The 57,671-nt window shown below is 42.1% G+C and carries 50 protein-coding genes (1 of these 50 only partly in view); 31 read left to right on the forward strand and 19 right to left on the reverse strand.

What is annotated here, in order from left to right; translation table 11 throughout:
- The 6 genes from F0361_RS08200 to F0361_RS08225 form a co-directional block, all read left to right on the forward strand.
- Nucleotides 1–1,252, forward strand: a 1,252-nt coding sequence (locus tag F0361_RS08200; RefSeq protein WP_154918535.1) for an ATP-binding cassette domain-containing protein, incomplete at its 5' end; no start/stop codon positions are given.
- A gap of 4 nt (nucleotides 1,253–1,256) precedes the next feature.
- Nucleotides 1,257–2,609: an HlyD family secretion protein gene (locus tag F0361_RS08205; RefSeq protein WP_138256934.1), complete on the forward strand. Its 1,353-nt coding sequence runs from the start codon at nucleotides 1,257–1,259 to the stop codon at nucleotides 2,607–2,609.
- A 2-nt stretch (nucleotides 2,610–2,611) separates the two neighbouring features.
- Nucleotides 2,612–4,018: a TolC family protein gene (locus F0361_RS08210; protein WP_154917977.1), complete on the forward strand. Its 1,407-nt coding sequence runs from the start codon at nucleotides 2,612–2,614 to the stop codon at nucleotides 4,016–4,018.
- Between the two features lie 11 nt (nucleotides 4,019–4,029).
- Nucleotides 4,030–4,911: a YitT family protein gene (locus tag F0361_RS08215; RefSeq protein WP_154917978.1), complete on the forward strand. Its 882-nt coding sequence runs from the start codon at nucleotides 4,030–4,032 to the stop codon at nucleotides 4,909–4,911.
- A gap of 105 nt (nucleotides 4,912–5,016) precedes the next feature.
- Nucleotides 5,017–5,385 (forward strand): hypothetical protein, encoded by a 369-nt coding sequence (locus F0361_RS08220; protein ID WP_154917979.1) that lies wholly within the window; start codon nucleotides 5,017–5,019, stop codon nucleotides 5,383–5,385.
- Between the two features lie 129 nt (nucleotides 5,386–5,514).
- The gene (locus tag F0361_RS08225; RefSeq protein WP_154917980.1) at nucleotides 5,515–6,126 is read left to right on the forward strand and encodes a thioredoxin family protein; all 612 of its coding nucleotides are present in this window, start codon (nucleotides 5,515–5,517) and stop codon (nucleotides 6,124–6,126) included.
- On the opposite strand, the gene F0361_RS08230 is transcribed toward F0361_RS08225, so the two are convergent.
- From F0361_RS08230 to F0361_RS08255, 6 genes are all read right to left on the reverse strand, one after another.
- Nucleotides 6,109–6,834 (reverse strand): energy transducer TonB family protein, encoded by a 726-nt coding sequence (locus F0361_RS08230; protein ID WP_154917981.1) that lies wholly within the window; start codon nucleotides 6,832–6,834, stop codon nucleotides 6,109–6,111. The two genes, F0361_RS08225 and F0361_RS08230, sit on opposite strands and share 18 nt — an antisense overlap.
- Before the next feature lie 80 nt (nucleotides 6,835–6,914).
- A complete protein-coding gene (truB, locus tag F0361_RS08235; protein WP_154917982.1) occupies nucleotides 6,915–7,613 on the reverse strand; it encodes a tRNA pseudouridine(55) synthase TruB in 699 nt (232 codons plus the stop codon).
- A gap of 20 nt (nucleotides 7,614–7,633) precedes the next feature.
- A complete protein-coding gene (locus tag F0361_RS08240; protein WP_154917983.1) occupies nucleotides 7,634–8,431 on the reverse strand; it encodes an undecaprenyl-diphosphate phosphatase in 798 nt (265 codons plus the stop codon).
- Between the two features lies 1 nt (nucleotide 8,432).
- Nucleotides 8,433–8,696 carry a DUF3098 domain-containing protein gene (locus F0361_RS08245; protein WP_138256942.1) on the reverse strand — a complete coding sequence of 88 codons (264 nt, stop codon included), beginning with the start codon at nucleotides 8,694–8,696 and terminating at the stop codon, nucleotides 8,433–8,435.
- Between the two features lie 9 nt (nucleotides 8,697–8,705).
- Nucleotides 8,706–9,584, reverse strand: a complete 879-nt coding sequence (locus F0361_RS08250; protein ID WP_138256943.1) for a cell division protein FtsX — start codon at nucleotides 9,582–9,584, stop codon at nucleotides 8,706–8,708.
- 64 nt (nucleotides 9,585–9,648) lie between these two features.
- Entirely contained in the window at nucleotides 9,649–11,601 is a 1,953-nt protein-coding gene (locus F0361_RS08255; RefSeq protein ID WP_154917984.1) for a T9SS type B sorting domain-containing protein, read from the reverse strand.
- A 112-nt stretch (nucleotides 11,602–11,713) separates the two neighbouring features.
- Between F0361_RS08255 and F0361_RS08260 the strand changes: the two genes are divergently transcribed.
- From F0361_RS08260 to F0361_RS08270, 3 genes are all read left to right on the forward strand, one after another.
- Complete coding sequence (locus F0361_RS08260; protein ID WP_154917985.1) at nucleotides 11,714–14,776, forward strand: leucine--tRNA ligase; 3,063 nt, start codon at nucleotides 11,714–11,716, stop codon at nucleotides 14,774–14,776.
- 252 nt (nucleotides 14,777–15,028) lie between these two features.
- Entirely contained in the window at nucleotides 15,029–16,129 is a 1,101-nt protein-coding gene (gene ald / locus F0361_RS08265) for an alanine dehydrogenase (protein WP_154917986.1), read from the forward strand.
- 144 nt (nucleotides 16,130–16,273) lie between these two features.
- Entirely contained in the window at nucleotides 16,274–16,969 is a 696-nt protein-coding gene (locus F0361_RS08270; RefSeq protein WP_154917987.1) for a zinc metallopeptidase, read from the forward strand.
- 140 nt (nucleotides 16,970–17,109) lie between these two features.
- Here the strand turns inward: F0361_RS08270 and F0361_RS08275 are convergent, their stop codons facing one another.
- Together F0361_RS08275 and F0361_RS08280 are read right to left on the reverse strand one after the other, a co-directional pair.
- A complete protein-coding gene (locus tag F0361_RS08275) occupies nucleotides 17,110–17,580 on the reverse strand; it encodes an Lrp/AsnC ligand binding domain-containing protein (RefSeq protein WP_154917988.1) in 471 nt (156 codons plus the stop codon).
- Nucleotides 17,581–17,634: 54 nt separating this feature from the next.
- Nucleotides 17,635–19,008 (reverse strand): saccharopine dehydrogenase family protein, encoded by a 1,374-nt coding sequence (locus F0361_RS08280; protein WP_154917989.1) that lies wholly within the window; start codon nucleotides 19,006–19,008, stop codon nucleotides 17,635–17,637.
- A 161-nt stretch (nucleotides 19,009–19,169) separates the two neighbouring features.
- Here F0361_RS08280 and F0361_RS08285 point away from each other — a divergent pair, with 161 nt between their 5' ends.
- The 4 genes from F0361_RS08285 (at nucleotide 19,170) to pckA (ending at nucleotide 24,137) form a co-directional block, all read left to right on the forward strand.
- Entirely contained in the window at nucleotides 19,170–19,559 is a 390-nt protein-coding gene (locus F0361_RS08285) for a DUF423 domain-containing protein (protein ID WP_154917990.1), read from the forward strand.
- 10 nt (nucleotides 19,560–19,569) lie between these two features.
- Nucleotides 19,570–21,039 (forward strand): SLC13 family permease, encoded by a 1,470-nt coding sequence (locus F0361_RS08290; protein ID WP_154917991.1) that lies wholly within the window; start codon nucleotides 19,570–19,572, stop codon nucleotides 21,037–21,039.
- A gap of 90 nt (nucleotides 21,040–21,129) precedes the next feature.
- A complete protein-coding gene (locus tag F0361_RS08295; RefSeq protein ID WP_154917992.1) occupies nucleotides 21,130–22,260 on the forward strand; it encodes a glycerate kinase in 1,131 nt (376 codons plus the stop codon).
- Between the two features lie 260 nt (nucleotides 22,261–22,520).
- Nucleotides 22,521–24,137: a phosphoenolpyruvate carboxykinase (ATP) gene (pckA, locus tag F0361_RS08300; protein WP_154917993.1), complete on the forward strand. Its 1,617-nt coding sequence runs from the start codon at nucleotides 22,521–22,523 to the stop codon at nucleotides 24,135–24,137.
- A gap of 71 nt (nucleotides 24,138–24,208) precedes the next feature.
- On the opposite strand, the gene F0361_RS08305 is transcribed toward pckA, so the two are convergent.
- The 3 genes from F0361_RS08305 to F0361_RS08315 are packed head-to-tail and all read right to left on the reverse strand — an operon-like array spanning nucleotide 24,209 to nucleotide 27,284.
- The gene (locus F0361_RS08305) at nucleotides 24,209–24,952 is read right to left on the reverse strand and encodes a uroporphyrinogen-III synthase (RefSeq protein ID WP_138256954.1); all 744 of its coding nucleotides are present in this window, start codon (nucleotides 24,950–24,952) and stop codon (nucleotides 24,209–24,211) included.
- Between the two features lie 8 nt (nucleotides 24,953–24,960).
- Nucleotides 24,961–25,614: a DUF4271 domain-containing protein gene (locus F0361_RS08310; protein ID WP_154917994.1), complete on the reverse strand. Its 654-nt coding sequence runs from the start codon at nucleotides 25,612–25,614 to the stop codon at nucleotides 24,961–24,963.
- Nucleotides 25,614–27,284, reverse strand: a complete 1,671-nt coding sequence (locus F0361_RS08315) for an ArnT family glycosyltransferase (protein WP_154917995.1) — start codon at nucleotides 27,282–27,284, stop codon at nucleotides 25,614–25,616. The genes F0361_RS08310 and F0361_RS08315 overlap by 1 nt, the downstream gene beginning before the upstream one ends.
- Nucleotides 27,285–27,644: 360 nt before the next feature.
- Here F0361_RS08315 and F0361_RS08320 point away from each other — a divergent pair, with 360 nt between their 5' ends.
- The 3 genes from F0361_RS08320 (at nucleotide 27,645) to F0361_RS08330 (ending at nucleotide 30,465) form a co-directional block, all read left to right on the forward strand.
- The gene (locus tag F0361_RS08320; protein ID WP_154917996.1) at nucleotides 27,645–28,373 is read left to right on the forward strand and encodes a polyprenol monophosphomannose synthase; all 729 of its coding nucleotides are present in this window, start codon (nucleotides 27,645–27,647) and stop codon (nucleotides 28,371–28,373) included.
- 1 nt (nucleotide 28,374) lies between these two features.
- Entirely contained in the window at nucleotides 28,375–29,709 is a 1,335-nt protein-coding gene (locus F0361_RS08325) for a dihydroorotase (protein WP_154917997.1), read from the forward strand.
- 312 nt (nucleotides 29,710–30,021) lie between these two features.
- Nucleotides 30,022–30,465, forward strand: coding sequence for a DUF4296 domain-containing protein (locus tag F0361_RS08330; protein WP_154917998.1), 444 nt, complete (start codon nucleotides 30,022–30,024; stop codon nucleotides 30,463–30,465).
- Here the strand turns inward: F0361_RS08330 and F0361_RS08335 are convergent.
- The gene (locus F0361_RS08335) at nucleotides 30,446–31,453 is read right to left on the reverse strand and encodes an NAD-dependent epimerase/dehydratase family protein (protein ID WP_154917999.1); all 1,008 of its coding nucleotides are present in this window, start codon (nucleotides 31,451–31,453) and stop codon (nucleotides 30,446–30,448) included. The genes F0361_RS08330 and F0361_RS08335 overlap by 20 nt on opposite strands.
- 200 nt (nucleotides 31,454–31,653) lie before the next feature.
- Between F0361_RS08335 and tyrS the strand changes: the two genes are divergently transcribed.
- From tyrS to F0361_RS08350, 3 genes are all read left to right on the forward strand, one after another.
- On the forward strand, nucleotides 31,654–32,952 hold the full coding sequence (gene tyrS, locus F0361_RS08340) for a tyrosine--tRNA ligase (protein ID WP_154918536.1): 1,299 nt from the start codon (nucleotides 31,654–31,656) through the stop codon (nucleotides 32,950–32,952).
- A 43-nt stretch (nucleotides 32,953–32,995) separates the two neighbouring features.
- Complete coding sequence (locus tag F0361_RS08345) at nucleotides 32,996–33,385, forward strand: hypothetical protein (RefSeq protein WP_154918000.1); 390 nt, start codon at nucleotides 32,996–32,998, stop codon at nucleotides 33,383–33,385.
- A 107-nt stretch (nucleotides 33,386–33,492) separates the two neighbouring features.
- Complete coding sequence (locus F0361_RS08350) at nucleotides 33,493–33,930, forward strand: hypothetical protein (protein ID WP_154918001.1); 438 nt, start codon at nucleotides 33,493–33,495, stop codon at nucleotides 33,928–33,930.
- Here F0361_RS08350 and F0361_RS08355 read toward each other — a convergent pair.
- The 5 genes from F0361_RS08355 to F0361_RS08375 form a co-directional block, all read right to left on the reverse strand.
- A complete protein-coding gene (locus F0361_RS08355) occupies nucleotides 33,927–34,904 on the reverse strand; it encodes a LuxE/PaaK family acyltransferase (RefSeq protein WP_154918002.1) in 978 nt (325 codons plus the stop codon). The two genes, F0361_RS08350 and F0361_RS08355, sit on opposite strands and share 4 nt — an antisense overlap.
- Before the next feature lie 80 nt (nucleotides 34,905–34,984).
- Nucleotides 34,985–35,308 carry a T9SS type A sorting domain-containing protein gene (locus F0361_RS08360; protein WP_154918003.1) on the reverse strand — a complete coding sequence of 108 codons (324 nt, stop codon included), beginning with the start codon at nucleotides 35,306–35,308 and terminating at the stop codon, nucleotides 34,985–34,987.
- 168 nt (nucleotides 35,309–35,476) lie between these two features.
- Nucleotides 35,477–35,785, reverse strand: a complete 309-nt coding sequence (locus F0361_RS08365) for a T9SS type A sorting domain-containing protein (protein WP_138256967.1) — start codon at nucleotides 35,783–35,785, stop codon at nucleotides 35,477–35,479.
- 155 nt (nucleotides 35,786–35,940) lie between these two features.
- A complete protein-coding gene (locus F0361_RS08370) occupies nucleotides 35,941–38,778 on the reverse strand; it encodes a TonB-dependent receptor (protein WP_154918004.1) in 2,838 nt (945 codons plus the stop codon).
- A 113-nt stretch (nucleotides 38,779–38,891) separates the two neighbouring features.
- On the reverse strand, nucleotides 38,892–40,289 hold the full coding sequence (locus F0361_RS08375; protein ID WP_161598220.1) for a thrombospondin type 3 repeat-containing protein: 1,398 nt from the start codon (nucleotides 40,287–40,289) through the stop codon (nucleotides 38,892–38,894).
- 282 nt (nucleotides 40,290–40,571) lie between these two features.
- Here F0361_RS08375 and F0361_RS08380 point away from each other — a divergent pair, with 282 nt between their 5' ends.
- From F0361_RS08380 to F0361_RS08400, 5 genes are all read left to right on the forward strand, one after another.
- On the forward strand, nucleotides 40,572–41,258 hold the full coding sequence (locus F0361_RS08380; protein ID WP_154918006.1) for a response regulator transcription factor: 687 nt from the start codon (nucleotides 40,572–40,574) through the stop codon (nucleotides 41,256–41,258).
- A gap of 116 nt (nucleotides 41,259–41,374) precedes the next feature.
- On the forward strand, nucleotides 41,375–42,325 hold the full coding sequence (locus tag F0361_RS08385; RefSeq protein ID WP_394349869.1) for a sensor histidine kinase: 951 nt from the start codon (nucleotides 41,375–41,377) through the stop codon (nucleotides 42,323–42,325).
- A gap of 46 nt (nucleotides 42,326–42,371) precedes the next feature.
- Nucleotides 42,372–43,040, forward strand: coding sequence for a tRNA (guanosine(46)-N7)-methyltransferase TrmB (gene trmB / locus F0361_RS08390; RefSeq protein WP_154918008.1), 669 nt, complete (start codon nucleotides 42,372–42,374; stop codon nucleotides 43,038–43,040).
- A 4-nt stretch (nucleotides 43,041–43,044) separates the two neighbouring features.
- The gene (locus F0361_RS08395; protein ID WP_154918009.1) at nucleotides 43,045–43,674 is read left to right on the forward strand and encodes a LysE family transporter; all 630 of its coding nucleotides are present in this window, start codon (nucleotides 43,045–43,047) and stop codon (nucleotides 43,672–43,674) included.
- Nucleotides 43,675–43,678: 4 nt separating this feature from the next.
- The gene (locus tag F0361_RS08400) at nucleotides 43,679–44,020 is read left to right on the forward strand and encodes an MGMT family protein (protein WP_138256974.1); all 342 of its coding nucleotides are present in this window, start codon (nucleotides 43,679–43,681) and stop codon (nucleotides 44,018–44,020) included.
- Here the strand turns inward: F0361_RS08400 and F0361_RS08405 are convergent.
- Together F0361_RS08405 and F0361_RS08410 are read right to left on the reverse strand one after the other, a co-directional pair.
- On the reverse strand, nucleotides 44,017–45,363 hold the full coding sequence (locus tag F0361_RS08405) for a sensor histidine kinase (protein WP_154918010.1): 1,347 nt from the start codon (nucleotides 45,361–45,363) through the stop codon (nucleotides 44,017–44,019). The genes F0361_RS08400 and F0361_RS08405 overlap by 4 nt on opposite strands.
- Nucleotide 45,364: 1 nt before the next feature.
- Entirely contained in the window at nucleotides 45,365–46,729 is a 1,365-nt protein-coding gene (locus tag F0361_RS08410; protein ID WP_138256975.1) for a sigma-54-dependent transcriptional regulator, read from the reverse strand.
- A 209-nt stretch (nucleotides 46,730–46,938) separates the two neighbouring features.
- On the opposite strand from F0361_RS08410, the gene F0361_RS08415 reads away from it, so the two are divergent.
- The 7 genes from F0361_RS08415 to F0361_RS08445 all read left to right on the forward strand — a co-directional run.
- Nucleotides 46,939–48,285: a TolC family protein gene (locus F0361_RS08415; protein ID WP_154918011.1), complete on the forward strand. Its 1,347-nt coding sequence runs from the start codon at nucleotides 46,939–46,941 to the stop codon at nucleotides 48,283–48,285.
- A gap of 19 nt (nucleotides 48,286–48,304) precedes the next feature.
- The gene (locus tag F0361_RS08420) at nucleotides 48,305–49,555 is read left to right on the forward strand and encodes an efflux RND transporter periplasmic adaptor subunit (RefSeq protein WP_138256977.1); all 1,251 of its coding nucleotides are present in this window, start codon (nucleotides 48,305–48,307) and stop codon (nucleotides 49,553–49,555) included.
- Nucleotides 49,556–49,623: 68 nt separating this feature from the next.
- Nucleotides 49,624–50,319, forward strand: a complete 696-nt coding sequence (locus F0361_RS08425) for an ABC transporter ATP-binding protein (protein ID WP_138257340.1) — start codon at nucleotides 49,624–49,626, stop codon at nucleotides 50,317–50,319.
- Nucleotides 50,320–50,419: 100 nt separating this feature from the next.
- On the forward strand, nucleotides 50,420–51,187 hold the full coding sequence (locus tag F0361_RS08430; protein ID WP_154918012.1) for a head GIN domain-containing protein: 768 nt from the start codon (nucleotides 50,420–50,422) through the stop codon (nucleotides 51,185–51,187).
- Between the two features lie 3 nt (nucleotides 51,188–51,190).
- Nucleotides 51,191–53,539, forward strand: coding sequence for an ABC transporter permease (locus tag F0361_RS08435; protein ID WP_154918013.1), 2,349 nt, complete (start codon nucleotides 51,191–51,193; stop codon nucleotides 53,537–53,539).
- Nucleotides 53,540–53,791: 252 nt separating this feature from the next.
- Nucleotides 53,792–56,227 carry an ABC transporter permease gene (locus tag F0361_RS08440; RefSeq protein WP_154918014.1) on the forward strand — a complete coding sequence of 812 codons (2,436 nt, stop codon included), beginning with the start codon at nucleotides 53,792–53,794 and terminating at the stop codon, nucleotides 56,225–56,227.
- A 187-nt stretch (nucleotides 56,228–56,414) separates the two neighbouring features.
- Nucleotides 56,415–57,671, forward strand: partial view of an ABC transporter permease gene (locus tag F0361_RS08445; RefSeq protein WP_154918015.1) — the 5' portion only. It continues 1,104 nt past the right edge of the window; only the first 1,257 of its 2,361 coding nucleotides appear in the window; it begins with the start codon at nucleotides 56,415–56,417; the stop codon falls past the right edge of the window.

A 57,671-nucleotide genomic window follows, 5' to 3' on the forward strand; every position in this document is an offset into this window, starting at 1 on the left:
TGCCTTTCCCACAGCATTACTTCAAATTATTTTCGGTCTATTGCTGTTAAGTCTTTATCATCCGTTTTTTATCGCCTACGGAATTCTATTGTTGGGTTTGATCTATGTGGTCTTTAAGTACACCATTACAAAGGGTCTTGAAACAAGTTTACTGGAATCCAAACAAAAGTACAAGGTGGCCCATTGGATTCAGGAAGTGGCCAGGTGTATCGTAAGCTTTAAATTATCGGGGAAGACAAGTCACGCCCTTGAAAAGAACGACTATCTGACCGAAGGTTACCTAAAAGCAAGGGAAAACCACTTTAGAATTTTGGTGCTTCAGTTTATCCAAATGGTAGGTTTCAAAATTTTGGTTACTGGGGGACTATTGATCATTGGTGGACTTTTGGTACTCAATCAGGAAATGAATATTGGCCAGTTCGTAGCTGCGGAAATTATAATCCTACTGGTTATTAGTTCCGTGGAAAAGTTAATCGTTGGTCTCGAGTCCTTTTATGATGTGTTGACCGCTCTTGAAAAATTGGGGCAGGTGGTCGATATGGAAGTGGAACCCCAGCAGAAGGACCTTGAACTTCTGGACCAAGAGGATTTTAAAGTAGAGCTCGATACTATTACCTACTCGGTACCGGACAGGCAAAAGCCCATTTTGGATGGTATTTCCCTTCAGATAAATTCAAAGGACAGAATATTGATAAGAGGTACGAATGGCGCCGGAAAATCCAGTGTCTTACATCTTGTTTCCGGACTCATAGAGCCAACTAAAGGCAATATTTTTGTAAATGGTGTACGACTAAAGGCAGAAAACCTAAATCACTTTAGGTCAAAAGTGGGGCAATCCTTAAAGTTGGAGACTCCTTTTGAAGGTACACTGTTGAACAATATAACCTTTAATGACACTACCATACCTAAGGAGGATGTTTTGTGGGCCTTGGAGGTTACGGGACTTAGCCATATCGTTAGGGAAATGGACAATGGCCTGGATACCATGATTTTTCCCGAAGGCAAGCAAATTTCCTATACCGTTGCCAAGAAAATTGTGTTGGCCAGAAGTTTGGTCAAACGGCCCAAGCTACTGGTTCTTCGCGATCCCTTGGATCAATTCGATGCTGAAGAGGCGGATCGCATCATGGATTATCTCACACATCCGGATAGGCCATGGAGTCTAATGGTCGTAAGTGATGACCCAAAATGGGTAACTAGGTGTGGCCGTATAATCAATTTGGCCGATGGTAAAATTATAAACAACGAATAGCGCTATGTTGAATATATCTAAAACCGTATTAAATAGAAGCGTGGACCTATCGGGTTACAAAGCTGTGCAAAGGGTCAGCCAACACAAGTACAATAAACATTTCAACCGTTTTCTGATTGTGCTTGCGGTAATCTTTATTATCATGCTCTTTTTACCATGGACCCAGAACGTTCGCGGAAGGGGTTTTTTGACCACCCTAACACCCGATCAAAGGCCTCAGACCATACAATCACCAATTCCTGGGCGTATAGAGAAGTGGTTTGTAAGAGAGGGCGACTTTGTGGAAAAAGGGGATACCATATTACATATATCCGAAGTAAAAAACGAATATTTTGATCCAAGGTTGGTGGAGCGAACTGGAATGCAGATCAAAGCAAAGGAAATGTCTGTCACCTCATATCAGGAAAAAGTGAAGGCACTAGAAACCCAGATAGGTGCCTTGAACAAGGAACTCTCCTTGAAATTGGAACAGGCACAGAACAAATTGCTTCAGGCAAGGTTGAAAGTACAGAGCGATAGTATTGACTTGGAAGCGGCAAAGACTAACATCACCATTGCACAAAGACAATTTGACCGTACCACCCAATTGGAGTCTGAAGGTCTTAAGGCCGTAACCGATGTAGAGGAAAAAAGATTGAAGTTGCAGGAAACCCAAGCGAAACTGATCTCACAGGAAAATAAGTTGTTGGCCAGTAAAAACGAAGTTTTGAATGCCCAAGTGGAAATCACAAGGGTACAGGCAGAATATGCTGATAAGATTGCAAAGGCCCGTAGCGATAAGTTTACTGCGCAGTCCAGTCAGTTCGATTCTGAGGCACAGGTGACCAAGTTAGAGAACGAGTTTACCAATTATTCTATCCGCAACGACCTCTATTATATTAGGGCACCGCAAAGCGGATTTATAAACAAGGCCATTCAAGCTGGTATAGGAGAGACCTTTAAAGAAGGAGATCGTTTGGTAGGCATTATGCCGGCAAAATATGATATGGCGGTGGAAACCTTTATAGAGCCCATAGATTTGCCATTGATGCACCTAGGAGAGAAAGCAAGAATAGAATTTGACGGATGGCCCGTCATTATTTTCAGCGGATGGCCAAATGTATCCTACGGTACCTATGGAGGGGTTGTCGTTGCCATTGAAACGTTCATCAGCGAAAATGGAAAATACAGAATTTTGTTGGCCCCAGATCCTGAGGACCATCCATGGCCGAAAGATCTTAGAGTGGGTTCAGGTGCCAATACTATAGCCTTGTTGGATGATGTTCCTATTTGGTTTGAACTATGGAGACAATTGAATGGCTTCCCTCCAAATTATTACCAACCGGAGGGGGCGAAAGCGGAACCGGTCAAAAAATAACTATGAACAAGTATTTTTTCCTAATACTACTATTTTTCTGTAGTTTTTTGGTAAACGGGCAGCAAAACGATACGTTGGTCCTTAAGTTCAACGAATATCTTGGATATGTCAAAAGATTTCATCCAATCGCCAAGCAGGCGGAACTTGCCTTAAGTACGGGTCAGGCAAACTTGTTAAAGGCAAGGGGCGGTTTTGACCCCAAGTTGGATGTGGACTACGAACGTAAGGATTTTAAGGGTACGGAGTATTATGACCGTTTAAACGCGACCTTCAAGATACCCACATGGTATGGTATAGAACTCAAGGGTAATTTTGAGCAGAATGAGGGCGAGTTTATAAACCCCGAGGAATCCGTACCGGAAAACGGACTGTATAGCGCTGGTATCTCCCTATCACTTGGACGTGGTTCTTGGATAAACGAACGTATGGCAACCCTAAAACAAGCCAAGTTTTTCAGGGAACAAAGTAAAGCAGACCGGGATTTGCTCGTGAACCAAATATTGTTCGATGCTTCTTTGGCTTACTTTAAATGGTTACAGGCCTATAGGGATAGTCAAGTATATTCGAATTTTTTGGAAAATGCCCAAATCCGTTTTACTGGAATAAAAAAGAGTGCCCTTGCAGGTGATATCGCCGCCATTGATACGGTAGAAGCGAAAATTGCGGTACAGAATAGGGCCTTGGAACTGGAACAGGCACGGGTTACTTTGTTGAACAAATCTATGGAACTTTCTAATTTCCTTTGGTTGGGCGATAATATCCCAGTGAATTTGCAGTCCAATGTAATCCCAGAGGACAATCTGGACTTGGAAATCGATGAAACTTTTGAAATTTTAGGCAAACCCTTGGACAGCTTTTCCTTGGAAAACCACCCAAAATTGAAAAGTCTGGGGTTTAAGGTCGATGGACTCATTGTGGACAAAAGATTGAAAACAAATAAACTCCTGCCTACCATTGATGTAGATTATAATCTGCTAACGGAAACTCCGGAATTGGCGAATTCACTTCAGACTGATTATTACAAAGGAGGAGTAACCTTTCAGTTGCCTTTATTCCTTAGAAAGGAACGCGGCGATTTACGATTGGCGAAAATCAAATTACAGGATGCACGGTTGGAATATGACAATGCAGAGGTGGCCATACAAAATAAGGTAATAGCCATCTATAATGAGTTGGATTCATTTGAAGATCAAAACCGTTTGATTTTGGATATTGTTACAAATTATCAAAGTCTATTGACGGCCGAAGAACGAAAGTTTAGTTTTGGTGAGAGCTCTCTTTTCCTAATAAATTCAAGGGAAAGTAAACTTATCGATGCGGTACTGAAACAGAATGAAGTCCAGAATAAATATTATACGGCCAAGGCAAAGCTTTTCAACAGTTTGGCCGTGAACCCCGTGAATCTTTAATTTTCCCGTTTATGGCAATATCAAATGTACATATAGGCCCAAATCTTAAGCAATTTGTCAAGGACGCCTTTTTTTTGTTGAGCGGAATTCTCGCTGCCGCATTTGGATTGGAAAGTTTCCTATTGCCAAATCAATTTATTGATGGTGGTGCAACGGGTATCTCCTTACTCTTGGCTGAGGTCTATGAAATACCTTTGTATGTACTGATCATTCTTGTTAATATACCTTTCATTTTTTTGGGATATAAGGTCATAGGAAGACAATTTACGATTAAGACCACCATAGCCATTGTGGGATTAGCTTTTGTTTTGGTAACATTGGATTTCCCAGAAGTTACCCAAGACAAACTTTTGGTAGCCGTTTTCGGTGGTTTTTTTCTGGGTGCAGGTATAGGACTTTCCGTTCGGGGTGGTGGTGTATTGGATGGAACCGAAATCTTGGCCATCTACTTGAGTAGGAAGATGGGAACGACCATTGGGGACATCATCATACTCATCAATGTTTTGGTTTTTATGGCCGCAGCGTATTTGCTTTCAGTGGAGTCCGCCCTGTACTCCATGTTAACCTATTTGGCGGCATCCAAAACCTTGGACTTTGTAATAGAAGGTATCGAGGAATACACAGGGGTTACCATAATTTCAGATCATAGCGAACAGCTTCGAGATATGATCATCAATGTTTTGGGAAGGGGAGTGACTATTTATCCCGCAAAGGGAGGATATGGAAAGAATGGCGCTCATAACGAATACGATGTGCTTTTTACGGTAATTACGCGGTTGGAGATTCGGAAATTGAATATTGAAATTTCCAAAATAGATCCAAAGGCCTTCGTAGTTATGAGCAAAATAAACGACACACGGGGTGGGATGATTAAAAAGAGAAATATAAAATAATAGTAATACTATTAAAAAAGAAAGTTTAACACTCAATTAACATAGTATATATTTTAAATTCTTCTTGCTGTCAGTATCTTTGCACAGTATTAATTAATAATATATATGAAGAATAATTTTTATTTTTTGTTGATTTCGTTTTTAACTTTTTCAATGGTCCATGCCAAAGAGCTAGATCAAAACGTTGAACCTATACATAGCAAGGTCTCCAAGGAATGCGAACTATTGGATTGTAGAGCCCTTAGCACCCCCAAGTTGTTAATAAATGAGGGGCCGTCATTAATAGAGGTGGACTATGAGGTAGACCTTGGTTTTGACCCCTACTTGTTTCTGTCCCCGGATTTCGACCCTTATTTTGGGATGGAATTGAACATCGATTCGTTAATACTTATGGAGGATGAGGATGAGGTAGACCTTGGTTTTGATACCTCACTTTATTTGCCGAAGAATTTTAATCCTTATTTGGGAATGTGAGTTTTGTTTGGTTTGGTTAGTTTGGGCCGGTCTTGTCTCTTCTTAAAAGACCGGCCCTTTCTTTTGTCCGTAATAAAATGTAAGGTTTGGTAAATATTCCCAACCAATCAATTTTGAATTGACGATACTATGGAAGTATTTACAAAGACATCTTTGGCCAACGCACTTGAAGTCGCTTTTACATATAATCAATATTCGCACTTGGTGCAAAGCTTGGCTAACGAGGGAAAATCTACGGGAGAGGATGCTACAGAGGCTTATATAAACTATACCAAGTTGAACGCAAAGCGCATGCAGCGATGGGATAAGACCTTAAAATTTTCCGAGGAATCTGTGAGCCTCTTGAAATCCTTCCCAAATAAGGTAAATTGGTTGGTGTTTACGGAAAGTTGGTGCGGGGACGCATCGCCCGCATTGCCCGTTATGAACAAGATTGCAAAAATCAATCCCAACATTTCCCTTAAAATCATTTTAAGGGACGAACATCCGCAGCTTATGCGGCAATTTTTGACCAATAGTGCATGGTCCATTCCAAAACTCGTACAACTTGAACCTGAATCCAATAGGGTTCTTGGTACCTGGGGTCCCCGTTCGTCCAACGCGATCCAATTGGTAGAGGCCTTTAAAAAGGAGCATGGTACTTTGACCGCTGCCTTTAGGGAGCAGCTTCAGATATGGTACAATAAGGATAAGGGACAGAGTATACTGGAGGACCTTTTACTCCTACTTTCCTTGAAATAGATACGTGATCGTGCCTTTCTGACTTGGCTTATCGGAAACGCTAAATTGTGCCTTATAGGCATAGGCAATGGCATTGTCTACCAAGCAGCCGTTTGAAGTGCCGGAGCTTTTTTCGTTAAAACTGGCATCGGTTACCTGACCCAGGTTATTGACTTCTATATTCACCACAACTTTTCCGCCTTCGATACACGTATAAATAGGGGGAGGTAAACGGTATCCGTTTCTATCGATCAAGGAAAAGGAAATGGAGGTACGCCTTTCCGCTAGGTAGTTGGTGTATTCCTCTTTTTTAGCCTCTTTTTCACCCAATAGTTGCTTTTTCTCTTCTCTTTTCTTTGCGAGTTCCTTAACACGTTCAACAAAATCGCCGTCAGACATAAGGTTTTCGGCCAGTTCCCCATTATTTTCCATGGCCCTTTCCTCCATGAGTTCCTCTAGAGTTTGCAAAGGCTCCGGATTGCCAACACTCGGTTTGGCCGTTTCATTGAAGGCCATATGACTTTTTATGGCTTCGGTATTGGCAAGTTCTTCCAGCATTTTTTCCTCTTCCTCAGTAAGTTCTTCGGGTTCTTCCAATACCATCTCAACCACGTAGTCGTCATCGTCTTCCTCTTGGCCGCCCAAATGGATATTGTACAATGTCAAGACAACGATACCCATAGAAAACAGGGTAATCAAAAAAGAGAGTTGTTGTCTGTTGAGATTCATGTGTATATAACCGATTTTTCCCAAAAATATTTCAGTAAATCGATGAACGGGAATTTACTAAAAATTCATCGATATAACGATTACTGCAAAATCCGTTCCGATAAATCCGATGGGTCCTGGGATATATCTACGTTAAAATCGCCTATTTTGGTTCTTCTCAACTCGGAGAGATGCCCGCCAGAGCCCAAGGCCTTGCCAAAATCATGCGCTATGGAACGGATATACGTTCCTTTACTGCAGTAGATTCTAAAGTCGACTTCGGGCAACCTTATAGCCGTTATTTCAAAGGAATGGATGTGCACTTTTCTTTTGTTGATGGCAACATCTTTTCCTTCCCTCGCGTATTCATACAAGCGTTTCCCATCTTTTTTTATGGCCGAAAAAACAGGCGGGGCCTGCTCGATTTCCCCAATGAACCGTGAGGTTGTTTTTATGATTTGTTCTTCCGTAATATGGTCGATGGCAAATTTTTCATCAATTTCCGTTTCCAGGTCATAGGACGGGGTCGTACTCCCTAGGGTTATCGTGCCCGTATATTCCTTGGGCTGTCCCTGATACTCCGGAATTCTTTTGGTGAACTTTCCTGTACAGATAATAAGTAGTCCTGTGGCCAAGGGGTCCAGCGTACCGGCATGGCCAATTTTTATTTTTTTAAGCCCGAATTTCTTCCGGATCGCCCATTTTAACTTGTTCACCGCCTGGAAGGAGGACCAGCCCAAAGGCTTGTCTATAAGTAATAGCTGACCGTTCAAATAATCTTCCTTGGTCAAGGTCTCCATTAAAGTTTTGTATTTAAGGTCTACGGATTTGCAAGTCCGAAGATGATAGCAATTAGGCCCACGATTAGACAATAGATGGCAAAATAGGAAAGCTTGCTTTTTCTCACCAGTTGAATCATCCAGGTACAAGCGGCCAGTCCTGCAACAAAGGCGGCCAAGAATCCGGCTACCATGGCCATATTGTTTTCGCCGTTAAACGTAAGTTCGCCCCCCAACAGGTCCTTGGCGATTTTACCGAATATCAGGGGTACCACCATTAAAAAGGAAAACCTGGCAGATTTTGATTTGTCCACGCCCAAAAGTACCGATGTGGAAATGGTGGCCCCGCTCCTTGATATCCCGGGCAGCATGGCAATGGCCTGGGAAATTCCTATGACAAAGGCACTCCCAAAGCCTACCTTTTTATCCGTGTCCTTCGCCTTATCGGCAAAATAGAGCAATACGGCCGTAATCAACAACATAAAACCAACGAACATAACGTTACCCCCAAAAAAAGCCTCCAACTGTTCTTCAAAAAACAGGCCCACCAAAACTGCGGGAATCATGGAAACGATGATTTTCGCACTGAATTGGCTTTCCTCGTTATATTTAAATTGAAATAGTCCCCTAATGATTTCCCCAATGTCCCTTCTAAACACCACAATGGTGCTCAAAGCCGTGGCAAAGTGCAGCACCACGGTAAACAGCAAACTTTCCTCGGGAACGGAATTGTCGCCCAAAATTGCCTTGCCCAATTCTAAATGTCCGCTAGAGGAAACTGGAAGAAACTCGGTCAAACCTTGAACGATTCCGAGTATGATTGCATCTAAAATATCCAACTTAGTCTTTCTTTTTGTGAGGATTCAATAATATGGCGTAGACCTCTATTCCCAAGCCAATCAAGACCAAGGTAGGTGCCAATCGGATTCTTCTAAAATTATAAATCTCCGGGTTAAAAACGTTTGGGTCATCACTACCACCGCCACTCATCAGTATAAATCCCAAGGCGATACACGCAACGCCAATGAACATGAAAAGGTAATTCTTTTTCTGAAAAATAAATTCCCGTCTAGGGTTCTGGTTTACTTTGTCCTTCTTACTCATTTGGCAAATTTAGTAATATAATTCGTCTGTTCTGAGATTTAAGAAACGCTGGGTGGCAAAGTAGGTGCTGAGGAGGGAGATAACAATTCCCAAAAGAAACACACCAACCAGGAGAATAACCAGGATGATAGGGTCTTCCAAAAGTCCCAAGTCCTGAAAATTGGTGTTCACGTAATAAATTACCCCTGCAATGGCCAAAAGCGCAAGGAGCGCCCCCAACATACCCAATTTGATGTTCTGCCATAGGAAGGGCTTTCGAATAAAGCTTTTTGTGGCCCCTACCATTTGCATGGTTTTGATAATGAACCTTTTGGAATAGATGGATAACCGTATGGAGCTGTTGATCAATAATACCGCGATTACGGTAAAAATGGCACTAGCCACCAAAATCCAAAATCCTATTTTTTCTACACTCTTGGCGACCATACTTACCAATACCCGATCGTAGCTTACCTCGTCCACATAACTTTTCTCTTCCAGGGTGGCGGCTATTTCCGCAACCTTTTCGGCCGTGACAAAATCGGCATTCAATTTAACGTCTATAGAATTCTTAAGCGGATTATAGCCTAAGTAATCCACAAAATCCTCCCCTATTTCCTTGCTGTGCTGGGCTGCAGCCTCTTCTTTGGATACATAGGTGGCCGACTTCGTATATTCAGACATTGCCAACGTTTTCTGCAATTGCTCCACCTCCATATCCTTGGCATCTTCCTTTAAAAAAATGGAAATGGTAATCTGCTCCTTGGATCGGTCCGCCATTTTTTTGGTATTTAGGACCAGCAATCCCAAAATGCCCAAAAGAAACAACACCAAGGCAATACTCAATACGACCGAGAAATAGGACGAGATCAATTTCCTTCTTTGATATCTTTCAAATGCTTTGCTCATAGTAACGTATCGGCATGTAAAAATAGAAAAGTAATGTGAATTGAATCATAAAAAATAGGAACACTCACCGCTTTAGGGTGAAATGCCCGGTACGGACCAAGGTGTCCAATTTTATCCGGTACCAATAATCCGATTCTGGCATGGGGGCGCCCAAGAAGTTTCCATCCCAAGAGGCATTTGTACCACTGCCAAATTTTAATAATTTCCCATACCGATCATAGATGGAAAGCTCCACATTGTTAAAGGACTCAATGCCTTCCGGAATTAAAAAGTCATTGGAGGTATCGCCGTTCGGTGTAAAGAAATTGGGGACAAAAATATGGAGATAATCGGTCGTGACGATGCCACAGTTGGTCTTGTCCCTAATGGATATGGTATAAGGCCCTCCCGTAACGGCCTCAAAAATGGGGCTGTCCTGAAAACTGCTTCCATCCAAAGAGTATTCAAAATCCCCTGTATTTTGGGTCGTGATGATGATGGAGCGCCCTTCTGATTCAATCGTATCCAATTTTGGTGCATCAATTTGGTCCAATTTAATGGTTCGCGTACTGGAACATCCATTGCTATCAGTGACGGTCACGGTATACTCCCCGGGAGCGTTAACCGAAATGTCGCGTGTAGTCTCCCCAGTACTCCAGGTATAACTAACATTGTCAATTTCAGCGGATAACATGGCCGTATCCCCCTCGCAAAAAGTTTCAGTGCTGTCAAAAACTTGGGGTAAAGGATTAAAGGTCAGGGTGACTGCCGTTCTGGTAGCGGACGGACAATCGACTTCACTCGAATTCGCCTCCGCATAGAAGGTGCCTGCTTCGGTGGGGGAAAACTCCCTGTTGTTTTCCAAAAGTAGGTTTCCCCCAGTAGGGGCATCATACCAATTTACACTATAAATATCAGCACTATCCACGGTTAAAGTGGCGGTTTCATTCTCGCATACGGACACGTCGCCATTGCTTGTGGGCGGTGGGGGGATGGCCACGATATTGATTTCGAACACATCGGATAGCACATTACAAAGGTCATTGGATACGTTGATCGGGTCCTCCGCTACTTTTACGCGGTAAAAACGCGTCGAATTTATCAGTGGGGTGGTAAATGTGTTTGAGGTCTCACCAGGTACATCGGTCCAAACTTGATTATCCGTGCTTTCCTGCCATTGATAGGCATGGGTAGAAAAAATGGAATTATCAGGATTGGCCACAAGCGTTGCGCCAACGACTCCTTGATTTTCACAGGTTACAATGAAATCCTCGGCTTGGTCTGTGGCTACGCTTACGCTATCGCCACAGGATTTAAAGACAATATCGTCAATGGCGAGATCGTTCCCGCACCCACCATTGCTATTGTTCCGCATTTTGAGGATGACGGAAGTCTGCCCAGGCAGGGTCTGGAATACCAAGGCAAATTGTTGCCAGGCTGCCGTGGTCATGGCCTGAATATTTCCAGTATCCCCTTGGGCCAAAAGATTGGTGTCGGTTTCGTCCCAGATCTGATAGCGAACGTTGATGGGAATATTGTTTCCGTCGCAACCACCCGTACTCTGCAGATTTATGAGCCAAGAGGAAAATTCATAGGTGGTATTTTCACACAGACCTGTTACGGCACGCTGATAAAATTCTCCGGCCGTAAAACTGGCATTTACGATAAATGCCTTTCCGTTGGTGTCTCCGGGAGTGTGGTCCTGTACGTTCTGCCAATCAAAATAATTGGTAGTGCTGGAAATTGTATAGTCGCCATCGTTGGGCGTTCCCGTGGTAAAATTATAGGTAGTGGTCCCGGGAGGAAGTTCAGGTCCGTCCACCGTACCAGAACCAAAATCCTCCGTAAAAATGGGGTCTCCAGAGCTGCCCGTACAAAAACCTAACTGCGCCCTTCCTTCCAGGGAGACCAAAACCAGGAGGGGGACAAAACAAAGAAAGTATTTGGGACTTGTGGTATTCACGGTACTAAAGATACGGTTTTGGTATAGAAAGTTGCTCTTTTTTGGTTCAATGGGTGACTGCGTGTAATTCGTCAATATCTTTTCAACTTTCGTCGAATAGGCCTATTTTTGTGGCCTAACAAAAGGTCTGGAATATGATAGTAATGTGGCTAAAATCTGGCTGGACCTCTGTATTAGTATCGAAAGAATGAATTACAATTTCAACGAAATTGAGGCCAAGTGGCAAAAATATTGGGCGGAAAACCAAACCTTCAAGGCCGAAAATGTATCGGACAAGGAGAAGTTTTACGTGTTGGATATGTTCCCCTATCCTTCTGGGGCCGGACTGCATGTAGGACATCCGCTGGGGTATATTGCCAGTGATATCTATGCCCGTTATAAAAGACACAAGGGATTCAACGTGTTGCATCCGCAGGGCTATGACTCTTTTGGTCTGCCGGCGGAGCAATACGCTATTCAGACTGGGCAACATCCTGCCATTACAACGGAGACGAACATCAAGACCTACAGGAGGCAGTTGGACCAATTGGGCTTTTCGTTCGATTGGAGCCGAGAGGTGCGTACTTCGGACCCTAGCTATTACAAATGGACCCAGTGGATTTTCATTCAACTGTTCAATTCCTGGTATAATACGGATACCGATAAGGCAGAGGACATAGAAAGTTTGATCCAGATTTTTGAAAAAGAAGGAAATACCACGGTGAATGCAATATGTGATGACGATACTCCTGATTTTACAGCGGAGTCATGGAATGCATTTTCATCCAAGGAAAAACAGGCCTTACTTTTAAAATATAGACTTACGTATTTAGCCGATACCGAAGTCAACTGGTGCCCTGCCTTGGGTACGGTTTTGGCGAACGACGAAATTGTAAACGGAGTTTCAGAGCGTGGTGGCCATCCGGTCATCCGAAAAAAAATGACGCAATGGAGCATGCGCATCACTGCTTATGCCCAACGTTTGCTGGACGGGCTGGACAAAATCGATTGGCCGCAGCCTCTAAAGGATTCCCAGACCAATTGGATTGGTAGGAGTGAGGGAGCTTCTGTCACTTTCAAAGTTTTGAACAATACGGTCACTGAGCGTAGCCGAAGTGACGAAAATGTGATTTCGACTCCGCTCAATCACCCATACGAAATAGAAGTCTTCACCACCCGTCCCGATACCATTTTCGGTGTATCATTCATGACCTTGGCACCGGAGCATGAACTGGTGTCCAAAATCACAACCCCTGAACAAAAGGATGTGGTTGAGGCCTACATCGAGGCCACGGCGAAACGTTCCGAACGTGATCGTATGGCGGATGTTAAGACCATCACCGGTGCCTTTACGGGCGCCTATGCGGAACACCCTTTTACCAAAGAGCGGGTGCCCATTTGGATCGGGGATTATGTGTTGGCGGGTTATGGAACGGGGGCGGTGATGTCCGTTCCCTGTGGTGATCAACGGGACTATGATTTTGCCAAGCATTTTGGAATTGATATTCCTAACATATTTAGCCCCCTAACCCCTGAAGAGGGAACTGAGGATGCCGATGCGCTGTTGGAAAATGGTGCCTATGCCGAAAAATCCGGGTTTGTATTGAAGAATTCTGGGTTTTTGAACGGATTGGGGTATAAGGAAGCTACCAAAAAGGCCATAGCCGAGTTGGAAAAAATAGGACAGGGAAAAGGTAAAGTGAACTACCGTTTGCGCGATGCCGTCTTTAGCCGCCAGCGCTATTGGGGCGAACCTTTTCCGGTCTATTATGATGCGGATGGTATGCCCCAGATGCTGGATGAAAAATTCCTGCCCTTGGAATTGCCCGAAGTAGACAAATACCTACCCACCGAAACAGGCGAACCACCCTTGGGAAATGCCAAAAAATGGCATTGGCTGCAATATGGGGATGAAGGAAAAGTAGTATCCAGAGAAGAGTTTGAGAAGGCCATTTCGGACACTGAGCGTAGTCGAAGTGGCAAAATTAAGGGAGGGGCTTTAGAACTGAACACCATGCCCGGTTGGGCCGGAAGTTCCCAGTATTTTAACCGCTACATGGACCCGCATAATGATGAGGAAATTTTTTCGCAAGAAGCCATCAACTATTGGCAGGATGTAGATCTATATATTGGCGGTAGCGAGCATGCTACTGGGCATTTATTGTATTCCCGCTTTTGGCAAAAATTTATGTTCGATAAAGGATTGGTACCAAAGGATGAGTTTGCTAAAAAGTTGATCAACCAGGGGATGATTACGGGGACAAGTGCTTTTGCCATAAGACTTCAATTTATAAAGAATAACTATCCATTCTTTGTTTTTGTTGACTCGGATATGTTTGATTCATTTGAAAACCCCTCAAAAGATTCAAAATACGACTACGATGATAACCCTCTTTTCAATTTTGTTGAACAATATGGTTCTTTTGATGTTCAAAAACTTCATGTCGATGTTTCACTTGTAGACTCCTCAGATGAAATAGATATTTCTAAATATAAACAATGGAGAGAAGAATACTCTAATTCAGTATTTATCACAAAAAACTCAGGGTCTTTAAAGCTTACTCGCGAAATCGAAAAAATGTCCAAATCAAAATACAATGTCGTCAATCCCGATGCCATCTGTGAAGAATATGGAGCGGACAGTCTACGGTTGTACGAAATGTTCCTGGGCCCCTTGGAGCAATCCAAGCCTTGGAATACGGCAGGGATTACAGGTGTGCATTCCTTCTTGAAAAAACTTTGGAGGCTTTATCACTCCGGTCCTAACGCAGAATTCTACGTGTCGGACACCCCTCCTTCAGAGGGGTCGGGGGAGGCTTTCAAGACCTTGCATAAGACCATCAAAAAAGTAGAGGAGGATATCGAGAACTTCAGTTTCAATACATCGGTATCCACGTTTATGATCTGTGTGAACGAACTTTCCGCGCAAAAATGCAATTCCAGGGCCATCTTGGAACCTTTGGCCATTTTGGTGTCGCCCTATGCGCCACATATTGCGGAGGAACTTTGGGAGCAATTGGGCCACACGGAGTCCATTTCCAAAGCGCCTTTTCCAAAATTCGAGGAAAAGTACCTGGTAGAAAGCAGCAAGGAATACCCCATTTCTTTCAACGGGAAGATGCGGTTTACATTGGAACTGCCTATGGATATGACCAAGGAGGAAATTGAAGCTACCGTAATGGCCCATGAAAAAACCCAACAACAATTACAGGGAAGAAAACCAAAGCAAGTTATTGTAGTTCCCGGTAGAATTGTAAACATTGTTGGTTAAAAGGGTTTACCACTATGCCAAGTACTTAAAGGCAAGTGGTAACATTATTCTCACCCTCCTTCTTTAGAGGTATACTAAAGAGGGAGGGTGTTTTGTTAAATGTATATTTTATTTTGATATACCCCTATAAAACTAGGGGCATATAGTCAATAAACGTATTTAATTCGAATGAACCCCTCCTTTTATCGAATAATTGTTCTGTAAAAATTAAAATTATCGCACCTTTACCCCATAATTATAAAATAGACTAGTATGATTGTGGGTATTCCAAAAGAGATTAAGAACAACGAAAGCAGGGTTGGGATGACACCGGCCGGCGTTTTTGAATTGGTAAAGAACAACCATACCGTGTATGTACAGTCCGGTGCAGGGAAAGGAAGCGGTTTTTTCAATAAGGACTATCAACAGGCAGGAGCCGTTATTTTGGATACCATTGGACAGGTATATGCCATGAGTGAAATGATCGTCAAGGTCAAGGAGCCCATAGAAGAAGAGTATGAACTGATTCAAGAGGGACAGATTTTGTTCACCTATTTCCATTTTGCATCGAGCGAAGCATTGACCAAGGCCATGATCCGTCAGAAAGCCATCTGCATCGCCTATGAAACCGTGGAGGACGAAGATGGGACATTGCCGTTGTTGACCCCAATGTCTGAAGTGGCGGGTAGAATGGCCATTCAGCAAGGGGCAAAATATTTGGAAAAACCTGTTAAAGGTCGCGGTGTACTATTGGGGGGCGTTCCCGGTGTTGCTCCGGGTAGGGTATTGGTGCTAGGCGCGGGTGTCGTTGGGATACAAGCTGCTAAAATGGCAGCCGGTCTGGGCGCACACGTCACCATTTTGGATATCAATATGAAGCGTTTGCGTTACGTGAACGATGTGATGCCTCCGCATGTGGTCACCGAATTTTCAAACGAGTTTAATATCAGAAAGCATATAAAAACCCACGACTTAATTATTGGTGGGGTGCTATTAAAAGGAGCAAAAGCTCCGAACCTTATCACTAGGGACATGTTGAAAGACATGCGACCCGGAACCGTAATAGTGGACGTGGCCGTAGACCAAGGCGGATGTGTAGAAACTACAAGACCTACCACTCATGAAAACCCAGTATACATCATAGATGATGTGGTTCACTATTCCGTCGCGAATATGCCCGGTGCAGTTCCATATACCTCTACCATGGCATTGACCAATGTTACTTTGCCTTATGCGCTCAAACTCGCAAACTTGGGTTGGGTAGCCGCATGTAAAAAAGATGCTTCCTTGGCAAAGGGATTGAACATTGTGGCCGGTAAGGTGGTGTATGAAGAAATCATAGAGGCCTTTGGTTGGAAGGAGGCCTTTGCCTAATCGTACAAATTGTCAGTTTTTGAAGACCCCAACAGCCCGTACCGACTAATTTACGGGTTTGGCGGGGTTTTTGCTTTTCAGTATTCGATTCCCGTAAACAAAGGAATCTTATGTATATTTATTGAAACTAAAAATTGAAACGTTATGATGGGATATTATATATTGATCGGTGCTATTGCCTTGGTAAGTTGGCTTGTAAGTAGCCGATTAAAAAGTAAGTTCAAACATTACTCTAAAGTCCATTTACAAAATGGCATGAGCGGTGCCGAGATAGCCGAAAAAATGTTGGCGGATCATGGTATTCGCGATGTTAAGGTGGTTTCTACACCTGGGATGTTATCGGACCATTACAATCCAAAAAACAAAACGGTGAACTTGAGTGAAGGTGTGTATAATCAGCGAAATGCCGCAGCAGCGGCGGTTGCAGCGCATGAGGTAGGCCACGCTGTACAACATGCACAGGCCTACGAGTGGTTGACCATGCGCTCGAAACTGGTGCCAGTAGTCAGTGTAACATCAGGAATGTCCACATGGGTCGTTTTTGGCGGATTGGCCCTAGGTGCCGCTGCAGGAGTAGGATTTGGATATTGGGTTGCCGTGGCCGGATTGATCATGATGGGAATGGCGACTTTGTTCAGTTTTATCACCCTACCGGTAGAATATGATGCCAGTAACCGCGCTTTGGCATGGCTCAAGAATAGGAATATGGTGACTCAGTCAGAATATGCAGGTTCTGAAGATGCCCTAAAATGGGCCGCTAGGACCTATTTGGTTGCTGCCATCGGTTCCTTGGCCACCTTGGTATACTGGGGACTTCAGGTTTTTGGAGGAAGGGATTAACTTCTCTCGATACAATTTTCAAAGCCTTTCCAAGATTGGGAAGGCTTTTTGTTTGTTCAAATTTTGGCAGCCCTTCGAAATTACTGCATTGCCTTTGTGAAAGTATTTTGATTGCCAAGTCAAAAACCTTGATGAGGGTTTTATATGGTAATCTGTCGGTCTATTTGCTGTGCCAACGATATGAAGGTTTCCGTTCTGGAAACCCCTTCTATTTGTTGGATTTCCTTGTTGAGGACATGCATCAAATGTTCGTTGTCCTTGCAAAGAATTTTGATTAGGATGGACCAGTTGCCCGTAGTATAATGACATTCCAAAACTTCGGGGATTTTTTCCAATTGTTTCACCGCAGCGGGATTGCTCATCGCCTTGTCCAAATAAATACCGATATAGGCCATCGTAGTATAGCCCATGGCCCTTGGGTTTATAATAAACTTGGAGCCTTTCAATAATCCCGATGCTTCCAGCTTTCGCAATCGTTGATGAATAGCCGCCCCAGAGATACCGATGCTTCGTGCGATTTCCAACACCGGTTTCCGGGCATCCTCCATTAAAAAGCGCAATATTTTCTTATCAATACCGTCAATCTTGGTGTTTTTGTTATCGGACTTCATGATTACAATTTCATATTGAAATCAAAACTACGCATTTACCTTGAATGTGTGAGTTTAACTCGCTACGGAATCGGGATTATAGCCTAAATACGGAACATCGTATTCCTTGAAATTGATGCCCAAGGTCTCCAATTCCTTGAGAATAGGTTGATAGACTTCCTTGGAAATGGGCATTTGAACTCCGGGCGTGGTGATTTTTCCGTTCAGGATTTTCAAGGCGGCGATGGCTACGGGCAAGCCCACCGTTTTGGCCATGGCGGTATGCACCCGATCTTCACCAATCACGACCAGTTTGGAATCGATTTGTTTTTTTTCGCCGTTCAATTCGTAACCAAACTTATGGTACATGACGATCATATCCTTTTCGGTTTCGCCCAAGGTCCATTTGTCTTCCAAAATTTTCTGTAAGGCCTTTGCAGGAGTAGCATCGGGAATACCGATGGTCCTCTTTTTATCGAAAAGGTTCAGTTCCAAAAGCTTTTCCCAAGTACTGTCGTCCTGATCTATTTTTAAATAATGCCTCAGTTTCAGTTCCACGGAATCCGTTGGTGAGTAGGGAAGAAAGAGATTGATAAATTCCCGATAGGTCATATTTTCCGAATCCTCGATGGTATAGGTGTCGTCTGTGGCCCCCAGTTGCACAAAAATGTTCCATGCCTTTGAAAAGCCAACACGTCGCATTGTGCCCCTGTAAATGGTGAGCGCGTCCTGTAGACCGTAGGCTTCCCTATAATTTAGGGAGTCCCTGTTGGCATAGCCCTCAAACTTGCCGTATCCCTCCACTTCAAAAAATTCCGTACGCCTAAACAATTTATGGTAGGGAATGTATTTATACGTTCCCTCCTGTATGAACTTCGCCGTACCTCCTTGGCCGGCCAGCACCACGTTTCTGGGGTTCCACGTAAACTTGTAGTTCCATAGGTTGTTATCGAATTCGGGCGCGACAAGTCCACCGCAGAAAGATTCAAACAATAGGATTTTTCCGCCTTTGTCCCGTATACGGTCAATGACCTGCATGGCGCTCATGTGGTCAATACCAGGGTCTAGCCCTATTTCGTTCATGAAGACCAAATCGCTTTCGGTTACTTTTTCATTGAGTTTTTTAAGTTCTGGGCTAATGTAGGATGCCGTTACAAGATGCTTTTTGTATGTTAGACAGTCCTCCGCAATTTTGATGTGAAAGCGTGCCGGTAGCATGGAAATGACCAAATCCGACTCCTGTATGGCCAATGTTCTTTCATCTTCCTTGAAGATATCCAAGGTGCGAACCGAGCAATTGGGGTGCGATTTAATATGCTCTGGGATGGAAGCCGTATCCAGGTCGCCAATGGTCACTTTTAGATTTTCTGAATCCGATTTTTCCAATAAATAATCCAACAAAAAGGAAGTGGATTTGCCTGCCCCTATGATCAAAATTTTTCGCACCATGCTTATTGCGTACTTTTAAGTTTGAATGTTGCTACTAAGGTATCAATTTGTTACATATGTAAGAATATGTATCGATAAAGTTATATTATCAACTTTGAATGACTGTCCAACAATTAAATAAACTATAACGTAAATCATGTATTTCCAGTAGATTTGGTGTTATGAAGAAAACAATATTGATTACTGCATGTATTTTTGGGTTTTTAGCGGTCGCCCTGGGCGCCTTTGGAGCCCACGGATTGGAGAAATTGGTTCCCCCGGATGCCGTGACTACTTTTGAAACAGGTGTCCGCTACCAAATGTACCATGCCTTTTTTCTGTTCATTTTAGGTGTATTGCCGGGAATACCCCCTAAGTCCCAACGACTAACATATTGGCTGATCCTTATTGGCGTTGTGTTCTTTTCCTTCTCCATCTATTTGTTGGCCATAAACAGTATTACGGCCTTCGATTTTACGACCATTGGATTTATTACGCCCATTGGCGGAACACTTTTGTTGGCAGCTTGGGGATTTTTGGGATTTCAAATCTATACATCGACCCTAAAATGACATATAGATTATGAACAATACAAAGCTGTTGGGACTCATATTAGGTCCCGTTTCGTTTATATTGATCCTTAGTTTTTTTCATCCGGAGGGATTGTCCAAGGAAGCGAACGCCGTTATGGCATCCACGGCCTGGATTGCCATTTGGTGGATTACGGAGGCCATTCCCATTGCCATTACCGCACTTCTACCCATCGTGCTTTTCCCACTTTCTGGCGGCTTGGACCTTACCGCTACCTCAGGGTCTTTTGGGCATAAATACGTGTTTCTCTATATGGGCGGTTTCGTTATCGCCATTGCTATCGAAAAATGGAACCTGCACAAACGCATCGCCCTGAACATTATTCATTTGATAGGTGCGGATATCCGTAAAATTATTTTGGGATTTATGGTGGCGACGGCCTTTTTATCCATGTGGATCTCCAATACGGCAACTTCGGTCATGATGCTTCCCATTGGTCTGGCCATCATCAAACAATTAAAGGATAATCCGGCTACGGTGGAGGACGAGAATCTGTTATTTGGAAAATCCCTGATGCTCGCCATTGCCTACAGTGCTTCCATTGGCGGTATGGCAACCTTGATAGGTACCCCGCCCAATCTGGTGTTGGCAGGGGTGGTATTGGATACTTACGGTTATGAAATTACCTTCATGCAGTGGTTCATGTTCGGACTGCCAATTTCCGTAGTGCTGATTTTCATCTGTTGGAAATATTTGACGCGCTTTGCTTTTTCTTTCAAACAAGTCGAATTTCCCGGAGGAAGGGCAGAAATAAAAAGACTTAAGAATGGCCTGGGGAAAATCACGTATGAGGAAAAATTGATAGCACTAGTCTTTGGGGCCACGGCCTTTTGTTGGATTACACGCTCCTTTCTGCTGCAGAAACTGTTACCGGGTCTGGACGATACCATCATCGCCATCTTTTTTGCCATTTTACTTTTCCTGATTCCGGCCAAAAAAAAGGGGGAACAGCTGCTAAATTGGGACGAGGCCGTTACGATGCCTTGGGGAATCATTTTGCTTTTTGGAGGTGGAATGGCACTGGCCAAGGGTTTTGACGAAAGTGGTTTGGCCGTTTGGATCGGTGGGCAGATGACCTCCTTGTCCGGCTTACCAATTTTCATTTTGGTGCTGGTATTGATCGCTGCGGTAAATTTTCTGACCGAGATTACCTCCAATTTGGCCACAACGGCCATGCTGTTGCCTGTTTTGGCGCCCATGGCCCTTTCCATAGATGTACATCCGTTCGTGTTAATGGTGGGTGCCGCCGTGGCAGCCTCCTGTGCCTTTATGTTGCCCGTTGCCACCCCGCCAAATGCGGTGGTTTTTGGTTCCGGTTACCTACGGATTCCAGATATGGTCCGAAAAGGCTTTTTTATGAACATCATGTCCATCATAGTGCTGAGCCTTTTCGTTTATTTTTTATTGCCCCAACTGTGGGACATTGTTATTAATGGATTTCCGGAAAGTCTAAAAAAATGAAACCCTCATCGAGGGATTTATCATGGCAAGTTTAATACCTCTATGAATATAAATATATAATAATCAAATAGTTAACATGTATTTAAACGTATGCGATTCCTGATTATCCCCGATAAATTTAAAGGTTCCATGACGAGCGAAGAGGTATACCGATCGTTCAGAACGGGAGTGGAGCAAGTCCTAAGCGATGCGTCCTTTCACTTTGTAAAGGCATCGGATGGGGGCGATGGTTTCTTGGACGCCATTTCAATGTACAAGGACTGCAAAAGGGTAGCAATGAAAACTTTGGATCCCTTGGGTAGGGAAATTTCCTCGTACTATCTGTTGGATGCGAAATCAAAATCGGCCTACATAGAACTGGCCAATAGCTCTGGTATGGAACTTCTGGAACCTTCGGAGCGAAACGCCTCCTTGACCTCGACCTTTGGCAGCGGCCAACAAATTGCGGACACCATAAAAAAAGGTGCCAAAAAAATATATGTCGGTTTGGGGGGCAGTGCAACCAACGATGGGGGAATTGGCATTGCAAATGCCTTAGGATTTGAATTTTTGGATTCTAATGGCAATCCGCTGGAACCCATTGGAAAGAATTTAAGTGAGGTTCAAAGGATTACCCAATCCTATAATTATATGGAAATCAAAGGGATACAATTCTTTGCCATCAACGATGTCAAAAACCCGCTATTCGGAAAAGATGGGGCCGCATTTGTATACGCCGCCCAAAAAGGTGCCGATGCTGCCATGATATCGGAGTTGGACAAAGGATTGCGAAATTTATCGGAAGTCTATGTAAGACAATTTGGTTCCGATTTTTCCGAAGTACCAGGTTCAGGAGCTGCCGGGGGAACCGGATTTGGTCTCAAGGCCTTTTTTAAGGCCGATTTTCTCAGTGGAATCACTTTTATTTTGGAACTATCCGGTATAAAAGAAGTGTTGGATACCCAAAAATTCGATTACATCGTGACCGGTGAAGGCAAAATCGACGATCAGACCCTTCAGGGAAAATTGATTCAAGGGGTTATGGAACTTGCCAACAGTTACAATATTCCAGTGCTGGCCGTTTGTGGCAAATTGGACGTTCCCCTAGAAAGGCTTACTTCAAGTGGCGTTCAAGATGTTATTGAAATTGGGGACCCCAACAAATCGTTGGGATACAATATGCAAAATGCCAAGGACCTGCTTCAAAGAAGGGTATATGAGTATTTTAAATCCTTAATCTAGGTTCATACATTTTGGAAAGTCGCTCGTTTTTAATTATGTAATCGGCAGTAAATCCATATTATTTTATCGATTTAATAGTTTAGCACCTAGTAATTTGCAATTTGTTTACTAAACAGTGTTTAAACCGATGTTTATTTGTTGAAAATCCAATCATTCATCGTAGATTTCATATTTCTTGCCGATAAATACATGAATACCTCTTGATTTCCAAGGGCTTCAAGGTTAAATTTAATAGCTTTGGAGAAATAAAATTTCGAGTTATGCATAGTTCATCCTACCAATCGAAGATGATATCTTTAAAGAATTATGGAATTGACCATGATAATTTTCATTATCAGGAATCGCCTCAAGCACTACAGAAGGCTACGATCGACCTTGGCATGGGAGCGGAGACCAAAAATGGTACCCTTGCCGTCAATACGGGGGAATTTACGGGTAGGTCTCCACAAGACCGTTTTATCGTAAAAGATGCTATTACCAAGGATAGAATCTGGTGGGGTTCGGTAAACATTCCCTTTGAACCGGAAAAGTTTACGGCGTTGTATGACAAGGTTATTGCTTATTTGAACACAAAGGAACTTTTCGTGAGGGACTGCTATGCCTGTGCGGACCCGGAGTATAAACTCAATATCAGGGTCATAAACGAATACCCTTGGTCCAACATGTTCGCCTATAATATGTTTTTACGGCCAACCGACGAGGAATTGGAGAATTTCAGTCCGGAATGGACGGTTATAAACGCACCTGGCTTCATGGCCAATGCCGAAGAAGATGGAACAAGGCAACACAATTTCGCCATACTGAACTTTACTGAAAAAATCGCCCTAATTGGTGGCACAGGCTATACCGGCGAGATAAAAAAAGGAATTTTTTCGGCGCTCAATTTTATATTGCCTGTATTTAAGGAAACCTTGCCCATGCATTGTTCGTCCAATGTGGGGGAAGACGGGGATACCGCGATATTCTTCGGGTTGTCAGGGACCGGGAAGACAACCTTGTCCACAGACCCCAATAGGAAATTGATCGGCGATGATGAGCACGGCTGGACCAGCAGAAATACAGTGTTCAATTTTGAGGGAGGGTGTTATGCCAAGGTCATCAACCTATCCCAAGAACAGGAACCCGAAATCTACAATGCCATAAAACCTGGAGCTATTCTTGAAAATGTGATTTTGGACAAGGACGGCAATGTGGATTATGCGGATACCTCCATAACACAAAATACCCGGGTAAGTTATCCTATTTACCATATAGATAACATTCAGCAGCCTTCCATTGGGAAAAACGTAAAGAACATTTTCTTTTTAACGGCCGATGCCTTTGGGGTGTTGCCTCCAATTTCCAAGCTAACTCCTAGTCAGGCGGCCTATCATTTTATTTCGGGTTATACGGCCAAAGTTGCCGGAACCGAAGCCGGGGTCGTTGAGCCACAACCTTCCTTTTCGGCCTGTTTTGGTGCACCTTTTATGCCCTTGCATCCCACAAAATATGCGGAGATGTTGAGCAAAAAAATGAAGGAGACTGGCGTGGCCGTATGGTTGGTTAATACGGGGTGGACCGGCGGCCCTTATGGTGTTGGTACCCGTATGAAGTTAAAGTACACCCGTGCCATGATCAGTGCGGCGCTCAATGGCGATCTAGGTTTGTACTCCTATGATACCTACCACATTCATTCCGTTTTTGGGGTGGCGCAACCTAGGGAATGTCCCGGAGTGCCTACCAGTGTATTGAGTCCAAGGGCGACTTGGAACAATGACGAAAAATATTACACCACGGCCTTTAAGCTTTCCAATGCCTTTAGGGAAAACTTCAAAAAGTTCGAAAAATATGCCAATGAGGAAATTAGACGTGGTGGACCGCAACGGTACGCTTTTTAAATGCACCATTAAACATGAAAAAAGGCCCTGCATTTTGCAAGGCCTTTTTGTTATAGATTCAGAAGCAACTCTTATTTGTTTGCGTTCGTAATATATTTTTGGAGTGCCATGGTCATGGACGGTGTCTCTGGAGTGGGCGCCTTTATGTCAATTCTAAGTCCGGCACCGGTAGCAGCTTCTACAGTAGAATTACCAAAAACCGCTATTCTAGTATCGTTCTGCTTAAAATCCGGAAAGTTATGTAACAGGGATTCAATACCCGATGGACTAAAGAATACCAAAATATCATAATATACATCCCTTAAATCGGATAGATCACTGATGACCGTTTTGTAGAAAATACCCCGTTTCCAGCTTATATCGAGCGCGTTTAAGGTCTCGGGAACCTCGGGTTTAAGAACATCAGAGGATGGTAACAGGAACTTTTCATCCTTGTATTTTTTGATCATCGGGGACAAATCGGAAAACAAGCGTTTACCCACATAAATCTTTCTTTTTCTATATACCACGTACTTCTGAAGATAGTATGCCACAGCCTCGGACTGACAAAAGTATTTCATCGTATCCGGCACCTTGAAACGCATCTCCTCCGCAATTCGAAAGAAATGGTCCACCGCATTCCTGCTTGTAAGAATAATGGCGGTGAAATCCTTTAGGTCGATTTTCTGTTGACGGACACCTTTGGCATCTACTCCTTCCACATGAATAAAGGGTCTAAAATCGACCTTTACTTTTTCCTTGTCGATGAGCCTGGAATAGGGAGAATTTTCCATTTTTGGCTCGGGCTGAGAGACCAAAATTGTTTTTACTTTCATAGGTTACACTATTTTAGAAAGCTTCCCAATATGATTAGGGGTGCAATTTCGAGTGCGCAAAGGTACAAAATAAAATAGAAAAAGTAGGAACTAATGTATTTTTGATGAATCCTAATCACTGAAACCCAGCCTATAATATTAATTAGCAGAAAGAGCCCAAACGCTGCCAAAACAACGGTAATCGAGTTAATAAATACAAAAGTCAAAAAAATATTGGCCAGAAAAAGAACAATACTGCTGTAATTCAAATAGGACGTTTTTTTGAACAGTAGTTCATTAATGGTAGCGTAGGATCCAAAAATGAAACCGTTCCCCAGTTGTAGGAACATCTTTATAAGCACAAAAAGAAAAAGGAATCCAATGATCGCCAAAAAAGTGACATTGGACACGGATATTTCCGGACTTGCATAACTTTTCCATGCTAGAAAGGCGAACAGCGAGGTATTGATGATCTGGAAAACGGTGAGTAGTATATGGAACCAATTGAAAAGCTTCTCCTTTTTGTTGTACATGATGATGTACTTGTTGTTGAAGGGAAGAATGATAAAATTCAAAAATCTGGCATAGAATATTTTTTTGGCAATAGCGACCAACAGGAGACTGCCAAACAAAATGAGGGTAATCCAGTCCAAGTTTTCGGTAAACCTGTTAATTGGCTCCATTAGTTTACGGGAATTGGTTTTGAATTCAAGCCCGGATACAATCCGTTTTCCGAAATCACGATTCTAATATAACCTACTTTTTCGGTATCGTACTGAGGTATTTCCACTAAAAAATGGGTTGTGTCCTTTTTGGTTAGGAAGGGCAGGTTTTCCTCCACGGGCTTCGGGGCAATCCGTTTTAGGCCCAAGGTATTTTTATAGGGACTCAAATAGGCTACAGAAAATTTAAGTTTGGACAGTTCAATGTCAAAATTGTAGGGATTGAATACCTGTAGATGATAATCGGAACCACCCAAGGAAACAGTTTCCTCCTTCAGTGTGCATTCAAGTTTTCTGTAGGAGTCGAAATCCGAAATATACTTGCCTTTATAAACCCAGCCATCAGGCTTGGTGTAGGAAAAGGTGTTATCATTGATATATTTGGAAAGATAAGCCACTTTTTTCCCCCGTACCCGTTCTTCCGAGGTATCAATGGAATATTGGTTTTTCCGGTACATCACATTGTTCAGGGAGAAGGTAGGTATTCCTCCCGAATAAAATTCGTACATGGGTGCGTTACGATAAGAATTCTCAAAAACCACGGGAATTTCCCCAACCTCCTCGCGAATTCCATCGACCCAGGTCTTGTTGCCATGACTTTCGTAATGGAAATCAAAAAGTAAAGGTTGGTAAATGAGTCCGGCTCGTAAATAAAGAATCAGGAAAGCGTTGATGATGCCCAAGCGAACCATCCATTTGAGGACCTGTTTATGTTCCAACATGAAATTATATACGATGACCACCAGGGGAATGCAGATAATAATGATCCATTGGGTCTGTACCCTTCTGTTGAAGCTGGAAATAAAGAAAAACAGGATTACGCCATATGTCAAGAACAAGAGCGCCCTATTGAACAAGTCCTTGCCCTTGGTTTTTAATAAGGCATAATAAATAAGCGGGAAAGTAAGCCCAAACAGTGCAATCAGGTTTACAAAGAAGCCCAGCGTATATTTCTCGAACTGATAGGCATCGTTGGGTCGTTCATAAAGATGGTATTTGATACTGACAAAATCATTTTCATACAGCCAGTAAAAATGTGGGGCATAACAGAGTAAGGCAACCAAAACGCTAAGCCAGGCATACTTGCTCTTAACAAGGTTTAGGTTGGATAGCAACACAAAAACGATGACCAGGACGGCGTGGTATTTACTGTACATCAAGGCCGCCATAAATATACCCAATAGGATAGCAGTAGAGTATTTCGGGTCTTTTAGGAAATGCTTATACGTAAGTAGAAAACAGGAGGTAAAAAACAGCAATGGAGTATCCGGAAGGGTAAAAAAACCATAGGCATTCAACAAGGTCATGGAAAACACCAGTATGAAAAAATGGGGGATAAATCGATTCTTTTCCGGTCTATCGATCAGCAGCCATAAAATCACAAGATTCAGTGCGGAAATTACACAGCTCATAAAGCGCACCCCAAGTTCCCCGTTAAAAAACAGACTGCTAATTTTTATAAGCAGCGCAACCAAAGGGGGATGGTCAAAAAACCCCCAGGCCATATTCTGGCTATAGTACCAGTAATAGGCCTCATCAAAAATTAATTCCGTAAACGCGGATTGTATAAGGTTGAGAACAAAAAATGCCGTAAGAAAATAATAGAATTGCCTTGGGATTTTTTCGGACATGGGCGGTTTTTATGCCCGTAAAATTACAAATTCCGATGGTTTTCGTTTTTATTCTTTGATTTTAGTACAGGAGAAATAATTGGTCCAAAGATGTAAGATGTAGAAGGGCCTATTTTTAGGAATTAGACCTGACAGGTTTTCAAAACCTCCCAGGTGTTTATAATCACTTCTTTTTGTTGAAATATATAACTCTTGTAACGTACACAACTCTTTGATTTAAAACACTTCCGCTAGGTACTGAAGCTATATTGTTGATTTCCGCATCTGGGGAAATAACATTTCAAAGGAAATCACCTAGTCCAGCTTCCCAGAAATCTTTTGGATTAAAACACTACTTTTGTGCCCATATAGCATATACCGATGTCCAACAGTGTTGTTATCATTCCTACTTACAATGAAATTGAGAATATTGACGCGATAATCAATGCTGTTTTTGAATTGCCAAAAGACTTCCATGTACTCATTGTGGACGACAATTCACCCGATGGTACGGCGCAGCGTGTACGTGATTTGCAACAAAAGTTCAAGGACAACCTGTTTTTGGAAGTGAGGCAGGAGAAATCGGGGTTGGGCACCGCTTACATCCATGGATTTAAATGGGCCATCGGCAAAAAATATGATTATATATTTGAAATGGATGCTGATTTTTCCCACAACCCAACCGATCTTTTACGATTGCTCAAGGCCTGTGAAAAAGGTGCGGACGTATCCGTTGGCTCTCGGTATAAAAAAGGAGTGAACGTGGTCAACTGGCCCTTATATAGGGTGTTGTTGTCCTATGGGGCATCATTCTATGTGAAAATGATTACGGGTATGCGGGTGCATGATCCAACTGCCGGGTTTGTTTGCTATAAAAGGTATGTTTTGGAAAGTATCAATCTGGATTCCGTTCGATTTGTGGGGTATGCATTTCAGATAGAAATGAAGTTCAGGGCCTACCTGAAGAATTATAAAATAGAGGAGGTTTCCATTATCTTTAAGGACAGGGTAAAGGGTAAGTCCAAAATGAGTTCCTCCATCATCAGCGAAGCTATCTGGGGTGTTTTTGTGATGAAACTTCGCAGCCTTTTCCAAAAAAATAGATTTTAGAATGGGTAAGACATTATTAAAAAACGCGAGGGTCGTAAATGAAGGTATCATTGAGGAACTAGACCTTCTTTTGGAGGGGGATTATATTTCCCGAATTTCCAAGGATATATCGGAAGCGGAAGCAACAGTCATCGATTTAAATGGGAAATATATACTACCGGGAATCATTGACGACCAAGTACATTTTAGGGAACCGGGCCTTACGCACAAAGGCACTATTGCATCGGAGAGCAGGGCGGCCGTGGCCGGGGGTATCACCACCTATATGGAGCAGCCCAACACCAACCCACAGACTACAACTATTGTCAAATTGGAGGAAAAGCATGCCATGGCAAGGGAAACTTCCTATGCCAATTATTCCTTTTTGTTTGGGGGAACCAACGATAATCTGGAAGAACTGAAACGTTTGGACAAAAATGCCTGTTCCGGAATCAAGTTGTTTTTGGGGTCATCTACCGGAAACATGTTGGTGGATGATGAGGCCGTAATCGAAGGTATTTTCAGTAATACGGAGATGGTCATTTCCGTCCATTGTGAGGATGAAACTACCATCCGTCGGAATTTGGAAGCATACAAGGAAAAATACGGTGAGGATATTCCAATTCAGTACCATCCTTTGATCAGAAGTGAGGAAGCCTGCTATCTATCCTCTTCAAAGGCGATTGCCCTGGCTAAAAAGACGGGAGCACGATTGCATGTTTTCCATCTTTCAACTGGGAAGGAAACGGATTTGTTCCAAAATGACATCCCTCTGGAAAAGAAGAAAATTACGGCGGAGGTCTGTATCCATCACCTTTGGTTTTCAGATGCCGATTATTTGGACAAGGGAACCTTGATCAAATGGAACCCGGCGGTAAAAACTGCGCAGGACCGGGATACACTTTGGAAAGCTTTGTTGGATGACAGGATCGATGTAATCGCAACAGATCATGCCCCGCATTTACTGTCGGAAAAAGAAAATCCTTATACGAGTGCCCCCAGTGGTGGTCCTTTAGTGCAACATGCGTTGCCCGCCATATTGGAGAAACATTTGGAAGGTGTTATCAGTTTGGAAAAAATCGTAGAAAAAATGTGCCACAATCCGGCCAAATTGTTCGATTTAGACAAAAGGGGCTATATCAAGGAAGGATATTTTGCCGATTTGGCCGTGGTTTCCCTAAACGACCCATGGCAGGTCTCCAAGGAGAATATCGTGTACAAATGTGGTTGGTCACCATTTGAAGGAAGTTCGTTCAAGGCCCGTGTTACCCATACGTTTGTAAACGGACATTTGGCGTATGAAAACGGAAAATTGTCGGATAAAAGAAATGCCAAAAGGCTCACTTTCAATAGATAAAGGAGCAATTATAATTATTTACCCCATGAAATGAGCCATAACAAGTCTTAATACCCACCTTGATGGTTATTGGCGAAAACGAAGTTTCATGAATACCGCTGAAAAGCAAGTAGTAAATAATGAACTAAATCAAAGATTCATGAACACCTTTTGAAAATACAATAAACAGCGATGTGAATAATTGCATCTGACCTTTTAATAATATTAAATATAAACAGATGAAACCCTCATCGAGGGATTATTTATGGTAAGTTTAATGCCTATACAAAAGGAAATGATTAAGATTCAAACTATTAACCTAATTTTAAACGTGTGAAAAGTTTTAGGATTGCCATACTCGTAGTGTTATTTTTAGCTGCTTGTGGTGAAAAACTCATAGAAAAGCCGGAGAACCTTATCCCAAAGGATAAGATGGTCCTGATTTTACAGGAGATGGCATTGATAAATGCCGCCAAGGGCGTGAATTTGGGTATTTTAAAGGATAACGGTGTGGAGCCTACCACCTATGTTTTTGAAAAGTTTGGGATAGATAGCGCACAATTTGTGATAAGTGACCGATACTATGCCTCCTTGCCAGCGGAGTATGAGACCATCTACATCGAAGTGGAAGCTTCGTTGGAAGCCAAAAGAATCGCCCTGGAACAGGAAAAGAAAATAACCGATAGTCTGAAACTTCTTGAAAGCAAGCGAAATAAGGAAGGGGTTCTGGACAGTTTGAAAACTAAACCCGCTACTGTCAAGGAGAGTCGTCCATAAATTTTTTGGAAGCAAATTCGATGGATTCTTTCAGAGGTTCAAATTCGAAGTGTAGCAACGTCCTTACTTTCTCGCTGGAATAACTTTCAGGATGTAAGAGGGAATAGATTTCGTTTTTGGTAATGGTCCTTGGTTTTCCGGTGAATAGGGTTTTGAGAAAATCAAAATACCTGCCAACCTCCAACTGCCATTTTTTAAGTTCTTTCCGGGGTGGCTTTTTGCCCAGGGCAGTGGCTATGGAGGTCATTATTTCCTTGTAGGTAGTATTTTCCGCAACAAGGATAAACCGTTCGTTTTTAATAGTGCTCGCCATGAGAAGTGTCATAACGGAAACGACATCGGTTACCGACACAAACCCTGTTCCTCCCGGTGGGTAATAGGAATAGGCCTTGTTTACCGTTGTAAACAACTTGCCACTGCCGCTATTCCAAAATCCCGGACCTACAATCACCCCAGGATTTACGATTACCACGTTCAGGTTTTCTTGGGAACCCCGCCACACCTCCATTTCGGCCGAATATTTGGTAAGGGCGTAGACGTTCGTGTGCAATTCGTTCCAATCATTGCTTTCCGTCGCCTCTTTGCCAGCGGTACTTCTGCCAATGGTTCCAATGGTGCTTACATGACAGAGTTTTTTTATTTTGTGGTGGATGCACAGGTTGACCATGTTTGCCGTTCCTTCCACATTCACTTTGCGTAACTTTTTAAAATCCCTTGGGTCAAACGAAATAAGTGCCGCAGCGTGGTATACTTGTTCAATACCTAAAAAGGCAGCTTCCAATGAGGGTACATCCAGAATATTTCCCTGTACCCATTCTATTTGATTAAAAATGGTTTCTGGATTATTCTGATAATAGGCGAAGACTTTTTTAACGTCCTCCAGTTTTTCTTCGGACCTATAAATAGCGCGGACTTTTACCTTAGACAGGACCAATCTTAAAAGTAAGTGACATCCCACCAAGCCTGTACCTCCGGTAACTAAAACCATATTCCATGTGTTTATAGCAATGTCAATCAGCTGATATTTAAACAATTAATTTTGTTTAGGCATCTTGGATTGTCCTGCCAAATCCCTCTATGACGTTTCAAATGTAGGAAATAGACTTGGATAAATTCCTCCCTAGATAGGTATGATCAGCGGCGTATTTCCTTTTATATTTGCAATGAATTAAAATGAAACAGATTAAAATGGCTTCAAACTTTGTAAAGGAGTTGGAATGGAGAGGCATGTTACACGATGCAATGCCCGGAACCGAAGAATACCTTATGAAGGGAATGCAATCCGCCTATGTGGGCATTGACCCAACGGCAGACTCCTTGCACATTGGTCATTTGGTGGGGGTTATGATGTTAAGACACTTCCAATTGGCAGGACATAAACCCATTGCCTTGGTAGGTGGTGCAACCGGTATGATCGGAGATCCATCCGGTAAATCGTCTGAGCGAAATCTCCTTGATGAAGCCACGCTCAGGCATAATCAAGAAGCCTTGAAAAACCAACTTTCCAGATTTCTTGATTTTGAAAGCGATGCCGATAACGCCGCTGTCTTGGTGAATAATTACGACTGGATGAAGGGTTTTTCATTTTTGGATTTTATCCGGGACGTTGGTAAACACATTACGGTAAACTACATGATGGCAAAGGACTCGGTTAAAAAGCGACTTTCCGCCGAAGCCAAAGAAGGAATGTCCTTTACGGAATTTACCTATCAACTTGTGCAGGGATACGATTTTCTCCATCTTTTTAGGACCCATAATTGCACCTTACAAATGGGCGGTAGCGATCAGTGGGGCAATATAACAACGGGCACGGAACTGATTCGTAGAATTGGCGGAGGCAAGGGCTATGCCCTTACCTGTCCTTTAATAACCAAGGCCGATGGCACCAAATTTGGAAAGACCGAAAGCGGAAACGTCTGGTTGGATGCAGAGCGGACCTCCCCGTATAAATTTTATCAATACTGGCTCAATACCTCTGATGCCGATGCGGAAAAATACATCAAGATTTTCACCTTTCTTTCCAAGCAAGAAATTGAGCATCTAGTCGCGGAGCATTCGCAGGCCCCCCATCTAAGGTTGTTACAAAAGAAATTGGCCGAGGAAATAACTGAAATGGTACACTCAAAGGAAGAACTGGAGAATGCAATGAAGGCCAGTGAGATTCTTTTTGGTAAGTCCACATCCCAAGACCTCAAAGCGTTGAACGAAAAAACCTTTTTGGATATTTTTGAAGGGGTTCCACAGGCCCAGGTTCCCATGGCCTCTTTGGAAGGCGGTTTGGATATGATCGCGGCCCTATCCGCACAGACGGGGTTTTTAGGGTCGAATGGAGAGGCAAGGCGCGAATTGAAACAGAATTCCATTTCCGTAAACAAGGAAAAGGTGCAGGAGGACTATTTGATAGGAAGGGAAGATCTTATCAACGGAAAGTTTGTGCTGCTTCAGCGCGGCAAAAAGAATTATTTCGTACTTACGGTAACGGAATAGGCAACCTTTGCAGCATTTTGACATCTACAGAAAAAATGGTTTTATGAAACGATTTTTAGGGCTGATGATGTTGGTTTATCTGATTTCCTGTGATTCGGACAATGACCCCGTTATACAGGACACCGGTTTGAACGGGGAATGGATATTACAGGAAGTGAGCTGTTTCTGCGCGTTTGATGCCAATGTTGATTTTTCGGAAACAAGGCTGATTTTCGAAACCGATACAAATACCCTTACCGTCATTAATGAGGGTACCGATCGGTTTTTCAAGGAATCGGGGGTATACCGGTATGGCGGTCAGAACAATGTTCTAGATTTTACCGATAATACCAGCTATCAATTCGAAGTTGCCGAAAACCAATTGACTTTGGTCTACTTGGACAACCCTCAGATTGCGGATGATGAGGTGGTGTACTCTTTTAGACGGTCTTAAACAGGATAATTTTTAAATACTTCACATTCCCTTAACGGAACCCATTTTGATTTGTAGTATCTTAAGGTAGAATTAGTTAACCCCTGGTAGTTGTGCAAAACCGATTTTTGTTTTTAATTACGATTATCCTACTTTTTACGACAGGATGCACCAGCGATGATCTGGTGCTAAAGGGAAAGGATTTGCAATTTTCAAGTCAAAAATGGAGATTGGTTCAAATGACTGGGAGTTTTGTTAATTCAACAACTGTGGGCGAGGCTATGGATTGGCAGGAATACTATATTTTCAATCCAGATGGTTCATTTATTAAAAGCAGGGAGCGGGATGGAGCCGTTTTGGAAGCTACAGGAACCTTTGAGATGGTCGAGTACGATAATGATGATGCGGATTATTTGGAGCTACTTTTCGAGACAGGAGGTGAGTTGGCTGGCGGTTGTTATGGATTTGGCAGGGAAACCTTGCAATATGTTGCCGAGGATAGGCTTCAAAGTTCATGGATGGCATGTGACGGACCTGGTCTCTTCTATGAAAAGGAAGATGATTAAAGCGCCATCAAATTACACCCTCTGATATCCGAATGGTCAAAACGCCCCAGGACTTCAAATTTTCCGCTTTCATATAATTTCCCCAAATCCTGGGTTGCTATAAACGAACAGGAGTTCACATTGGCAAGATCGATTACATTGATGCCTCCAGTCTTTCCTATTGGTAGTAAGGATAAAGGGTCTTCTGTATCCCTTACTAAAATTTTCATCCACGGGGGACAATTAAATAGACTATCCCCTAGGGAGTAGGCTTGTGAAAGGAGTTCCGTCATACCGTATTCGGAATGAATTTGTTTTACACCAAATCCCCGCTTTAGTTGTTCGTGCAGTTCCTTACGTATCAATTCCTTTCTACGTCCCTTCATACCGCCAGTCTCCATCACAATGGTATGTTCCAGTTCTAATTTGAACGTTTCGGCGAAATCCAATAGGGCAAAGGAAACACCAATTAAAAGGGTCTTTTGTTTTTGGGCTTCCAGTTCCCTAAGAACGGATTCCAATTTGGGTAGGTCATTGAGAAAAAATCCGCTAAAGGGATGTTTGCTCTTGTTGATTAAATCGTTCACCATGTAAATCAGGGAAGAACCATCGCGCTCCAAATAAGAGGGTAAAAGCGCTAAAACACAATAATTTTTAATAGGCCCGTAGCTACTTTCAAAGCCTTTGAGGTAACTTTGTTTGTATAGGCTTAGGTCCGTTACATAGTGTTTGCTCGCGACCGAGCCCGTGGTTCCACTACTGGTAAAAATGATTTCTTCTTCATCCAAAGTACTAACAACCTTGTGTTCCTTGAAGAATTGAATGGGTAGAAATGGAATTTTGGTTAGGGTATCAATACGCTCCGGTTTTACATTTAAATAATCGCAGAACCTTTGGTAAACCCCATTATTTTGATACTGAAACTGAAATATTTCCAAACATTTGGTTTCAAATTCAGTTTTGGATGAAATATCAAAAATACCTTTTGGGCCCATGGAATATTCAATTCCCCGTAAAGGTAAAGAACCCTATAGAATGTATCTTGAAAAGTAGGGTAAATCGAGTTCTAAAACGGTTACTTTACCACCAATTTCCTATTGATCGTTTTTTTGTTTTCGGTTACTTGGATAACATAAACACCAGGTGAAAGTCTGGAGATGTCCAAGGTCTTGTTCGAGATACGATCGGTCAAAACCAACTCACCAAAGACATCATAGATTCGTATTTCCTTGGTGTCGTTGTTCTCCGTGGTCACATAAACCATGTCTGCCGTTGCAGGGTTGGGATATAGTTTAAAACCGGAGATTTCCTCATTTTTTAAATTTCGAAAATCAATGGAGTCCTGGCCATATACCATGAAGGAAAATCCCATTAAGAGGATAAAGTAGATTTTTTTCATTGGGCATCGATTTGGGATCAACACCCTAAAGTTACTTCAATCCGCTATGTTCAATATAAAAATGTTGTAAACGATACTATTTTGTATGTCAACAAGATAGCACTTGCAATACATCGGATTTTTCATACCGATTATCGACAAGAAATAAATAAGATATAAGAGTAAAACTTACTTGACGATAAGCTTTCTGGTGGCCATTTTGTCCTTTTCAAATACGCGTAGAACATATACGCCGGCATCCATATCGTTTAGGGAGAGTTCCTTGCCTAGAATGGTCGTTTTTAGGATCAATGTTCCAAAAACATCGTAAATAAAAATTTCCTTTGGACTATTGTTGGCCGTGGTAATATAGACCTTACCATTCGTAACCGGATTTGGATACATGCTAAAACCTTCTATATCCCCTTGGTTTTTTGGACTTTGTCCAAAACCAACAGCACAAAAAAGAAAGAAAATAACAAGGTAAAGTTGCTTCATATATAGCAGGTTACAAATGCTATGCCACAAATATAGGAATTATAGCCTCTGGACGTCAATAGGATAGGACTCTTTCTTTAAATTTTTCGATGAAATGCAAAAAGCCCGTCCACGAATGGTATCGGGACGGGCTTTTTTAAATTCTCTAATCAATATTAAAATTGATAGCTATATCCCAAGGAGATGGCCTGACCTGGATATCTAGATGAAAATAGCCTATCCGTAGCACCAAAGGATTGGTACACGCTTTCAATCTTGTCATTTAGCACGTTTTCAAAACGAAGGGTCAGTTTGCTGTTTTTCTCCTCGCCAAACTCTTTGCTCAAATTGAATTTTAGATTGTGAAAGGGCAGGGTAAATACATCTGGAATATCCCCATTTCCTACAATTTCCAAGGTTTTCCCTTGAACATTATAGACTAGGCCACCTTGCCATCCATTGTCATTGTTGTCATAGTTGAATCCAACGTTTAACAGAAAGGGTGATTGGCCTTGCAATGTTCTATAATCCTTAAATTCCTCACCTTCCCTCAAGTTGTCCCTTCTTGCTTCCTCTTCATCTTCACTAAAGGATTGACGGGACTCGATTAAGGAAACATTGGCATTAAAGGAAAAATCCTGCCAGCCAGGAATAAAGTCCATACTTCTTCTAAATTCCAGCTCACCACCAAAAACCACGGCATCTCCCAAGTTCAGGGGAATGAACTGACCTCGTGCCTCCCGGATGAAGGAAAGTTCAATGGGATCATCAAAGGTCTTTGCAAAGGCACTAACAGCAAAGAAGTTGGTCCTTTCGCCATAGGCTTCAAATCGTAAATCAAAGTTATTTATATAGGTAGGCTGGATATTGATATTTCCAATAAAAAAGGTACTGGAAACAGGATCAAAAATCTGGGCATTGGAAGCTTCCTTGAAAGAAGGTCTTGCCGTGGTGCTGCTGAAGGAAGCCCTAAATTTCCTACTTGCCTCTTCGTTAAGGTCGTAGATAAGGTTGGCCGATGGAAAGAAATCCGCCTTGTCCAATAGGTTCACATTGTCAAAAACCTCCCCGTCCTGGTTAATGCCAGAATAATAAAGGTCGAACTTCTCAAAACGTACGCCCAGTATGGCGTTGAGTCTTTCCGATAGTTTAAATTCATCACCTACGTATCCGGCGGCAACGGACATTTCGGAGTCAAAGGAATCAGAAATATTGGAATCCCTTCGCACAAAGGTTCCTTCGCCAGTACTTGGATTATAGATATTTTCAGGGGCCAATACCTGGTCCGCATCGCCGCCAAAGCCCAAGCTGAAATTACCTTGTCTTGATTGTACGGGGTGTGAAAACTGATCCACTACAAATTCCCGTTGTTTTAAGGTGTAGGCTCCTCCAAACTTTAATTTCGCCTCCCTACCAAAAAATTGATGCCTTCTAGAAAAATCCAGTTTTCCTGCGAGATTGATTTCCTCTAAATCCCTCCAAATCCTGCTAGGTTCACCAGATTCACTGGGAGAGATGGAAAAGTTTCCAGTTTCTGTATTGAACCTAAACGGTGTTGTTCTTAGGTCTTTATCGTATATTTTTGAGAATGTTGGAGAAAGTTTCCATGAAACTTTCCAAGATCCATCCTCGTTGGAGTGCTCGCCATTTAATAATGCGTTGGTAATGGATCGTTGTGTATAGGTCAGCACATCCTTAAAAATCGTATTGGAATTTACACTGAAATTATCTTGCCTAATATAGCCAGCGCTTGATTCCCCATTCTGTATGTGTAAAACATTCAATTTGTATTTGGATGTCCTGCCTTTAAAGGAAACACCAGCTAAACCACTAATCAGTACATTATTGACACCCACGTCGCCGGACTGTGTTCTATCGTCAATCAATTCCAAAACGGAGGGGTCTTGATCTTGTTTGCGAAAGACTTGACCGTTGACAATGTTTTCGTAAAACTCCGTATTGTTTCTATAGGATAGGGATGCCAAATAGCCAATTTTTTTGGTGCCATCCTCATTCGCATTGTATTGGTTTCCGGCCGTAAGGCCAAAACTGAAATCCATACCGCTTTGCTCCTGTAGGGCCTTTAAGTTGGAGTCGAACAATTGTGTGGTAATTCTTGCAACCTGTCCATTTTGTTGTGGCAATAGGGTTTCAAAATTTTGTGAAATGGGCAAATCCCGCTTTCCTCCATCATATCCCAAGGGGTCTGAAACACTGCCATCATAAGTCAAATAATTGTCCTTAAAATGCATGGAAGAATTATACCCAAGACCTGCTGACACGCTGTACTCGGCCCTTGAAGGGAAATCTTTGGTCACAATATCCACAACACCTCCCGTAAAGTCGGCCGGTTGGTCAGCCGTTGCGGATTTTACCACAATAATGTTGTCCAAGATATTGGTAGGGAAGATATCCAATTGAAGAGTGTTCCTATCTGGATCCAATCCGGGTACGTCCACACCATTAAGAATGGACTTTGTATATCTGTCACCTAAACCCCTAACATAGACAAATTTTCCTCCCTGTACGGATACACCGGGCACGGCCTTTATGGCACTGGCGATGTCTCCCGCACCTGATTTTTTAATACTTTGAATGGACAGACCATCCAGAAGGGCTACCGAGTTCTTTTGTAGATTAAGTACGGAGGCCTCCGTGTTTTTGGAAACCGTAGTGGTTACCACCACTTCATCCAAAGCGTTTGGCAGTGGATTCAAGGTAACATCGATTATTTCCTCCGCACCTTGGGCGATGACTACCTCGGAGATTTCCTTGGTCTCATATCCTAAAAACGAAAATACTACGGTATACGTGCCGGGCTCTAGCTCCAAAGCGTATTTTCCATCAAAATCCGAGGTCGTTCCTTTGGTAGTGCCTTTTATTGTAATATTCGCAAAAGGCAATACGTCATTAAATTCACCATCCATCACTGTTCCCGAAATAATGCCTTCTTGTGCAAGAATGGACTGTATGGAAAATGCGGCAAGTAAAACTAAAAGCGATTTAATTTTCATGTGAGTTGAGTTATAACAGGTATTCATATAGAAATTAAGTTGCTCGCCTTACCAAAATCGTAAGACGAGCAACTGTTTAATTTAAAGTATATATACTTGATTTTATGTATTTGTTAGAAGCCCAAGCTTGCTTTGGCATTGGAGTATGTCCAAGCAAAAGCAGAAGTATCCGCTCCGGTTGTACCTTCGGTAACAGCCGATGAGAATGTAGCGGCATCCGCTTCAAAAGTGGTACTATCCGTTGTATCATTGAAGATTTCAGCAGAGGTAGCTACGCCTGTTGGCAATACGATTTCCCAATTGGTGAAAACTAAAGTTCCTGCAGTGTAGTTGGCCGCAACACCCGCATTGTCCAATTCTACATCTGATAGCTGAAGGTCTGTACCTATTCCTGTAAAGCCTGTAACCAAGATGTTACTGTTAGTACCTTGTGCATTGGAACGGAAGTCGGCTATTTCTCCATTTTCAACATTGTTGGATAGACCCACCAAAGTGGCATTTGTTAATGTATAAGCTCCCTGTAGTGATCCTTCAGGACCATCAATTTCCAAGGCGTGATCGGAAATAGCTCCCTGAACGACCATGGCATTATCGATAGTACCGGAATAGGCTTGGTCAATATCCAAACCGTCATCGCCTTGTGCCCAAACGAAAAGGTTAGTAGCGTTTACTGTACCACCAAAAAATTCGATGCCGTCATCCACATTACCTACAACTTCAATATTGTCAATAGTAGTTCCTGTACCAACGGCTCCCAAAGTAAGACCATTGATTTCATTTCCTTCCCCGATCAAGGCGCCGCCATGACGAATAGAGATATATTGAAGCGTACCGGAATCATCGGCTGGATCAGTACCGCCATATAAACCTTTATCACCATCCGTATCTGTTGGCAACCCTTCAATTTGTGCTGCAACTGCATCACCGTCAAAAGAGGCGGGAGCGTTACCTAAAACGATCAAACCTCCCCAAAGACCTCTATCATTTTCGGTTAAGTTAGTACCCGCAGTTTCGCCGTAAGCGATGTTGTCTGACGCAGATGTAAAAATAATTGGAGCGTTGGCAGTACCTACCGCCTCAATCTTACTTCCTCTTGTTACGATAAGCGCAGATGCGTTTACACCGGAACCTGCGTTTGCTTTGATGATAACACCAGCTTCAATAGTTAAGGTAGCACCGTTGGTAACGAATACCCTACCATCCAAATTATAAAGATTATCAGCACTCCAGGTAGTGTCCTCAGTAATATCGCTATCTACTACAACAGTTTGTCCAACTGGGTCGGTAGCACCATTATCGGTTGGGTCACAAACGTCCCCAATACCATCACCATCCGAATCTGCTTGGTCAGCATTCGCGGTACCAGGACAGTTGTCGACATCGTCATTTATTCCGTCATTATCAAAGTCCTCATCTGTAATAACAACAGGATCAACAGGACCATCATCGTCGCTACAGGCAACAAAGGCCAATGAAAAACATACAAGGGAAAGACCCAATAGCTTTTTCATAGAATTTACGTTTTTAATTTTCATAATAGTATTATTTGATTTACGCCGCAAAGAACGATAGGGGTTGTAAAAGTCGGGTTACGCGCATGTTAAATATGGATTGCAAAAAGGTTAACCTAATGTTACTATATTAAATCAACGTTAAGCGATTTTGTCATACGGGTTTAATCTTTACTTTTGAAACATAAATACGTCCAAAAATCGATTGGGGATACTGCTAAACCATTGCTTTTTAATACTTTTAGTTGCCTCAAACCTAAAAAGACCAAACCATAGGAAAAGATGAAGAAAAAGGATATTACCATACTTTTAGTGGATGACGAACCGGATATTTTGGAGATTTTGAGTTACAACCTTTCTTCCGAGGGGTATGAGATAATCACGGCCAAAAACGGTGCTGAGGGCGTTACCAAAGCAAAAAAGAAGCAGCCGGATCTTATTATTCTGGACGTTATGATGCCTGAAATGGACGGTATTGAGGCCTGTGAAATAATGCGGAAGACACCCGGATTGGAAAATACCATAATTACCTTCTTGACCGCACGCGGAGAGGATTACTCCCAAGTGGCCGGTTTTGATGCCGGGGCCGATGACTACATTACCAAGCCCATAAAGCCAAAGGTATTGGTGAGCAAAGTAAATGCGCTCTTAAGAAGGTTATCCAAAGAGGAGGGTCCCAGGGAGGATATTACAAAAGTTGGTGATATTGTAATCAACAGGGAAGAATACAAGATTATAAATCAGGGCGAGGAAATAATACTCCCTCGGAAGGAGTTTGAACTTTTGGCCCTGCTCACTTCAAAACCCAATAAAGTATTCAAACGCGAGGTAATTCTGGATAAGGTCTGGGGCAATGAGGTGGTCGTTGGCGGAAGGACCATCGATGTACATATCCGTAAGCTACGGGAAAAAATAGGAGAAGATCACTTTAAGACCGTTAAAGGGGTAGGCTATAAGTTTGTATTATAATGGCCATTCGATCCAAAAAGTCCTATAGGTTTGCCTTCAGGTCTGCTTTCTATATAGGCGTTATTTCCTTTTTTGTTATTGGGAGTCTGCTGTGGCTCTTCAACATAATGAACTGGATGTTTTTGGCCATTGCCTCCTTGCTAATTTTTATTTTTTCTTTCGGGGCCCTTCAGTTCAGAATTGAACGCTTCATATACCGCCGTATCAAGAAAATATATGACGATGTGGAACTGTTGGAGTCCACGCCCTTGGCAACCAACCCCGTAACTACCGACATGCGCACCTTGACCGCGGAAATAGAGAAATTCGCCAAGGACAAGAAGATAGAAATCGATACGCTTAAGATCCGGGAAGAGTATCGTAAGGATTTTTTGGGCAATGTGTCGCACGAGCTAAAGACTCCATTGTTCACCGCACAGGGCTATCTGGAAACGCTTTTGGACGGGGCCATAGAGGACAAAAATATCCGAAGAAAATATATTTCCAGGGCCAACAAGGCAGTGGAGCGGCTTATTTACATTGTACGGGACCTGGATTTGATCACCAAACTAGAAGTGGGCGATCTGCGTTTGGAAAAGGAGAATTTCAATATTGTGGAGCTCATTCAAAATGTGTTCGACCTCTTGGAAATGAAGGCCAGCAAAAAGAAAATTGTCCTCACCTTTGATATGGTCTATCCCAACCCGATCATGGTATATGCCGATAAGGAAAAAATCCAGCAGGTATTGACCAATCTCTTAGTAAACTCCATTAAATATGGTAACGAGAACGGTACTACGGAGGTAAGTGTGGAGAATTTGGTCAAGAATAAAGTTATAGTTCGGGTAACCGATAACGGCGAGGGCATCCCGGCGAATCACCTGCCCAGATTGTTCGAACGTTTCTATAGGGTGGACCCTAGTGGAAGCAGAAAGGAAGGAGGAAGTGGCCTGGGTCTATCTATCGTAAAGCATGTAATAGAGGCACACGGAGAAAAAATCTACGTGGAAAGTTCTGAGGATGTGGGCTCCGAATTTTCCTTCACCCTGGAGAAAAGTAAAACCGAAAATACCAACTCCAAAAAATAGTGACCGGAATCAATTTTATTAGCTTTGCCATTATAAAAGGAACCAAGTGGGCAGCAAGAACAAGCTAAAAAGATTCAAGGAGAACGAAACCTTTTCAAATGTGATACAGCCAACTCGGCAAGAAGTTACCGATGGTTTTGTACTGAAAGGAAATTGGAAGGAACACTTTAAAAACAATAACCCAATTGTTTTGGAACTGGGCTGCGGTAAGGGCGAATATACGGTAGGACTGGCAAAAAAAAATCCCAATAAAAATTTCATAGGCCTCGATATCAAAGGTGCCCGATTTTGGAGGGGAGCCAAAACCGCCTTGGAGGAAGGTTTGCAAAACGTCGCTTTCTTACGGACTCAAATAGAACTGGTGGACCTTTTGTTCGGTAAGGAAGAGGTCTCGGAAATATGGATCACCTTTCCCGATCCCCAAATAAAGTACAAAAGGACCAAGCATAGGATGACCAACGCGGCCTTTTTGGAAAAGTACAAGCGTATTTTGGCCCCCAATGGATTGATGCATCTTAAGACTGATAGCGAATTCATGCACGGGTATACCTTGGGACTCCTGCATGGTTTGGGACTGGAGGTTGTCTACGCCAATCACGATGTGTATAAAAATGAGGGTAGTCCCAAGGATGTTCTGGAAATTCAGACATTCTATGAAAATCAGTATCTTGAGAAAGGCAAACCCATAACCTATATCCAATTTAGGATACACTAAGTAGATGCAACATTTACTCATTCTTTTCTTCGCTACCTATTCGGCGGCCTTTATGGCCACTGTACCACCCGGGCTTCTCAATTTAAATGCCGCCAAGACCAGTGTGGAAAAGGATAAATTGAACGGTGTTATCTTTAGTTTGGGCGTGTCCACCGTTATTATGTTGCAGGCCACCATTGCGGTATTCATCTCTAAATTTTTGGATAGGAATCCTGAAGTTGTTTCCCGTCTTTTGGAAGTTGCCATTGCTGTCTTTGCAGCTTTGGCGGTCTATTTTTTTGTGGCGGCCAAACGAAATAAAAAAACGAAAATCAAGGCCATCAAAATCAGTAAGCGAAACAGCTACCTCAAGGGTATGTTTTTGGCAACCCTTAATTTTTTGACCATTCCCTACTACAGCGGACTCAACATTATGTGGAATGCATCGGGCTGGATCAAGTTCATGTTTTTGGATATTGCCATTTTTGTTCTGGCGGCCGGTTTGGGCACGTTTTCGGTGCTGTACCTGTACGTTTTTTACTTTGACAAACTGGAGCACAAGACGAATCGGTTTGAAAAAAATGCGAACTACATTCTTTCCTTTCTCATGGTACTTTTGTTGATCATCACCGTAGTAAGGGTGCTAAACAGGTAGTGATATGGCAGATAACGATAATTTTTTTGAAAAGGTCTACGAGGTCGCCATGCAAATTCCGTATGGGAGGGTTACTTCCTATGGTGCCATTGCCAAATATCTAGGGGCCGCCCGAAGTGCCAGAATGGTAGGGTGGGCCATGAACGCTTCCCATACCAGGGACGACATTCCCGCCCATAGGGTGGTCAACAAAGCGGGACTTTTAACGGGAAAGCACCATTTTGAGGGAACAAATCTCATGCAGCAATTGTTGGAAAGTGAAGGTGTTAAGGTCAAGGACAACCAGATACAGGATTTGGAAAAACATTTTTGGGATCCTTGGAAAGAATTGAGAGAAACCAATTAATCAAAGATCAAGGTAAATACCGTGTTTTCATCTGAAAGCACCTGTATGCTTCCCCCGTGCAATCGCATGATTTGTTTGGAAAGACTTAGCCCGATACCTGTTCCGGAATTTTTTGTAGTGAAGAAGGGAACAAAAATTTCATTTAACAATTCAGGAGGGATTCCTACTCCATTATCCCAGACCTGTATAAACTTCTTGTTCATTTCGTTGATACCACAAATGAATTTTATCCTTCCATTCTCCTGACCTTCCAAGGATTGTTTGGCATTCTTGCCCAGATTTAGCAACACTTGCGATATTTGTTGGGAATCAATATATAGCTCCAGTTCTTTCGGGTGGACCCCAATTTCTATTTTCACCGGATTTTCATCCGTCTGTTCCTCTAACAAAAGCTTTACCCTTTCCAAAAGTTTTTTGGCGGAAACAAGCTCTTTTTCTGGCTCTGGTACACTAAGGAATTTACGGTAGGATTGAACAAAACTCATAAGGTCATTCCCTTGGTCCTTGATTACCTCCAATCCTTTTGCCGTATTTTTTATTTGGTCTTTGCTAAATTCGGTAGGATGGGTATTGGAACTTCCCTTCTTGAAATACTTAAGGATGGATTCCGAAATTGAGGTGATAGGAGTAATGGTGTTCATGATTTCGTGGGTGAGAACCCGAATCAGTTTTACCCAAGAATCCGTTTCCTTTTCGTCCAATTCCCGATGTATATCGTGCACCACAACCAATAATAAATCTTGTCCTTCAATGGTCAATGGGGTACATTTAATACTTAAATCCTGTTTTCCCCGTTCATTTCCAAGTTGATAGATTCTATTTTCAAAGGGTTCTAATTTTTGAAAGAGCTGGTATAGCTCTTGGTCTACCTGGTTCAACTGTTTTATATGGTTCAATGGCCTGTAGTTGAGCAGCTCTTGCACCGTTGGGTTGGCAAAAAGGATATGCCCCTTTGGATTTATGGTGAAAATTCCAATATCCGCTTGCCTGAGTATTTCCTGATAGTATTGCTCTTGGGCCTGCTTCTTTAGATGGATATCCTGTATCATGTTATTGAGCATGTTCAAACTATGATTAAGCTCTTCCAGGGATTTTACGCTCAATTTCTCCGGAAACCTCAGTGTGAAATCTTCATTTTTGATGGCATCAAAGAAATAGGCTATTTTTCGATTGGTCTGGTTTACGTAATTGATCAAGGCCGAAGTTTGGGCTATTATAATCAAAATGCCAATACCGCAGCCTACATAACTCTCCTTGAAAAAGAGATATGTAGAGATTACAACGGTAAGGACTATAAAGACAATCCTTAAAACCAACTGAAGATATATATTACGGCTGACCATTTTATTTGGAGGATTTTTTAAGCTTGTTATATAGCGTCTGCCTTGAAATTCCCAATTGTTCGGCTGCGGCACTATAATTACCATCATGCTTGTTCAAGGCGTTGGTAATCATGAGCAGTTCCATTTCCTCTAAAGTGCTGGGAACATTTTCCATGCTAATGGAATTTTTGGGTTCCAATAAAAAATCATCAGGCTTTAAAACATTACCTTCGCTCAAGATGACGGCCCTCTCCATGGTATGAAGCAATTCGCGTACATTTCCGGGCCAAGCATAGGACATCAATTTTTCTTGGGCCTGTTGGTTTATTCGCAGCCCCTGTTTTCCGTACTTGCTGATGAATTTGTTCAAATAGAAATCGGCCAATACCAGTATATCGTTCTCTCGTTCCCTTAGAGGTGGTACTTCTACCCGAATAGTATTTATGCGGTACAGGAGATCTTCGCGAAACAAGCCATCAGAAACCATTTTATCCAAATTACAATTGGTCGCACATATAAGCCTGATATCAATGGGAATGGGTTTGTTGGAACCGACTCTTACAATAACCCGGTTTTGTATGGCGGATAATAATTTGGCTTGCATTTGCAATGAAAGATTGCCTATTTCATCCAGGAATAAGGTCCCTCCATTGGCCGCTTCAAATTTTCCGGCCCTATCTTCCTTTGCATCTGTAAAAGAACCTTTAACGTGTCCAAATAATTCGCTTTCAAATAAGTTTTCCGAAATGGAACCCATGTCCACAGAAATAAAAACCTCATTTTGCCTTGCGGATAATTTATGCAACTCCCTTGCTATAAGCTCTTTACCGGTTCCATTTTCACCGGTAACCAATACGTTCACATCGGTTTTGGCTACCTTTCGTACCAGGGATAACACCCTGTTCAGGGCCTTGGAATTCCCAATGATGTAGTTGGAATTTTGGTTGATTACCTGTTTAAGGTTTGTTTCCTTCTCTTTAAGTTGTACTACTTCTTTTTGTGTTTTTCTAAGCTCATAGGCAGATTTTACGGTAGTCAATAACCGTTCATTGTTCCAAGGCTTTAGGATAAAGTCGGATGCCCCTTCCTTTAAAGCTTCTACGGCAAGGTTTATTGCGCCGTATGCGGTCATCATGATTACAGAAATGTGGGGGGCTTTTTTCTTTATTTCCCGAAGCCAGTAAAGTCCTTCATTTCCGGTATTTACACCAGCGGAAAAGTTCATGTCCAACAAAATGATGTCCAACGAATTGAAATTTGGAAAGGACGTGATTTGATTGGGGTTTGAGATGGTCTGCACGCTCTTATACTCGAATTGCAATAGTATTTCCAAAGCACTTAAAACACTCTTATTGTCATCAATGACCAATATTTTTGCATCCACCATAATTGGGAATAATTTGTGGGTTGATACGGATAAAACTACAAATAGAGGAGATTGGTTTATAGTAAGTGTCAAAATATTTTACAATATCTGTACAACTATTTTACAGTACATTATTATTTTACACCATACCAAAATTTTAATGTATTGAAAATCAATTTTTTGTATTTGTGGCATGTAAATAGTATGTTTTTTGGCATAGCAAAAAAAGTATGATACATTTTCTAAGATTATTACTAATTATCTTTTTATTATGGAGTACGTCCCTAATGGCGCAAAAGTCATGGACCTTGGATGAATGCATCTCCTATGCCTTGGAAAATAACTTACAATTGAACGATTTTGAATATACCAATCTTTCAAATAAGGAGACGTATCGACAGTCTGTACGTAACTTGTTGCCGGTTTTGAACGCCAATTCAGATTATACCATTAATTCAGGTAGGGCCGAAGACCCCAATACGGGTACCTTTGTGGTTCAGGATTTCTTTTCCAATAGCTATTCGTTGCAGTCCAACATCGATTTGTTCAGGGGTTTTCAAAAAATAAATTCCATTAAGGCGTCCAAGTTATTGTACAGTGCCACTAAAGAAGAGGTGTTGCAACAAAAGTATCTTTTGGCCTTTAGGGTAATGCAGGCATTTAACAACATCCAATTTTTTGAGGGCTTGGTAGCCATTGCCAATGAGCAAGTAGATGTTTCCAAAACCAATTATAAACTGGTGGAGAAGCAGATTGAACTGGGATTGATGGCGGGTGCCGATTTGTACGAGGCACAATCCCTTTTATTGGCCGATGAGCTAAACCTAACCCAGTCAGAAAACCAATTGGCTGCGGCCAAGTTAACCCTGATACAGGAAATGAACCTAGAGAATACTTCAGACATTCAAATTATCACGGATATGGGCCACAAGGCAGAAGCCCAAGTTTTAGGGATCATGGAATCTGATTCCGTATACGAGAAGGCTAGGGATTTTTTGCCTTTGATAAAGGCTCAGGAACTACGGGCACAAGCCGCTAAGAAACAGGTGGGCGTTGCCCGTGGAAACCTATATCCGTCGTTGAGCCTTTTCGCGGGTATTGGTACAGGTTACTTTGAAACCTTTCAGGATTCCCTGGGCAATACCTTCCCTTTTCGTCAACAGTTCAGGGACAATACGTCTAGGTTTTACGGTATCAGTCTTAGTGTTCCCATAAGTAATGGATGGTCTGCAAGATCAAGGGTGAAACAGGCCAAAATTGAAAGGTTACGTCAAGAAAACAATTTGGAAGTTCAGGAGCAAGTGCTTTTCCAGACCATTCAACAGTTGGTTCAGGAATACAATTCACTATTGGTGGAAAAGGAACAGAGTCGGCAAAATATGGAAGCACAGCGATTGTCCTTTACCATTGCCCAAAAACGGTACGAGAAAGGCATGATTAACGCCATAGAACTGTTCACCGCAAAAAACCTGTTCGCCAGTGCGCAAAATGAGAATTTGCAAGTAAGGCTAAGATCAGAAATCAATAAAAGCACTTTAGATTTTTATAGGGGACTTCCCGTATTTAACATTAACTAGAATTAGATTAGAGAATAGCATGGATATTAAATTAGAAAAGAAAAAAGGATTGCGACCCAAACACTACGGGTATATAGCTTTGGGGTTATTGTTGTTATTTGTGGGGTATCAATTGCTTTTTGCCAGTTCTATTTCCACATTTAGAACAGAAAAGGATAAACTTTCCATTGCAGAAGTGTCCCAGGGCAAGTTTGATGATTACATCACTATAAACGGGAATGTAGCACCGATCACCACCATTTATATGGATGCTTATGAAGGTGGAAGGGTTACCGAAAAATTGATCGAGGAAGGTGCCATGGTCAAAAAGGGGGACATTATCCTAAAACTGGAAAACATGAACCTGTACGAGCAGATTTTGGCCAGCGAAAGTAATTTGGCACTAAAACAAAATGACCTTCGTTCTACAAAACTGACCTTTGATTCTCGCCAAGTGGAGGGTAGGCGGTCCTTGGCCACTGCGAGTACGGACCTTCAGCGCTTAAAGCGAAATTATGAACAGAATAAGGCCCTATATGACGAGGAACTTATTTCCCAGGAAGCCTACCTCACCTCAAAGGAGAACTATGAGCTGTCCCAAAAGCAATATGAAATAATCAAGCTTCAGACAGAGAACGATGATGAGTTACGAGAAACGTCCCTGACGGGTTTGGATAATGATTTGGCAAGAATGCAGAAAACTTTGGGGATGGTCTACCAAAGATTGGACCACTTAAATGTTAGAGCCCCCGCAGATGGCCAATTGGGCTTTTTGGATGCCGAAATTGGGCAGAATATTTCCCAAGGACAACGAATAGGTCAAATAAATGTGCTAACGGATTATAAGATTGAAGCGGATATAGACGAGCATTACATTGACCGTGTGAAAAGGGATTTGAACGCTGTACTTGAGCGTAACGGAAATGAATTTCCCTTACGGGTTAGAAAAGTGTATCCTGAAGTCCGCAATGGAAGGTTTCGGGTAGATTTGGTCTTTACGGAAGAAAAACCGGAAACAATACGTACTGGTCAAAGCTACAACATACGATTACAATTGGGAGAATCCAATGACGCTTTGTTAATACCAAAAGGAAGCTTTTTCCAAAGTACAGGAGGACAATGGATTTTTGTAGTAGGTAAAAACGGGGAAGAAGCGTTAAAAAGGCCTATCAGAATTGGGAAACAAAACTCAAGATTCTATGAAGTGCTTGAAGGATTGGATGCAGGTGAAAAAGTAATCACCAGCAACTATGACAGTTTTGGGGAAGCAGAAAGAATCGTACTAAAATAAATTAGAAAGTGTCACATCAAGCGCAGTCGTGGTGTCTTTATAACAATCAATAAAATCAAAAAAAGATGATGATAACTATTACGAATTTAAAAAAGAGCTTTCGTACCGAGGAAGTGGAAACCTTAGCATTGAATAACGTGAACCTTAAAGTAGAGGACGGCGAATTTGTTGCCATCATGGGGCCTTCGGGTTGCGGCAAATCCACCTTGTTGAACATTATAGGCATGTTGGACAACCCTACCGATGGAAGTTACAATTTTGCGGGCCATGAAGTAGGTGGGCTAAAGGAAAGCCAGCGTACCCAATTGCGAAAAGGTAACCTTGGTTTTGTATTCCAAAGCTTTAACCTGATCGATGAACTAACGGTTTATGAAAATGTGGAACTACCCCTCATCTATCTAAAAATGGGGAAGAGTGAACGTAAGGAAAAGGTAATGAAAGTGCTGGAGCGTATGAAAATTGCGCATCGTGAAAAACACTTTCCACAGCAATTGTCCGGTGGACAACAACAACGTGTGGCCATTTCCCGTGCCGTAGTAACCAATCCAAAATTGATATTGGCGGATGAGCCCACAGGTAACTTGGATTCCAAAAACGGTATCGAGGTCATGAATTTGCTAACAGAGCTGAACCAAGAAGGAACGACCATAGTCATGGTTACCCACTCGGACAGAGATTCCCATTATGCGCATAGGGTAGTTAACTTATTCGATGGACAAATCGTTACTGAAAGCCAGAACCGAGCAATTGGGGCCATGATTTAAAAAGGAGTTTATTCACTAGCCCTGATCGAGCTTGTGCTGACCCAAGTCGAAGCAAAGGGTCAATCAAAAACAATCAAAAACAATTAAAAAACGAACGGTCATGAAAATTTTCAAAAGTAAGATTCCATTTTTTAAAACAATCTCAGTTGCATTCACTTTTTTATTCGCAATTACATCGGTTTCTGCCCAGTTAGAAAAAGTAGTGGACCCTTTTGAAAAGGTGATCGTAAGCCCACATATTGAAGTGACCTTTGTAGAAGGTACTACTGAAATGGTGGAAGTACATGCTAGCACCCAACCGCTTTCAAAATTGAATATTGAAGTTATTGGCAAAACCCTTAGACTGTACCTAGATGGCGCCAAGACCTACACGGAAAGTAAAGACATAGAGGGAGATAATTATGATTACAAAGTTCCAATCTATAACGGCACAGTGGTCAAGGCCACGGTTACTTATAAAAACCTGGAAGAATTGTCTTTGCGTGGGGAGGAAAAATTCATTTGTAAAAGTACAATCGACCAAAATGATTTTACCCTTAAAATCTTTGGCGAATCTCAAGTGTATTTTAACGAAGTCAAATTAGGTGATTTGTCCACGACCATTTATGGAGAAAGTTTTCTTGAACTTAAGGAAGGTAGTATTGACAGCCAAAAAATTACCGCATATGGAGAATCCAAGGTAAATACTTTGAATGTTCATTGCAACAAGGCAAAAATAACGGCCTATGGCGAAGGTAGTTATCGACTATCGGTAAAGGACAAGCTAAAAGTCACGGCATTTGGCGAAGCTACCATTTCCTATGAAGGTTCGCCCGAAGTTAAAAAGGGAATCGTTATTGGCGAGGCCACCATCCAAAAAATGAATTAGACCATGTTTAAGAACCATCTAAAAATCGCTTGGAGGAATCTTTGGAAAAAAAAGGATTATGGCCTACTTAATATTTTTGGGTTGTCCATTGGGATTACTTGTGCCTGTATCATTTTGCTATGGGTAGAGGATGAACTCAACTATGACACCTATATAAGCAAACAGGATCAAATATATTACTTGCCTACAAATCAGAAATACGATGGGGAATGGCGAACGTTTTTCGAAGCTACACCTGGACCCTTGGCAGAGAATCTTAAAAACGAAGTTCCCGGTATCGTTCGTGCGGCCCGCACCAAATCGGACAATCTATTGTTTCAGGTAGGGGACCACTCGTTCACAAAAAACGGCAGATACGTAGACCCCGATTTTCTGGAAATGTTCGATTTCCATTTTTTAGAAGGGGGTAAGGCTGTAGATTTTCATAGTACCGATATAATTTTGATTTCTGAAAGCCTGGCAAAAAACCTATTCGGTGAAAGTCAAGCGGCACACAATAAAACTGTAAGGATAAATAACCAATCAACTTATACCATAGCTGGGATATATAAAGACTTGCCCAAGAATGTAACTTACACATACGATTGGGTCGCTCCGTTTGAAATTTTTGCCCAGGGAAAAGCATGGATAAAGGAATATGGTTCCAACTTCGCTGACACTTTTGTAGAACTTTCTCCCCAAGCCAACTTTGATGAGGTCAATAGGAAGGTAAAGGAACTCCTACCTGCCAAAACCGAAGACGATGAAATCTACGCCTTTTTACATCCATTAAAGGATTGGCACTTAAGGTCAACTTTTGAAGGAGGTATAAACGTTGGCGGGCAAATAGTATATGTAAAACTTTTTAGTCTAATTGCTTTGGTGATTTTACTGGTGGCCTGTATCAACTTCATGAATTTGGCAACTGCGCGAAGTGAAAAAAGAGCAGGTGAAGTGGGTGTAAGAAAGGTTTTGGGCTCCAGTAGGCAAGGATTATTGTCCCAATTTATGACCGAAGCTTTGCTGGCTTCTTTCTTTGCTTCCTTTTTGGGCATTTTGCTGATTAAGCTAGTTTTGCCCTATTTTAATACCATTATTGGAAAGTCCCTCACCATAAGTTTTTTCGACCCCAAACATTGGATGGTTTTTCTGGCTATAGTCCTTATTTGTGGAATTGTGGCCGGATTGTATCCCGCTGTTTACCTGTCATCCTTCAAACCTGTTTCAGTCTTGAAGGGAACAATTAAGACCTCTGGAGGTGCAAAGGCAATCCGTAAGGGGTTGGTGGCTGCCCAGTTTGTGGTTTCCATTGTCTTTATCATAAGCACATTGATTGTTTATCAGCAAGTACAACATGTAAAGTCTAGAAATCTTGGTTACGACAAAGACAATGTAGTAAGAATACCTGTGAATGGGGATATTATAAAAAATCTAAATCCTATAGAAGAAGATATGATTGCCACTGGCAATATTGAAAATATTGGGGTTAGTAACTCTACAATTTTATCAGGGGGAAATAATACCTCTGGGCTATCCTGGCAAGGCGGTGTGAATACAGAGGGGGTTTTGGTCTCTATACGGCAAATAAGTACCAATTTTTTCAATACCATGGGAATGCAATTGGTGGAAGGAAGAGGATTTAGCGATAACCCAGCTCAAGATAGTACCAATATAATAGTTTCGGAGTCCTTTGCGAAACTCATGGGTCCCGGCAGTGCCATTGGAAAAACGGTGGAAAATGATTATCCGGTAATTGGGGTGGTAAAGGATTATTTATATGATGATATGTATGGTTCCGGTGACCCTGTAATTTTCTTTAACGACCCTTCTGAGGCTCGATATCTTTACGTTAAAACAAAAAATGGAGTGCCTACCGAGCGGGCACTTGCCTCTGTAGAAGGAGTTTTGAAAACACACAATCCTGCATTTCCTTTTGAATATGAATTTGTGGATGACGCCTATGAAGCCAAGTTTAATAAGGAAAGGCTTATTGGAAATCTTTCAAAGGTTTTTGCACTTATCGCAATTGCCATTTCATGTCTTGGTCTTTTTGGATTGTCCGCCTTTACTACGGATCAGCGTAGAAAGGAGATTGGTGTCAGAAAAGTATTGGGTTCAAGTATATCAGGGATTGTGGGCCTTTTATCAAAGGACTTTTTAAAGCTTGTGGTCTTAGCATTTATTCTAGCGGTACCCATCGCTTGGTATCTTATGAAGAATTGGCTGGAAGGCTTTGCATACAGAATATCAATAAATATATGGGTGTTTATAATTGCGGGATTTGCCGCTGTTACCATCGCACTTTTAACTATAAGTATTCAAGCATTTAATGCCGCTACGTCGAATCCCGTCAAAAGCCTACGAACGGAGTAGCACAATACAATATCGTTTTCCGATTTAAATGTATTGATTATAAATAGATAATAGTGCTTTTTTAAGAAGCTGCCTGTAAATAAACTGTACACTTTCTGTCAAAAAAATTTACACCCTTAAAAAGAAAAATTATTCAAGTGCCTGTAAAACAAATGATTGTCTAATTGGCACGGAATTGGACACAACATTATATGATCCATTACGTCAACCTGTACCGAGGTAGTGGAAGCATCAATCAAAAAATCGTCGATCATGTTTAAAAATCACATCAAAATCGCTTGGAGGAGTTTAAAAAAGCAACCATTTTTTACCTTCCTCAACACCTTCGGACTTGCCATTGGTATGGCAGGAGCCCTACTTATTTCATTATATATCTATGATGAATTGACCTATGATACCATGTTTAAGGATGCAGACCGAATCTATAGGATTAATGCGGATATTAAATTTGGAGGCGATGCCCGAAAGTATGCCGTAAGTCCTGCACCAATGGCAGATGCCTTACAAAGTGATTTTTCTGAAATTGAAGTGGTTACCAGGTTTAGGACTCGGGGTAGTGCTTTGGTCAGGAAAGCAGATGCTGAAGCCAACGTCAAGGAGGAGCAAACTACTTTTGTGGATGCCACTTTTTTTGAAATGTTCGGGATTGAGCTGTTGGCTGGTGACCCAACTACGGCCTTAAAGAATCCAAACTCAATCGTAATGACAAGGACTGCTGCAGAAAAGCACTTTGGAGTGACCAATGCGGTGGGTCAAGATTTAATATTGAACAATGAAGAGCCATTTACGGTTACAGGGGTAATTGAAGATTTACCCAATAACTCTTTTCTTAGGGACTACAGTTTGTTCGAGGCTATGGCAGGCAACGAGGATGCTCAGACCGTAAATTGGGGAAGTAATAACTATCAAACCTTTTTCAAACTAATTCCCTCTGCAGATGTGGAGAGTATAAAAGAACCGTTGCAAGGATTCTTGGGTAAATATCTAATTCCATGGGCCCAAAGTTTTATGCCTGGTATTACCGAAGAACAATTTGCTGCTGCTGGAAACTATTTGAATTACAGTACGATCCTTTTGACCGATATTCATTTAAGCTCCAATTTGGTTGCCGAAATGAGTTCTAACAATGATATGCAGAGTATTTATATTCTGTCCTTTATCGCTGTTTTTCTAGTGGTTTTGGCCTCTGTTAATTTCATGAATCTTTCCACGGCACAATCCTTGAAACGGGCCAAGGAGGTTGGTGTCCGTAAAACCTTAGGCTCCAATAAAAGGGATTTGGTAAGGCAGTTTCTGGTAGAGTCTGGTCTAATATCTTTTATATCGTTGCTTTTGGCACTGGTTTTGGCCGTATCGGCCCTACCCTTTTTTAATGAGCTGGCGGACAAGGACATTTCACTTCCGTTTCTAAGTCCTTTCTTTTGGTTGATTCTTTTTGGAGGGGTTATTGTACTTGGATTATTTTCAGGAAGTTACCCGGCATTTTTTATGTCAAGGTTTATTCCCGTGAACGTGTTAAAGGGAGGTGGACAAAGTAGTGTAGGGGGTGGAAAAATAAGGAACTCTCTAGTGGTCTTTCAGTTTGCCATATCGGTGTTTTTGATTATCAGTACTTTGGTGGTGTATCAGCAATTGAAATATATACAGAGCAAAGATCTTGGGTTTTCTAAAGATCAGGTACTAGTAGTGAACGATGTCTACACTGCGGGTAGCAAGGCCAACTCGTTCAAGGAACAGGTAAAGCAATTAAGCTTTGTTAAAAACGCCACATTGAGTAGTTTTTTTCCAACGCCTTCCAGTCGGAGTGATAGTACTTTCGTTCCTGAAGAAGGGCTAACAGATCAGGAAAATGCGGTAAGTATGCAAACTTGGGGCGTGGATTATGATTATGTGCCTACCATGGGATTCGAATTTGTTACTGGTCGTAATTTCGATGAAAATTTCGGCAATGATTCAACGGCGATCATAGTCAATGAAACTGCTGTAAAAGTAATGAAACTAACCCCCGAGACTGCCTTGGGGGAAAGATATTCACCTGACTTCAATGCTGAAAACCCCGAGTTCTTTACCATCATAGGAGTGGTTAAGGATTTCCACTTTGAAACCATGAAGGAGGAAATAGATGCATTAAGTCTAAGATTGGCGAACAACGCTTATGCCATGGCTATCAAAATTGAAGCTGGAAACTTTGAAAATGCGGTTTCAAAAATCGAGAATGTATGGAACAATATTGTTCCGGGAGAACCCTTTAACTACTATTTCATGGACGACTCCTTCAACGACTCCTACCAGAGTGAGCGTAGATTGGGAAATATTTTTGTCATATTCACTGTACTGTCCATCTTCATTGCTTGTTTGGGATTATTTGGATTAGCTGCCTTCAATGCCGAAAAGCGTGTTAAGGAAATAGGTGTACGCAAAGTGCTTGGAGCGAGTGTGATGCAAATTTCGGTAAAACTCACCATGGATTTTTTAAAGTTGGTGGGCGTGGCCATTTTAATTTCTTTGCCACTAGGATGGTATGCCACGAACAAGTGGTTAGAGGATTTCTCCTATAAAATTGATATTCCATGGTGGGTGTTCGCTCTAGCGGCCTTTTTGGCCATAACCGTTGCGGTCATTACCGTGAGCTATCAAAGTATCAAGGCTTCCATTGTGAACCCAGTTAAGAGCTTAAGAACCGAATAGGGCCTAACCCCTATGCGTATAGCTATCAGGACCACCGCAAGCAGAGGGTGCTTGGATACAACAGAATGTGAAAGGTTATTTCCAATCTATTCAAAGGATGGTGTGCGAAATCCAAAAGGAATGAAAAATAAAAATCTATCTTATTCAGCTGCCTTCCCCTTGGGGAGGGGCTAAAACGAATTAAATAATGCTCAAGAACTATTTAAAAATAGCCTGGAGAAACTTAATTAGAAACACAAGTTTTTCTCTATTGAATATCCTTGGATTATCCATTGGCCTGGCCATGACTACATTGATTGTTCTATGGATAAACTATGAGTTGGGGTTTGATAGATTTCATGAAAAAATAGATCGCATATACGAGGTGAACAACCAATATATGGTAGATGGCGAAATCTGGACATGGAATTCTACCCCAAAAGCTATGGGACCTGCCATAAAGAACGACTATCCTGAAGTAGAGAAAGAAACCCGGTATTTTTATGACAATACCTTCCTGTTCGCTTGGAACGACCAAAAGATAAAGGCAACCGGAACCATGGTAGACCCGGATTTTTTGGATATGTTCTCATTTCCGTTGATTCAGGGTGATCTAAACACCGTTTTGAGCGATGTTAATTCGGTGCTTGTAACAGAGTCCTTGGCGAAAAAGATTTTTGGAAACCAGGACCCTATGGGTAAAATGGTGAAAATTGATAACCGGGATACTTTTAAGGTGACTGGAATATTAAAGGATATACCGCCAAATACACAGTTTACATTTGAGTTTTTAATTCCATGGTCCTATTTGACCCAAAAAGGCTGGGACGATGAAAACTGGGGGAATAATTCGGTAGCCACCTATGTTCTTTTAAAGGAAAATACAGATATCGACACTTTTTCGGAGAAGATAGCTACGCTGCGGAAGAATTATGACAAGGATACCCCCGATATGAAAACACTGTTATACCCGTATTCCCGTATGTACCTATATGGGGAATTTGAAAATGGTGTGGAAAAGGGAGGCAGGATTGATCTGATACGAATGTTCGGGCTTATTGCCATAATAATTTTGATTATTGCCTGCATCAATTTTATGAACCTTAGCACGGCACGTAGTGAAAAGAGATCCAAGGAAGTTGGTGTACGTAAGGTATTGGGTGCTCCTAGAAAGCTGTTGATTGGGCAATTTATAGGAGAATCTGTACTTATTACCTTCATTTCCGCAACTTTTGCAGTCATTATCGTATTGTTATTGCTTCCCTCTTTTAACGATTTGGTGGAGAGGCCTCTTTCTTTAGATTTGACAAGTATCGGTTTTTGGATCTTGGCTACAGCGGTTACTATTTTCACGGGATTGTTGGCCGGTAGTTATCCGGCCCTATATCTATCGGGATTCAAACCATCATCGGTATTAAGGGGTACTTTTAAAAAAGTGGATGCGATGGTTACACCAAGAAAAGTG

Source organism: Maribacter flavus (assembly GCF_008386635.1).
GTDB classification, from domain to species: Bacteria; Bacteroidota; Bacteroidia; order Flavobacteriales; family Flavobacteriaceae; genus Maribacter; species Maribacter flavus.

What these genes read in the sequence shown, in the direction of transcription:
- F0361_RS08205 (WP_138256934.1), top strand. Translation starts at nt 1,257, where the DNA reads ATGTTGAATATATCTAAAACCGTATTAAATAGAAGCGTGGACCTATCG.
- F0361_RS08210 (WP_154917977.1), top strand. Translation starts at nt 2,612, where the DNA reads ATGAACAAGTATTTTTTCCTAATACTACTATTTTTCTGTAGTTTTTTG.
- F0361_RS08215 (WP_154917978.1), top strand. Translation starts at nt 4,030, where the DNA reads ATGGCAATATCAAATGTACATATAGGCCCAAATCTTAAGCAATTTGTC.
- F0361_RS08220 (WP_154917979.1), top strand. Translation starts at nt 5,017, where the DNA reads ATGAAGAATAATTTTTATTTTTTGTTGATTTCGTTTTTAACTTTTTCA.
- F0361_RS08225 (WP_154917980.1), top strand. Translation starts at nt 5,515, where the DNA reads ATGGAAGTATTTACAAAGACATCTTTGGCCAACGCACTTGAAGTCGCT.
- F0361_RS08230 (WP_154917981.1), bottom strand. Translation starts at nt 6,834, where the DNA reads ATGAATCTCAACAGACAACAACTCTCTTTTTTGATTACCCTGTTTTCT.
- truB (WP_154917982.1), bottom strand. Translation starts at nt 7,613, where the DNA reads ATGGAGACCTTGACCAAGGAAGATTATTTGAACGGTCAGCTATTACTT.
- F0361_RS08245 (WP_138256942.1), bottom strand. Translation starts at nt 8,696, where the DNA reads ATGAGTAAGAAGGACAAAGTAAACCAGAACCCTAGACGGGAATTTATT.
- F0361_RS08250 (WP_138256943.1), bottom strand. Translation starts at nt 9,584, where the DNA reads ATGAGCAAAGCATTTGAAAGATATCAAAGAAGGAAATTGATCTCGTCC.
- F0361_RS08260 (WP_154917985.1), top strand. Translation starts at nt 11,714, where the DNA reads ATGAATTACAATTTCAACGAAATTGAGGCCAAGTGGCAAAAATATTGG.
- ald (WP_154917986.1), top strand. Translation starts at nt 15,029, where the DNA reads ATGATTGTGGGTATTCCAAAAGAGATTAAGAACAACGAAAGCAGGGTT.
- F0361_RS08270 (WP_154917987.1), top strand. Translation starts at nt 16,274, where the DNA reads ATGATGGGATATTATATATTGATCGGTGCTATTGCCTTGGTAAGTTGG.
- F0361_RS08275 (WP_154917988.1), bottom strand. Translation starts at nt 17,580, where the DNA reads ATGAAGTCCGATAACAAAAACACCAAGATTGACGGTATTGATAAGAAA.
- F0361_RS08280 (WP_154917989.1), bottom strand. Translation starts at nt 19,008, where the DNA reads ATGGTGCGAAAAATTTTGATCATAGGGGCAGGCAAATCCACTTCCTTT.
- F0361_RS08285 (WP_154917990.1), top strand. Translation starts at nt 19,170, where the DNA reads ATGAAGAAAACAATATTGATTACTGCATGTATTTTTGGGTTTTTAGCG.
- F0361_RS08290 (WP_154917991.1), top strand. Translation starts at nt 19,570, where the DNA reads ATGAACAATACAAAGCTGTTGGGACTCATATTAGGTCCCGTTTCGTTT.
- F0361_RS08295 (WP_154917992.1), top strand. Translation starts at nt 21,130, where the DNA reads ATGCGATTCCTGATTATCCCCGATAAATTTAAAGGTTCCATGACGAGC.
- pckA (WP_154917993.1), top strand. Translation starts at nt 22,521, where the DNA reads ATGCATAGTTCATCCTACCAATCGAAGATGATATCTTTAAAGAATTAT.
- F0361_RS08305 (WP_138256954.1), bottom strand. Translation starts at nt 24,952, where the DNA reads ATGAAAGTAAAAACAATTTTGGTCTCTCAGCCCGAGCCAAAAATGGAA.
- F0361_RS08310 (WP_154917994.1), bottom strand. Translation starts at nt 25,614, where the DNA reads ATGGAGCCAATTAACAGGTTTACCGAAAACTTGGACTGGATTACCCTC.
- F0361_RS08315 (WP_154917995.1), bottom strand. Translation starts at nt 27,284, where the DNA reads ATGTCCGAAAAAATCCCAAGGCAATTCTATTATTTTCTTACGGCATTT.
- F0361_RS08320 (WP_154917996.1), top strand. Translation starts at nt 27,645, where the DNA reads ATGTCCAACAGTGTTGTTATCATTCCTACTTACAATGAAATTGAGAAT.
- F0361_RS08325 (WP_154917997.1), top strand. Translation starts at nt 28,375, where the DNA reads ATGGGTAAGACATTATTAAAAAACGCGAGGGTCGTAAATGAAGGTATC.
- F0361_RS08335 (WP_154917999.1), bottom strand. Translation starts at nt 31,453, where the DNA reads ATGGTTTTAGTTACCGGAGGTACAGGCTTGGTGGGATGTCACTTACTT.
- tyrS (WP_154918536.1), top strand. Translation starts at nt 31,654, where the DNA reads ATGGCTTCAAACTTTGTAAAGGAGTTGGAATGGAGAGGCATGTTACAC.
- F0361_RS08345 (WP_154918000.1), top strand. Translation starts at nt 32,996, where the DNA reads ATGAAACGATTTTTAGGGCTGATGATGTTGGTTTATCTGATTTCCTGT.
- F0361_RS08355 (WP_154918002.1), bottom strand. Translation starts at nt 34,904, where the DNA reads ATGGGCCCAAAAGGTATTTTTGATATTTCATCCAAAACTGAATTTGAA.
- F0361_RS08360 (WP_154918003.1), bottom strand. Translation starts at nt 35,308, where the DNA reads ATGAAAAAAATCTACTTTATCCTCTTAATGGGATTTTCCTTCATGGTA.
- F0361_RS08365 (WP_138256967.1), bottom strand. Translation starts at nt 35,785, where the DNA reads ATGAAGCAACTTTACCTTGTTATTTTCTTTCTTTTTTGTGCTGTTGGT.
- F0361_RS08370 (WP_154918004.1), bottom strand. Translation starts at nt 38,778, where the DNA reads ATGAAAATTAAATCGCTTTTAGTTTTACTTGCCGCATTTTCCATACAG.
- F0361_RS08375 (WP_161598220.1), bottom strand. Translation starts at nt 40,289, where the DNA reads ATGAAAAAGCTATTGGGTCTTTCCCTTGTATGTTTTTCATTGGCCTTT.
- F0361_RS08380 (WP_154918006.1), top strand. Translation starts at nt 40,572, where the DNA reads ATGAAGAAAAAGGATATTACCATACTTTTAGTGGATGACGAACCGGAT.
- F0361_RS08385 (WP_394349869.1), top strand. Translation starts at nt 41,375, where the DNA reads ATGTTTTTGGCCATTGCCTCCTTGCTAATTTTTATTTTTTCTTTCGGG.
- F0361_RS08395 (WP_154918009.1), top strand. Translation starts at nt 43,045, where the DNA reads ATGCAACATTTACTCATTCTTTTCTTCGCTACCTATTCGGCGGCCTTT.
- F0361_RS08400 (WP_138256974.1), top strand. Translation starts at nt 43,679, where the DNA reads ATGGCAGATAACGATAATTTTTTTGAAAAGGTCTACGAGGTCGCCATG.
- F0361_RS08405 (WP_154918010.1), bottom strand. Translation starts at nt 45,363, where the DNA reads ATGGTCAGCCGTAATATATATCTTCAGTTGGTTTTAAGGATTGTCTTT.
- F0361_RS08410 (WP_138256975.1), bottom strand. Translation starts at nt 46,729, where the DNA reads ATGGTGGATGCAAAAATATTGGTCATTGATGACAATAAGAGTGTTTTA.
- F0361_RS08415 (WP_154918011.1), top strand. Translation starts at nt 46,939, where the DNA reads ATGATACATTTTCTAAGATTATTACTAATTATCTTTTTATTATGGAGT.
- F0361_RS08420 (WP_138256977.1), top strand. Translation starts at nt 48,305, where the DNA reads ATGGATATTAAATTAGAAAAGAAAAAAGGATTGCGACCCAAACACTAC.
- F0361_RS08425 (WP_138257340.1), top strand. Translation starts at nt 49,624, where the DNA reads ATGATAACTATTACGAATTTAAAAAAGAGCTTTCGTACCGAGGAAGTG.
- F0361_RS08430 (WP_154918012.1), top strand. Translation starts at nt 50,420, where the DNA reads ATGAAAATTTTCAAAAGTAAGATTCCATTTTTTAAAACAATCTCAGTT.
- F0361_RS08435 (WP_154918013.1), top strand. Translation starts at nt 51,191, where the DNA reads ATGTTTAAGAACCATCTAAAAATCGCTTGGAGGAATCTTTGGAAAAAA.
- F0361_RS08440 (WP_154918014.1), top strand. Translation starts at nt 53,792, where the DNA reads ATGTTTAAAAATCACATCAAAATCGCTTGGAGGAGTTTAAAAAAGCAA.